General features: G+C 73.7%; 53 protein-coding genes and 1 pseudogene. 27 read left to right on the top strand and 27 right to left on the bottom strand.

Features of this window, described 5'->3' with window-relative positions; translation table 11 throughout:
• The first annotated feature begins 104 nt into the window (after window positions 1-104).
• Window positions 105-776 carry a TetR/AcrR family transcriptional regulator gene (locus IE170_RS02465; RefSeq protein WP_189807660.1) on the top strand — a complete coding sequence of 224 codons (672 nt, stop codon included), beginning with the start codon at window positions 105-107 and terminating at the stop codon, window positions 774-776.
• A 142-nt stretch (window positions 777-918) separates the two neighbouring features.
• Here IE170_RS02465 and IE170_RS02460 read toward each other — a convergent pair whose 3' ends face one another.
• Window positions 919-1,812 (bottom strand): pirin family protein, encoded by an 894-nt coding sequence (locus IE170_RS02460; protein WP_189807659.1) that lies wholly within the window; start codon window positions 1,810-1,812, stop codon window positions 919-921.
• A gap of 243 nt (window positions 1,813-2,055) precedes the next feature.
• On the opposite strand from IE170_RS02460, the gene IE170_RS02455 reads away from it, so the two are divergent.
• The 4 genes from IE170_RS02455 (at window position 2,056) to IE170_RS02440 (ending at window position 7,548) form a co-directional block, all read left to right on the top strand.
• Window positions 2,056-2,634: an NADPH-dependent FMN reductase gene (locus tag IE170_RS02455; protein WP_189807658.1), complete on the top strand. Its 579-nt coding sequence runs from the start codon at window positions 2,056-2,058 to the stop codon at window positions 2,632-2,634.
• Window positions 2,635-2,880: 246 nt separating this feature from the next.
• Window positions 2,881-3,864: an NADPH:quinone reductase gene (locus IE170_RS02450; protein ID WP_189807657.1), complete on the top strand. Its 984-nt coding sequence runs from the start codon at window positions 2,881-2,883 to the stop codon at window positions 3,862-3,864.
• Window positions 3,865-4,016: 152 nt separating this feature from the next.
• Window positions 4,017-5,516, top strand: a complete 1,500-nt coding sequence (locus IE170_RS02445) for an MFS transporter (RefSeq protein ID WP_189807656.1) — start codon at window positions 4,017-4,019, stop codon at window positions 5,514-5,516.
• 106 nt (window positions 5,517-5,622) lie between these two features.
• Window positions 5,623-7,548 carry a C1 family peptidase gene (locus IE170_RS02440; protein ID WP_223855509.1) on the top strand — a complete coding sequence of 642 codons (1,926 nt, stop codon included), beginning with the start codon at window positions 5,623-5,625 and terminating at the stop codon, window positions 7,546-7,548.
• Between the two features lie 51 nt (window positions 7,549-7,599).
• Here IE170_RS02440 and IE170_RS02435 read toward each other — a convergent pair whose 3' ends face one another.
• On the bottom strand, window positions 7,600-8,781 hold the full coding sequence (locus IE170_RS02435) for a DUF418 domain-containing protein (protein WP_189807655.1): 1,182 nt from the start codon (window positions 8,779-8,781) through the stop codon (window positions 7,600-7,602).
• A 148-nt stretch (window positions 8,782-8,929) separates the two neighbouring features.
• On the opposite strand from IE170_RS02435, the gene IE170_RS02430 reads away from it, so the two are divergent.
• The gene (locus IE170_RS02430) at window positions 8,930-9,619 is read left to right on the top strand and encodes a GntR family transcriptional regulator (RefSeq protein WP_189807654.1); all 690 of its coding nucleotides are present in this window, start codon (window positions 8,930-8,932) and stop codon (window positions 9,617-9,619) included.
• A 143-nt stretch (window positions 9,620-9,762) separates the two neighbouring features.
• Window positions 9,763-11,043 carry an MFS transporter gene (locus tag IE170_RS02425; RefSeq protein ID WP_223855589.1) on the top strand — a complete coding sequence of 427 codons (1,281 nt, stop codon included), beginning with the start codon at window positions 9,763-9,765 and terminating at the stop codon, window positions 11,041-11,043.
• On the opposite strand, the gene IE170_RS02420 is transcribed toward IE170_RS02425, so the two are convergent.
• Window positions 11,033-11,863 (bottom strand): maleylpyruvate isomerase family mycothiol-dependent enzyme, encoded by an 831-nt coding sequence (locus IE170_RS02420; protein ID WP_189807652.1) that lies wholly within the window; start codon window positions 11,861-11,863, stop codon window positions 11,033-11,035. The genes IE170_RS02425 and IE170_RS02420 overlap by 11 nt on opposite strands.
• A 148-nt stretch (window positions 11,864-12,011) precedes the next feature.
• On the opposite strand from IE170_RS02420, the gene IE170_RS02415 reads away from it, so the two are divergent.
• The 9 genes from IE170_RS02415 to IE170_RS02375 all read left to right on the top strand — a co-directional run bounded on the left by IE170_RS02415 (window position 12,012) and on the right by IE170_RS02375 (window position 20,016).
• On the top strand, window positions 12,012-12,785 hold the full coding sequence (locus IE170_RS02415; protein WP_189807651.1) for a carbon-nitrogen family hydrolase: 774 nt from the start codon (window positions 12,012-12,014) through the stop codon (window positions 12,783-12,785).
• Window positions 12,786-12,840: 55 nt separating this feature from the next.
• On the top strand, window positions 12,841-13,647 hold the full coding sequence (locus IE170_RS02410) for a hypothetical protein (RefSeq protein ID WP_189807650.1): 807 nt from the start codon (window positions 12,841-12,843) through the stop codon (window positions 13,645-13,647).
• A 60-nt stretch (window positions 13,648-13,707) separates the two neighbouring features.
• Window positions 13,708-13,860 carry a thioredoxin domain-containing protein gene (locus IE170_RS02405; protein ID WP_189807930.1) on the top strand — a complete coding sequence of 51 codons (153 nt, stop codon included), beginning with the start codon at window positions 13,708-13,710 and terminating at the stop codon, window positions 13,858-13,860.
• Between the two features lie 42 nt (window positions 13,861-13,902).
• Complete coding sequence (locus IE170_RS02400; RefSeq protein WP_189807649.1) at window positions 13,903-15,477, top strand: recombinase family protein; 1,575 nt, start codon at window positions 13,903-13,905, stop codon at window positions 15,475-15,477.
• A gap of 469 nt (window positions 15,478-15,946) precedes the next feature.
• On the top strand, window positions 15,947-16,189 hold the full coding sequence (locus IE170_RS02395; RefSeq protein ID WP_189807648.1) for a hypothetical protein: 243 nt from the start codon (window positions 15,947-15,949) through the stop codon (window positions 16,187-16,189).
• Between the two features lie 10 nt (window positions 16,190-16,199).
• Window positions 16,200-16,718 (top strand): DUF6879 family protein, encoded by a 519-nt coding sequence (locus IE170_RS02390; protein WP_373298937.1) that lies wholly within the window; start codon window positions 16,200-16,202, stop codon window positions 16,716-16,718.
• Between the two features lie 12 nt (window positions 16,719-16,730).
• Window positions 16,731-17,579 (top strand): helix-turn-helix domain-containing protein, encoded by an 849-nt coding sequence (locus IE170_RS02385; protein ID WP_189807646.1) that lies wholly within the window; start codon window positions 16,731-16,733, stop codon window positions 17,577-17,579.
• 286 nt (window positions 17,580-17,865) lie between these two features.
• On the top strand, window positions 17,866-18,096 hold the full coding sequence (locus tag IE170_RS02380; RefSeq protein WP_189807645.1) for a DUF7848 domain-containing protein: 231 nt from the start codon (window positions 17,866-17,868) through the stop codon (window positions 18,094-18,096).
• A 57-nt stretch (window positions 18,097-18,153) separates the two neighbouring features.
• A complete protein-coding gene (locus tag IE170_RS02375; RefSeq protein ID WP_189807644.1) occupies window positions 18,154-20,016 on the top strand; it encodes an NHL domain-containing thioredoxin family protein in 1,863 nt (620 codons plus the stop codon).
• Between the two features lie 279 nt (window positions 20,017-20,295).
• On the opposite strand, the gene IE170_RS02370 is transcribed toward IE170_RS02375, so the two are convergent.
• Entirely contained in the window at window positions 20,296-21,438 is a 1,143-nt protein-coding gene (locus IE170_RS02370) for an SMP-30/gluconolactonase/LRE family protein (protein ID WP_189807643.1), read from the bottom strand.
• Window positions 21,439-21,653: 215 nt separating this feature from the next.
• On the opposite strand from IE170_RS02370, the gene sigJ reads away from it, so the two are divergent.
• Both sigJ and IE170_RS02360 read left to right on the top strand, forming a co-directional pair.
• Window positions 21,654-22,544, top strand: coding sequence for an RNA polymerase sigma factor SigJ (gene sigJ, locus IE170_RS02365; RefSeq protein WP_189807642.1), 891 nt, complete (start codon window positions 21,654-21,656; stop codon window positions 22,542-22,544).
• A gap of 68 nt (window positions 22,545-22,612) precedes the next feature.
• Window positions 22,613-23,071 (top strand): carboxymuconolactone decarboxylase family protein, encoded by a 459-nt coding sequence (locus IE170_RS02360; RefSeq protein ID WP_189807641.1) that lies wholly within the window; start codon window positions 22,613-22,615, stop codon window positions 23,069-23,071.
• A gap of 51 nt (window positions 23,072-23,122) precedes the next feature.
• On the opposite strand, the gene IE170_RS02355 is transcribed toward IE170_RS02360, so the two are convergent.
• The 5 genes from IE170_RS02355 to IE170_RS02335 form a co-directional block, all read right to left on the bottom strand.
• On the bottom strand, window positions 23,123-24,418 hold the full coding sequence (locus IE170_RS02355; RefSeq protein WP_189807640.1) for a M18 family aminopeptidase: 1,296 nt from the start codon (window positions 24,416-24,418) through the stop codon (window positions 23,123-23,125).
• A 102-nt stretch (window positions 24,419-24,520) separates the two neighbouring features.
• Window positions 24,521-25,279, bottom strand: coding sequence for a hypothetical protein (locus tag IE170_RS02350; protein WP_189807639.1), 759 nt, complete (start codon window positions 25,277-25,279; stop codon window positions 24,521-24,523).
• 130 nt (window positions 25,280-25,409) lie between these two features.
• Window positions 25,410-27,236 carry an acyl-CoA dehydrogenase gene (locus tag IE170_RS02345; protein ID WP_189807901.1) on the bottom strand — a complete coding sequence of 609 codons (1,827 nt, stop codon included), beginning with the start codon at window positions 27,234-27,236 and terminating at the stop codon, window positions 25,410-25,412.
• Between the two features lie 117 nt (window positions 27,237-27,353).
• Window positions 27,354-27,713 carry an ATP-binding protein gene (locus IE170_RS02340; RefSeq protein WP_189807638.1) on the bottom strand — a complete coding sequence of 120 codons (360 nt, stop codon included), beginning with the start codon at window positions 27,711-27,713 and terminating at the stop codon, window positions 27,354-27,356.
• Window positions 27,710-27,922, bottom strand: a complete 213-nt coding sequence (locus tag IE170_RS02335; RefSeq protein ID WP_189807637.1) for a hypothetical protein — start codon at window positions 27,920-27,922, stop codon at window positions 27,710-27,712. The genes IE170_RS02340 and IE170_RS02335 overlap by 4 nt, the downstream gene beginning before the upstream one ends.
• Window positions 27,923-28,045: 123 nt before the next feature.
• Here IE170_RS02335 and IE170_RS02330 point away from each other — a divergent pair, with 123 nt between their 5' ends.
• Genes IE170_RS02330 through IE170_RS02320 form a run of 3 tightly spaced genes read left to right on the top strand, consistent with a single transcriptional unit; the run spans window position 28,046 to window position 29,594 of the window.
• Window positions 28,046-28,897: a helix-turn-helix domain-containing protein gene (locus tag IE170_RS02330; RefSeq protein ID WP_189807636.1), complete on the top strand. Its 852-nt coding sequence runs from the start codon at window positions 28,046-28,048 to the stop codon at window positions 28,895-28,897.
• Between the two features lies 1 nt (window position 28,898).
• On the top strand, window positions 28,899-29,084 hold the full coding sequence (locus IE170_RS02325) for a DUF397 domain-containing protein (protein ID WP_373298936.1): 186 nt from the start codon (window positions 28,899-28,901) through the stop codon (window positions 29,082-29,084).
• A 48-nt stretch (window positions 29,085-29,132) separates the two neighbouring features.
• Window positions 29,133-29,594 (top strand): SseB family protein, encoded by a 462-nt coding sequence (locus IE170_RS02320; protein ID WP_125540672.1) that lies wholly within the window; start codon window positions 29,133-29,135, stop codon window positions 29,592-29,594.
• 84 nt (window positions 29,595-29,678) lie between these two features.
• Here IE170_RS02320 and IE170_RS02315 read toward each other — a convergent pair whose 3' ends face one another.
• The gene (locus IE170_RS02315) at window positions 29,679-30,407 is read right to left on the bottom strand and encodes a hypothetical protein (protein WP_189807634.1); all 729 of its coding nucleotides are present in this window, start codon (window positions 30,405-30,407) and stop codon (window positions 29,679-29,681) included.
• 586 nt (window positions 30,408-30,993) lie between these two features.
• On the opposite strand from IE170_RS02315, the gene IE170_RS02310 reads away from it, so the two are divergent.
• Complete coding sequence (locus IE170_RS02310) at window positions 30,994-31,980, top strand: pirin family protein (RefSeq protein ID WP_189807633.1); 987 nt, start codon at window positions 30,994-30,996, stop codon at window positions 31,978-31,980.
• 110 nt (window positions 31,981-32,090) lie between these two features.
• Here IE170_RS02310 and IE170_RS02305 read toward each other — a convergent pair whose 3' ends face one another.
• The 7 genes from IE170_RS02305 to IE170_RS02280 form a co-directional block, all read right to left on the bottom strand.
• The gene (locus IE170_RS02305; protein ID WP_229884565.1) at window positions 32,091-33,356 is read right to left on the bottom strand and encodes an ABC transporter permease; all 1,266 of its coding nucleotides are present in this window, start codon (window positions 33,354-33,356) and stop codon (window positions 32,091-32,093) included.
• Entirely contained in the window at window positions 33,353-34,066 is a 714-nt protein-coding gene (locus IE170_RS32385; protein WP_229884564.1) for an ABC transporter ATP-binding protein, read from the bottom strand. Before IE170_RS32385 ends, IE170_RS02305 begins: the two co-directional genes overlap by 4 nt.
• Window positions 34,063-35,631 carry an efflux RND transporter periplasmic adaptor subunit gene (locus IE170_RS32380; protein ID WP_229884563.1) on the bottom strand — a complete coding sequence of 523 codons (1,569 nt, stop codon included), beginning with the start codon at window positions 35,629-35,631 and terminating at the stop codon, window positions 34,063-34,065. The genes IE170_RS32385 and IE170_RS32380 overlap by 4 nt, the downstream gene beginning before the upstream one ends.
• 19 nt (window positions 35,632-35,650) lie before the next feature.
• Window positions 35,651-36,184 carry a hypothetical protein gene (locus tag IE170_RS02295; protein ID WP_189807632.1) on the bottom strand — a complete coding sequence of 178 codons (534 nt, stop codon included), beginning with the start codon at window positions 36,182-36,184 and terminating at the stop codon, window positions 35,651-35,653.
• Window positions 36,181-37,119 (bottom strand): hypothetical protein, encoded by a 939-nt coding sequence (locus tag IE170_RS02290; RefSeq protein WP_189807631.1) that lies wholly within the window; start codon window positions 37,117-37,119, stop codon window positions 36,181-36,183. Before IE170_RS02290 ends, IE170_RS02295 begins: the two co-directional genes overlap by 4 nt.
• A gap of 102 nt (window positions 37,120-37,221) precedes the next feature.
• Entirely contained in the window at window positions 37,222-37,527 is a 306-nt protein-coding gene (locus IE170_RS02285) for a hypothetical protein (protein ID WP_189807630.1), read from the bottom strand.
• A 333-nt stretch (window positions 37,528-37,860) separates the two neighbouring features.
• On the bottom strand, window positions 37,861-38,952 hold the full coding sequence (locus tag IE170_RS02280; RefSeq protein WP_189807898.1) for an AI-2E family transporter: 1,092 nt from the start codon (window positions 38,950-38,952) through the stop codon (window positions 37,861-37,863).
• A 165-nt stretch (window positions 38,953-39,117) separates the two neighbouring features.
• Between IE170_RS02280 and aspS the strand changes: the two genes are divergently transcribed.
• The gene (gene aspS, locus IE170_RS02275; RefSeq protein ID WP_189807629.1) at window positions 39,118-40,923 is read left to right on the top strand and encodes an aspartate--tRNA ligase; all 1,806 of its coding nucleotides are present in this window, start codon (window positions 39,118-39,120) and stop codon (window positions 40,921-40,923) included.
• An 85-nt stretch (window positions 40,924-41,008) separates the two neighbouring features.
• Here aspS and IE170_RS02270 read toward each other — a convergent pair whose 3' ends face one another.
• Window positions 41,009-42,640, bottom strand: coding sequence for a VWA domain-containing protein (locus tag IE170_RS02270; protein ID WP_308428351.1), 1,632 nt, complete (start codon window positions 42,638-42,640; stop codon window positions 41,009-41,011).
• Window positions 42,641-43,155: 515 nt separating this feature from the next.
• Here IE170_RS02270 and IE170_RS02265 point away from each other — a divergent pair.
• On the top strand, window positions 43,156-45,255 hold the full coding sequence (locus tag IE170_RS02265; RefSeq protein WP_189807627.1) for a PhoX family protein: 2,100 nt from the start codon (window positions 43,156-43,158) through the stop codon (window positions 45,253-45,255).
• A gap of 90 nt (window positions 45,256-45,345) precedes the next feature.
• Here the strand turns inward: IE170_RS02265 and IE170_RS02260 are convergent, their stop codons facing one another.
• From IE170_RS02260 to IE170_RS02245, 4 genes are all read right to left on the bottom strand, one after another.
• A complete protein-coding gene (locus IE170_RS02260; RefSeq protein WP_189807626.1) occupies window positions 45,346-46,608 on the bottom strand; it encodes a sensor histidine kinase in 1,263 nt (420 codons plus the stop codon).
• A gap of 14 nt (window positions 46,609-46,622) precedes the next feature.
• The gene (locus tag IE170_RS02255; RefSeq protein WP_223855511.1) at window positions 46,623-47,357 is read right to left on the bottom strand and encodes a hypothetical protein; all 735 of its coding nucleotides are present in this window, start codon (window positions 47,355-47,357) and stop codon (window positions 46,623-46,625) included.
• Window positions 47,358-47,396: 39 nt separating this feature from the next.
• The gene (locus tag IE170_RS02250; RefSeq protein ID WP_189807625.1) at window positions 47,397-49,418 is read right to left on the bottom strand and encodes an FUSC family protein; all 2,022 of its coding nucleotides are present in this window, start codon (window positions 49,416-49,418) and stop codon (window positions 47,397-47,399) included.
• Between the two features lie 136 nt (window positions 49,419-49,554).
• A complete protein-coding gene (locus tag IE170_RS02245) occupies window positions 49,555-50,382 on the bottom strand; it encodes a hypothetical protein (RefSeq protein ID WP_189807624.1) in 828 nt (275 codons plus the stop codon).
• Window positions 50,383-50,508: 126 nt separating this feature from the next.
• Here IE170_RS02245 and IE170_RS02240 point away from each other — a divergent pair.
• From IE170_RS02240 to IE170_RS02230, 3 genes and pseudogenes are all read left to right on the top strand, one after another.
• Window positions 50,509-50,967 (top strand): annotated as a pseudogene (locus IE170_RS02240) (RrF2 family transcriptional regulator); the annotation flags it as partial.
• Between the two features lie 152 nt (window positions 50,968-51,119).
• A complete protein-coding gene (locus IE170_RS02235; RefSeq protein WP_189807623.1) occupies window positions 51,120-51,518 on the top strand; it encodes a RidA family protein in 399 nt (132 codons plus the stop codon).
• 60 nt (window positions 51,519-51,578) lie between these two features.
• Complete coding sequence (locus IE170_RS02230; RefSeq protein WP_189807622.1) at window positions 51,579-51,980, top strand: hypothetical protein; 402 nt, start codon at window positions 51,579-51,581, stop codon at window positions 51,978-51,980.
• A gap of 324 nt (window positions 51,981-52,304) precedes the next feature.
• Here the strand turns inward: IE170_RS02230 and IE170_RS02225 are convergent, their stop codons facing one another.
• From IE170_RS02225 to IE170_RS02205, 5 genes are all read right to left on the bottom strand, one after another.
• On the bottom strand, window positions 52,305-52,610 hold the full coding sequence (locus IE170_RS02225) for a hypothetical protein (RefSeq protein ID WP_189807621.1): 306 nt from the start codon (window positions 52,608-52,610) through the stop codon (window positions 52,305-52,307).
• Between the two features lie 180 nt (window positions 52,611-52,790).
• On the bottom strand, window positions 52,791-53,429 hold the full coding sequence (locus IE170_RS02220) for a class F sortase (protein WP_189807620.1): 639 nt from the start codon (window positions 53,427-53,429) through the stop codon (window positions 52,791-52,793).
• A gap of 244 nt (window positions 53,430-53,673) precedes the next feature.
• Window positions 53,674-53,925, bottom strand: a complete 252-nt coding sequence (locus tag IE170_RS02215; RefSeq protein ID WP_189807619.1) for a hypothetical protein — start codon at window positions 53,923-53,925, stop codon at window positions 53,674-53,676.
• A gap of 122 nt (window positions 53,926-54,047) precedes the next feature.
• Window positions 54,048-54,965, bottom strand: a complete 918-nt coding sequence (gene pucL / locus IE170_RS02210) for a factor-independent urate hydroxylase (RefSeq protein WP_189807618.1) — start codon at window positions 54,963-54,965, stop codon at window positions 54,048-54,050.
• Window positions 54,966-55,235: 270 nt separating this feature from the next.
• On the bottom strand, window positions 55,236-56,224 hold a 989-nt coding region (locus tag IE170_RS02205), incomplete at its 5' end, for an aminotransferase class III-fold pyridoxal phosphate-dependent enzyme (protein WP_189807617.1).

The raw sequence follows: 56,224 nt of genomic DNA, 5'->3' as shown, positions 1-56,224 counted from the left end.
GCCCGGCTAGATGAACCATACAGTTCAGTTCAACTGAACGCAACGGTACAGTTCAGTTCGGTTCTAGACTGGGCCCGCAGCCGCAGAGAGTTGGGATGAGCGCCATGAACGCACACAGCACCGCCGAGACCGCGCGGGCCGCCGCAACCCCCGCGGGGGCGCCCACCGGCGCGCGGGCCGCACGCAAGCGGCAGGCGATCCTGGCCGCCGCCCGCACGGTCTTCCTGCGCGAGGGCTTCGGGGCGGGCGTGGACCAGCTCGCCGCCGAGGCAGGCGTCTCCAAGGTCACCGTCTACAACCACTTCGGCAGCAAGGAGAACCTCTTCAACGCCGTCATCGGGCAGACCCTCGACGAGGCCCTGGAAGTCGCCCAGTCGGTGATACAGGCCCGCCTCGCCGAGTCCGACGACGTCCGCGCCGACCTCGTGGAGGCCTGCCGGACCTGGGTGGCCGGCCTGACCACGCCGGACGTCCTCGCGCTCCGCAACGTCATCGCCGGCGAGCGGCACCGCTTCCCGGAGCTCGGCCGCACCTGGCAGGAGGAGGGCCCGGGCCGTCAGCACGCCGCCCTCGCCGCCGCACTGGGCCGGCTGGACGAGCGCGGCCTGCTGCGCATCCCGGACATGGAACTGGCGGTGCTCCAGCTGTCCGGGCTGGTGCTCTCCCCGCACCTGGTCTACGGGGTGTACGGAACCCACCTCGGCGAGGACCTCGCCGGACGCCTGATCGAGGGCGGGGTGGACATGTTCCTCAACCAGTACGGCACCGGCGCCTGAGCGCAGCCTCCCGTACGGCCGTGGCGGCGGCTGCCGCGGCGGCCGCGGCAGCGCCCATACGGCAGCGCGCATACGGCAGCGCGCGAAACCCCCCGGTCGGTGCACCGGGGGGTTTGCGTGTACGAAAGGGCGGGCTCGGGCGTCAGTCGTCGTAGCGGCCGAGGCGGTCGCAGGCGTAGTCGTCGAAGGCCTGCTCGATCTCCTCGGCGGTGTTCATCACGAACGGCCCGCTGCGGACGACCGGTTCGCCGATCGGCCTGCCGCTCAGGAAGAGCAGGTCGGCGCCGACGGGCCCGCCCGCGAGCCGTACGGCCCCGCCGTCGTCCGCGAGGACCGCCAGGTCGCCGTCGACGACCTCGGCCGTGCCCACGGCGCCGCTGCCGGAGAGCACGTACACCGCCGTGTTCCATCCCGCGGGCGCGGGCAGCCGGGCGCTCTCGCCCGGCGCGAGGCAGGCGTGGACGACCGTCACGGGGGCCGGCGTCCCGACCGGTCCGGTCACGCCCAGCGCCGTGCCCGCGATGACCTTGAACCAGGAGCCGTCGAGCCTGCGCACCACGGGGATCCGGTCCGCCGGCAGGTGCTCGGCGCGCGGCCGTGCCCCCTTGTGTGCGGCGGGCAGGTTCACCCACAGCTGGAGGTGGTGTCGGAGGCCGCCCGCCTCCAGGAGCGCCGGCGCCGGCTCGGCGGAGTGGACGACGCCCGCCGCGGCGGTCAGCCGGTGCACGTCCCCCGGCCCGAGGGCGGCGCGGGAGCCGGTCGAGTCGGCGCAGTCCAGGGCGCCCTCCAGGACGTACGTGAGCGCCTCGAAGCCGCGGTACGGGCGGTCGGGCGCGCCCTTGGCCTCGCCTGGCCCGAGATGCTCCGGGCCGGCCTGGTCGACCGTCAGGAAGGGGTCGAGGAAGGGGATCTGCGGCGTCGGAAGGGCGCGGCGGACCGGGTACCCCTCGCCCTCCGTCGTGTGGAGCGGCTGCAGGACGTCGGCCACCGAGCGGATCGCGGTGGCCGCGGTGACGGCGGTTCCCAGGGTGGTCATGATGCCTTCTCTCGTCGTGTGTGAGGGGTCGTCCTCCCCATATCACTGAACTATACAGTTCAGTTCAGTTGAGGCAAGCCCCCGCCAACTGACAGATACCGCCGGCCCCCGTTGTCGCGCGGGCGCGCACCCGCCCACACTCCTGCCATCCCCACCGACGCCCACCACGCACTCGCAGGGGCATGCGGACGGCTGCGGCCGCCCCCGCCGTGCGCTGCGCATGCCCCTGCGGAAGGACAGCCCATGACCGATCTCAAGATCCTCGCCATCTCCGGCAGCCTGCGCGCGGCCTCGTACAACAGCGCCCTCGTGCGCGCCGCGAAGAAGTTCGCCCCGGGCGGCCTGGACATCGAGGTCTACGAGGGCCTGCGCGACATCCCGCCGTACGACGGCGACGTGGAGGCCGAGGCGCTGCCGGAGTCCGTCGCCGACCTGCGGCGCCGCATCACCGAGGCCGACGGCCTGTTCATCGCCACCCCCGAGTACAACTACGGCATCCCCGGCGTGCTCAAGAACGCCCTCGACTGGGCGAGCCGCCCCGCCCTCGACTCCTCCCTGACCGGCAAGCCCATCGCCATCGCCGGCGCCGCCCCGACGAACTTCGGCACCGTCCGCGCGCAGCTCGCCCTGCGCCAGATGTTCCTGTGGACGGACTCCCGCGTCGTCGTGAAGCCGGAGCTGCAGATCTTCCGCGCCCACGAGCGCTTCGACCAGGCCGGCAACCTCACCGACGACACCACCGTCGAGATCCTCCACGAGCTGCTGGCCGCGCTCGCCACGAAGATCCGCGAAACCCGCGCCCTCGCCGCCGGCACGGTCTGACCCCGACCCGCTGACCCTCCCCGGGCGGACCGGCGACACCCCACCCCACCCGCCGGTCCGCCCCCCCCCAAGCCGGAGACCGCCGCTCCGCTGCTCCACACCCCCCTCTCCGAAGGGCCGCCCCCCAACCCCCGCGGGCGGCCCTTCGGCGCCCCCGGCCCCCGCAACGGGCCCGCTGCCGGGGGAGTTGACGAAGCCTCGTCGGGGTGCTGCCCCGACTCCCCCCGGTCTTGCGAGGATCGGGCCATGCGTGCAGCCTTCATCCGAGAACTGGGCCCCGCCGAGAACATCCGCTACGGCGAGATCGACCCGCCGGTGCCCGGCCCGACCGACGTCCTCGTCGACGTCGAGGCGGTCTCCGTCAACCCGGTCGACACCTTCGTGCGGTCCGGGCTCTTCCGCACCCCCGTCGACTTCCCGTTCGCAGTGAGCCGCGACCTCGTCGGCACCGTCGTCTCCGCGGGGCCCGGCGCCCCCGGGTTCGCCCCCGGCGACCGCGTCTGGTGCAACAGCCTGGGCCACGGCGGACGCCAGGGTGCCGCCGCCGAGCAGGCCGTCGTCCCCGTCGACCGGCTCTACCACCTGCCGCCCGGCGTCGACGCGGCCGAGGCCGTGGCCGTCGTGCATCCCGCGGGCACCGCCTACCTGGCGCTGTTCACCCACGGCCGGGTGCGCCCCGGCGAGACCGTGCTCGTCGCCGGCGCCGGAGGGAACGTGGGCAGCGCCCTGGTGACCATGGCCGTCGAGGCCGGCGCCCGGGTCGTCGCCACCGCCGCCGCCCGCGACGCGGAGCACTGCCGGTCCCTGGGCGCCGCCGAGGTGCTCGACTACCGCGACCCGGACCTGGCCGCGCGGATCCGCGAGTGCAGCCCCGGCGGGATCGACGTCCACATCGACACCTCCGGCGCGAACGACCTGGCCGCCGCCGTGGACGTGCTCGCCCCGCGCGGGCGCATCGTGCTCCTCGCCGGGGCCCGTTCGCAGCCCGTCCTGCCCGCCGGACCGCTCTACATGAAGGACGGCTCCGTCGTCGGCTTCGTCATCTCCCACGCCACCACCGCCGAACTCGCCGAGGCCGCCGTCGCGATCAACCGCCTGATGGGCAGCGGCAGGCTGCGCGCCCGCTCCGTCGAGCGCGTCCCGCTGTCCGAGGCGGCCCGCACCCACCGGCGCCTCGAGGACGGCGAACTCCACGGCAGCCGCGTCGTCCTGCTGCCCAAGGAGTCCTGACGCCCCGGGAGTACGCGCCAACCCGGCCCGGCAGGGGCGCGCGCCCGCACGCACCGCGCCCCCAGGGCCCGCCCCGTACGCCCGCCGGGCCGACCTGACGCACTGACCCGCGGCACGGCGCCGCCCCCGCCGCCCGCTGCGAGACTCGCCGCATGGACCACCCCCCGCAGCCCGCGCCCGCGGCCGCGCCGCAGCGGACCGGCTGGGCGCCCTTCGCGCTGCTGGCCTCCGTGCAACTGCTGCTCAACGCCTCGGTGTCGGTGACGTTCGCCGCCGGGCCGGCCATGGCGCGGGAGCTCGGCCTCGGCCGCATCGACCTGGTCCTCGACAGCTCCGCCTACGGGCTCGCCTTCAGCGGGCTCCTCCTGCTGGGCGGGCGCCTGGCCGACCGGACCGGCCCGCGCCGCCTGTTCTGCCGGGGCACCGCCCTGTTCGCCGCCGCCTCGCTGGCCGCGGCCCTCGCCCCCGCCCCGCCGTTCGTCCTCGGTGCCCGCTTCCTCCAGGGCTGCGGCGCCGCCATGGCCGCCCCCGCCGCCATGGCCCTGCTGCGGGCCGTCCACCCCGAGGGCCCCGCCCGATCCGCGGCCCTGGCCCGGTGGGGGCTGCTGAGCAGCCTGGGCGCCGCCGCCGGCATCGTCCTCAGCGGGCTCCTCACCTCCTGGCCGGGCTGGCGGTGGAGCTTCGGCGTGCTCGGGGCCGTCGCCGCCGCGGCCCTGGCCCTCGCGCCGCGCTTCCTGCCGGCGGGGCCCGCGCCCGTACGGGTCCCCCCGGACCTGCCGGGCGCCGTCCTCGGCACGCTCGCCCTGTGCTCCCTCGGGTACGGCCTCGTCATGGCAGGCCCGCACGGCTGGACCGCCGCCGCCGTCCTCGGCCCGCTCGCCCTCGGGGCCGTCCTGCTCGCCGCGTTCGCCGCCGCGCAGCGGCGGTCCCCGGCCCCGCTGCTGCCTCCCGGCTTCCTCGCCTCCCGCCGCAGGGCGACGGCCCTGGTGTGCGCACTGCTCGGCCCGGCGATCGGCGCGAGCACCGCCTTCCTCCTCGCCCTGTGGTTCCAGCAGGAGCGCGGCTGGACCGGGCTGCAGAACGCCCTCGCGTTCGTCCCGTACAGCGCGGTGCTGCTCGGCGTCGGCTTCACCGCGGGGCGCACCGTCGCCCGCCTCGGGGTGCGCACCGTCGCGGCGGGCGCTCTCGCCGCCGTCGCCGCCGGGCTGGGCCTGATCGGCGCCGCCGGGCTGCGCACGGGCTCCGAGGCCGCGGTCCTCGCCGGGCTGGCGGTCCTCGCCGCCGGCAGCGGAACCCTCGTCTCCGCGGCCGTCGTCGGCGCCGTCGGCGGGGTCCCCGACGGGCAGTCCGCCCTGGCCGGGGCGGTCGTCAACACGGCCATCCTGGCCGGCCCCACCGCCAGCCTCGCGCTGACCACCTCCGCCGCCGAGGCCCGCACCGCCGCCCTGCTCGCCACGGGGGACCCGCACGCCGCGACCGGCGGGTACGCCTTCGCCTTCGAGGCGGCCTGCGCGGTGTTCCTCCTGGCCGTCCCCTGGGCCCTGTACGGCCTGCGCCCCGACCGCCGCCCGCGGCCGGCCGGCCCCGCCCCCGACGCCACTGCCGCCCCCGCTCCCGCGGAGGCCCCCGTACGCCCCACCACCCCGGCCTGACCGGGGGCGCGCGCCGGGCGCCCGGTGTACGACCCCCGTGCGTCCGCGCGACCGCGCGGGCTCCCTTGACGCGGCCCGGCCGCGGGGGGACGCTCCCGGGTCTTGTATGCAGCGCAGCAGCCGGGGGGCCGCCATGCCGGAGCAGTCGAACGGGTCCGCCCGCACCGCGGGGGAGCTGCGGGCGAGGCTCGCCTCGCTCGGGGCCCGCTGGTCGGTGCTGGAGCACCTCGCCGACGGCGAACCGCTGCCGCGGCCGCCGCTCGGCCTGGACGCCGGGGCGAAGCCGACGACCGCCGCCGAGGCCGGCACCGTCGACCTGCGCGCCCTCGCCGGCCGGCCGAGCGCGAACCCGCACCTGACCCGGCGCCGCGCCGCGCACGGCCTGCTCGGCCCCGGCCGCGGCCCGCTGCCGGGGGCGCGCCCGGCAGCGGTCGACTGGCGCGGCCGCTGGGGCCGGCCGTGGCTGACGAAGGTCAAGGACCAGGCGCCGTGCAGCTCCTGCGGGGCGTTCGGCGCCGCCGGCCTGGTCGAGTCGATGGCGCGGATCGAGCACTGCGTGTGGGCGGAGCGCTCCCCGGGCGACGTCCACGACGGGCTGCGCCTGGCCTGCGGGCAGGGCTCCGGCCCGGAGACGGCCCTCGACTGGATCCGGGAGAACGGCGGCATCGCCGACCCGGACTGCTGGCACTGGTCCCCGCCCCCGCCGTCCGTGCCCGCCGACCGGCAGGGCGGCTGGCGCGCCGAGTACACGCCCAGCTGGGACCGGTCGGGCCGGACCGTCCGCATCGGCGGGTACGTCCGCCTCGGCGACACCGAGCAGCAGAAGGTCTGGCTCGACACCGTCGGCCCGCTCACCGCCTGCCTCGACGTGGACGACGACTTCCCCGCGCTCGGCGCGGGCGTCTACCACCGCACCGGCGGGCGCCCCGCCGGCGGGCACTGCGTCCTGGTCGTCGGCTACGACGACGCCGCGGGCTGCTGGCTGTTCAAGAACTCGTGGGGGCCGCTCCACCACGTCGGCGGCTACGGCCGGATCGCGTACGGGGAGTCCGGCGTCGACCACTGGGCCAAGTGCGGGCTGACCGGCACCGACGTCGACCCCTGGTCCAGGCGCCGCCTGCACTCCGGCAACGTCTACGAGAGCGGCAACGGGCGCGCCCACCGCAACTTCGAGATGGTCGCCACCGCCGGCGGCGGCCGCCTGCGGCACTGGTGGCGCGAGGGCGACGCCCCCTTCCCCTGGGCCCGCGCCGCCGTCTTCGCGGGGGACGCCTCCGGCCAGCCGGCCTTCACCGGCTCCACCTACAACCGCAACATGGAGACGCTGCACGTCACGACCGGCGGCCGGCTGCGCCACTGGTACTTCGAGCAGTCCGCCGGATCCTGGCGCGACGGCGGCGCGTTCGGCCCCGGCGACGCCGCGGTCGGCTCCACGCCGGCGTTCATCCAGAGCGACTACGGCAAGCCCGGCAACTTCGAGGTGGTCGTCCGCACCGCCGACGGCCGCCTGAACCACTGGTGGCGGATCAACGGCGCCCCCTGGACGTGGAACGACGGCGGCCGCTTCGCCTCCGGCATCGCCCACTGCGGGCCCGCCCTCGTCCAGACCCGCAGCCGCTGCCTCGACCTCGTCGCCGCGCGCGCGGACGGCCGGATGCAGCGGTGGTGGCGCGACGACCCGAACGGCTTCGCCTGGCGGCCCGGCGAGGTCTTCGGCAGCGGCGCCGCCTCCGCCCCCTGCATGATCGAGGGCCAGGACGGGGCCGCAGACGAGGACGCCGCCGGCACGTACGAGCTGTGCGTCGCCGTCGCCGGCGGCCGCGTCGAGCACTGGCGGCGCAGCGCCGCCGCAGGGTCCGCCTGGAGCCGCAGCGCCGTCTTCGGGCAGGGCGTGCAGGCCGTCACCGGCATGCTCCAGGGCAGCTTCGGCTTCAACCTGGAGGCCGTCGTCCTGCGCACCGACCGCCGCCTCCAGCACTACTGGCGGGACGGGGCGGGCTGGCACGAGGGGCGGGTGATCGGCTCCGCCTGAGCGGATGCGGCCCCCGTACGAGGACCCCGTCCGCCCGGGCAGGCCGGGGGGTCAGGACCGGCGCCGGCCGATCAGCCGGTGCTGCACCGCCTCCAGCGGGCCGCGGTCGAAGCGCCGCAGCCACAGCACGGACCCGGCGGCCAGCGCCGCCGACACCGCCGCCCACAGCCCCATCACCCACCACGGGCCGGACCCGGCGAGCCGGCCGGCGAGGCCCAGCCCGAAGCCGTAGCAGGCCAGCATGCACAGCACGTTCTGGCCGACGTACGCGGACAGCGCGGTCCGGCCGATCGCGCCGAGCGCGGCCGCACCGGGGACGGAGAAGCGGTCGAGGACCCAGCCGATGAGGCCGATGTAGCCGACCGCGACGAGCGGCGCGACGGCGTACCGCCCGAGGAAGAAGAAGTCGTCCCCGCCGAGCCAGGCCGCCGCCCCGAGCGGCAGGCCCGCGCCGAGGCCCCAGCGGGCCATCCGGCTGCGGATGCGGCGCCCGGCGCCGGTGGGCGCGAACGCGCCGGCCCGGTAGAGGCGTACGCCCAGCAGGAAGAGGAAGACGAGCAGGCCGAAGGTGGCGACGGGCTCGATGCGCAGGGCGAGGGCGTTGTCGAGGCGGAAGCGGATCTGGTCGGCCCAGCTTCCGTCGGCGTACAGGCCGACGGCCTCCGGGTCGGGCCGGCGGTCCGCCCCGTCGGGCGAGGCCGCGAGGGCGAGGGTCAGCAGCCCGACGAGGAGGAGGTGCAGGCCGCCCGCCGTCCACATCACCGCGCTGCGCACCCGCTCGGAGCGGGCCAGCAGCCAGGCGACCAGGAGCGCGGTGACCGCGTACCCCATCAGCACGTCCCAGGCGAAGACGAGCACGAAGTGGACCGTGCCCTCCAGGAACAGGAACGCCGCCCGCCGCGGGTACCGGCCCGGCCACGGCTCGCCGCGGCGGGCGGCTGAGTCGTACTGGATGGCCAGCCCCACGCCGAACAGGACGGTCAGGAGGGCGAGGAACTTGCCGTCGGCCAGGAAGCGGAACACGGACTCGGCGATGTTCGCGGCGGACGGGTCCGCAAGCGGATCGGGGACGTCCAGACCGCCCTGGAGCACGCCCCACTCGGAGCCGGGCGAGGTGAAGATCCAGACGTTGGTCATGAGCGTGCCGAGGATGGCGGCGCCGCGCAGGACGTCCAGCAGCGGAAGCCGGGTCGCGGTCACACGGCTCCCGGGGAGGGTGGTGGTGTGTGCCATGGCTCAAGCGTCCCGGCGGGCCCGGCCCCGTACGTCGTGCGGGTGGACGAAGCGGGACTACACCCTTCGATGCAGCGGGCCGGGTCCCGTCTCGTCCGCATCATGGAACGCCATACACATGTATGACACATGTATCTATGCTGTGCGCATGCCCGCCTCCGCCCCCGCTACCGCCGCCGCCGACCCCTCCGCGGGCGCCGCGCCCGGCCCCAGCGCCGCCGACCGCGTCTACCGGCACGTCAAGGAGCACGTCCTGGGCCGCCGCTACGAGGGCGGCACCCTGCTCACCGAGGGCGGACTCGCCGCCGCCGTGGGCGTCTCCCGCACCCCCGTGCGCGAGGCGCTGCTCCGGCTCCAGGCGGAGGGGCTGCTCCGGCTGTACCCGAAGAAGGGCGCGCTGGTCCTGCCGGTCTCCGCACAGGAGATCGCCGACGTCGTCGAAACCCGGCTGCTCGTCGAGGAGTTCACCGTCCGCCGCGCCGTCCCCGCGCCGCCCGCGCTGCTGGACCGCCTGGAGGCGCTCCTCGGCGAGCAGCGCCGGCACGCCGCCGCCGGCGACGCGGCCGCGTTCTCCGCCGCCGACCGCGCCTTCCACGCGGAGATCGTCCGCGGCTCCGGCAACGCCATCCTCAGCGGGCTCTACGACCAACTGCGCGACCGGCAGCTGCGGATGGGCACCGCCCTGCTGCACGACCGGCCCGACCGCGCGGAGCGCTCGCTGGCCGAGCACGCGGGCATCCTGGCCGCCCTGCGCGCCGGGGACGCGGACGCGGCGGCCGCCGCCGTACGGGCCCACGCGGGCCGCGTCGGGGAACTGGTGCGGGGGACCGGCCGGTGACCGGACCCGCCGCCTCCGGCTCCGCTGCCTCCGAACCCGCCGCCTCCGGCTCCGCTGCCTCCGAACCCGCCGCCGGGCCGTCCCCCGCGCCCGCCGCCGGACCCGCCCCCGTCCCCGCGGAGCCCCCGGGCGGCCGGCGGGCGCTGGCCGTCTGGTCCATCGGCGTCGCCGTCTACTTCACCGCCGTCATCTTCCGGACCAGCCTCGGCGTCGCCGGCCTGGAGGCCGCGGACCGCTTCCACGTCTCGGCGTCCGCCCTGTCGACGTTCTCCCTCCTCCAACTCCTCGTCTACGCCGGCATGCAGGTCCCCGTCGGCCTGATGGTGGACCGGCTCGGCACCAAGCGGGTGCTGACCCTGGGCGCGGTCCTCTTCACCGCCGGCCAGCTCGGCTTCGCGCTCGCACCCTCGTACGAGACGGCGCTCGCCGCCCGCGCCCTCCTGGGCTGCGGCGACGCCATGGCCTTCATCTCCGTCCTGCGGCTGGGCACCCGCTGGTTCCCCGTCCGCCGCGCCCCGCTGATGGCGCAGCTCGCCGGGCTCGTCGGCATGGCCGGCAACCTCGTGTCCACCCTCGTCCTCGCGCCCGTCCTGCACGGGCTGGGCTGGGCGGCGGCGTTCGCGGGCAGCGCCGCCGCCGGCCTGGTGGTGCTCGTCCCGCTGGTGCTGTTCCTGCGGGACGGCCCGGAGGGCACCGGGGCGTGCCCGGCGGCCGCCGCCGTGCCGGGCACCGGCCGGGCCGGGTTCGTCCGCAGCCGGATCCGGGACTCCTGGCGCGAGCCCGGCACCCGCCTCGGCCTGTGGGTGCACTTCACCACCCAGTTCCCCGCGATGGTGTTCCTGCTGTTGTGGGGCATGCCGTTCCTGGTCGAGGCACAGGGGCTGCCGCGGACGACCGCCGCCGGGCTGCTCACCCTCATCGTCGCCTCGAACATGCTCTTCGGGCTGGTCTACGGCCAGCTCATAGGCCGCCGCCAGAGCGCCCGCGCGCCGCTCGCCCTGGGCACGGTCGCGCTCACCGCCGCCCTGTGGGCCGCCGTCCTCGCCGTGCCGGGCGGCCGCGCGCCGATGTGGCTGCTGGTCGCGCTGTGCACGGTGCTCGGGACGTGCGGGCCCGCCTCGATGATCGGCTTCGACTTCGCCCGCCCCGCGAACCCGGCCGAACGGCAGGGCACCGCCTCCGGCCTCACCAACATGGGCGGCTTCCTCGCCTCGATGACCACCCTGCTCGCGATCGGCGTCCTGCTCGACGCGACCGGCGGCGACTACCGGGCCGCCTTCTCCTCGGTCTTCGCCGTGCAGCTCCTCGGCATCTCGCAAATCCTGCGGCTCCGCGGCCGCGCACTGGCCCGCGAACGCGAACGCGCAAGCGAGGGCGAGCGCGGGCACACGGCGGCCGCGCCGCAACCGGCCGCTACGGCGTGACGGCGAAGTTCGCGAGGATCGCGTCCGCGAGCTCCTGGTCGCCCTCGACCTTCAGCCGGTCGCCGACCGTGTGCGGCCGGACCCGGCCCGCCGCGAGCCGCACGTACGTCTCCCAGTCCGTCGCCAGCGTGACCGCCGGGCCGAGCGAGGGCGTCGAGTCGATGCTGCCGCGCCCGCCGCCGTCGACGCGCACCGTCCGCAGGAACTCCACCGGCCCGTGGACGTCCACCACGACCGCCGAATGCGCGGGCGCGCCCGCCTCCTTCGCGACGACCTTCGGCAGCTGCGCCAGCATCAGGTCCCGCGCCACGTACGCGCCCGGTGAGTCCCAGTTGCCCGGCACGCCGAGCGCCGCCCGCAGGTCCTGCTCGTGGATCCACACGTCGAACGCCCGCAGCCGCAGCGCCGTCTCCAGGGTGACCTGGTCGCCGAGCGGCCCCCGCACGATGGTGGCCGGATCCCGCTTCTCGTTCCGCAGCTGCCGGGCGCGCCGGATGATCGTGTACTCCAGCTCCGAGGTCATCTCCGGCGCGGTGTGGTGCCGCCGGACGTCGACCTGGACCTCCATGTAGCGGGTGAACTCGTCCACCACGTGCCGCAGGTCCCGCGGCAGCGTGTGGATCGGCCGCGGGTCGCCGAGCATCTCGGTCTCGATGCCGATGACGTGCGAGACGATGTCCCGCACCGACCACCCGGGGCACGGTGTCGCCCGGTTCCACTCGCCCTCCGTCAGCGGGAGGACCAGCTCGGATATCGCCTCGACGGAGTGGGTCCACGCGTCGGCATAGGGCTGGAGGCTGGGATGCGGATGGACGGTCAAGGGGACCCCTCGCGAGCTGTTCGGCGGCGCATTTTCCGGAAGCGGTGGACTGAATCCCAAACTACGCTGCCGGTGAGCACCCCGGCAGTGCTTTCGTGTGACGATCGTAGGCCCGAATCGGCGGCTTGAACGCCAGAACGGTGGTAGTGTGCGCGCCTCGCTGATCCAAATCGCGGTGTCCGACGGGGAGTCGGTGGCCCGCCGCCGGGCCCGCGTGGCCGAACTCGTACGGGAGCAGGCCGGCTCGGACCTCGTCGTGCTGCCGGAGCTGTGGACCGTCGGGGCCTTCGCCTACGAGCTGTTCGAGACCGAGGCCGAGCCGCTCGACGGCCCCACCCTCGAGGCGGTGTCCAAGGCCGCGGCCGACGCGGGCGTCTGGCTGCACGCCGGCTCGATCGTCGAGCGCGCCGGCGACGGCTCCCTCTACAACACCGCCCTCACGATCTCCCCGGCGGGCGAGCTGGCCGCCACGTACCGCAAGATCCACCGCTTCGGGTTCGACCAGGGCGAGGCCGTGATGATGGCGGCCGGCGACTCCCTGACGACCGTGGCCCTGCCGGAGCAGACCCTCGGCATCGCCACCTGCTACGACCTGCGCTTCCCGGAGCTCTTCCGCGGCCTGGTCGACGCCGGGGCGACGACCCTGGTCGTCGCCGCGGGCTGGCCGGCCCGCCGCCGCGCCCACTGGACCCTGCTGAACCGGGCCCGCGCCGTGGAGGACCAGTCGTACGTCCTGGCCTGCGCCCTGGCCGGCACCCACGCGGGCGTCGAACAGGCCGGCCACAGCCTGGCGGTGGACCCGTGGGGCGAGGTCCTGGCCGAGGCGGGCCCGGAGGAGACGGTCCTCCACGTCGACCTGGACCCGGCGAAGGTCGCGGAGACCCGCGACCAGTTCCCGGCCCTGAAGGACCGCCGCCTGTAGAGGCGGCCGCGGCGGCGGCCGGAGCCCCGATCCGACCGGGGACTAGGTTGGGGCCATGGCCCTGCTCTACGTAACAGACCTGGCGTACCCGGCGCGCGGACGCCGCTACGGCGACGAGGACGTCCACCTCACCTCCCGCCTGCGCGAGCACTTCGACCTGGCCCTGTGCCACCCCGACGACGCCGCGGCCCTCCTCGGCCACGGCTTCGACGCGGCGATCGTCCGCAACAGCGGCCCGGTGATCCACCACCGCGAGCAGTGGGACGCGTTCCGCGCCGCGGCCCGCACCACCGGAACCCGGGTCTACAACCCGCTCACGGGCCGCGGCGACATGGCGGGCAAGCAGTACCTCCTGGACCTGACCGCAGCGGGCCTCCCGGTCATCCCGACGATCGACGACCCGGCCGACCTGCACCTCCTGCCCGCAGCCGCGGAATACGCGGTCAAGCCGAAGGAGGGCGCGGACTCGATAGGCCTGCTCTACACCCCCACGCCCGCCACCCCGCCCGGCACGCACCTGATCCAGCCCCGCATCGACTTCGCGTACGAGGTCTCCTTCTACTTCGTGGACGACACGTTCCAGTACGCCCTCCACGCCCCCGACCCGGACCGCCGCTGGGAGCTCACCCCCTACGACCCGACCCCCGCGGACCTGGCCTTCGCCCGCACCTTCATCGAGTGGAACACCCTCGACCACGGCATCCAGCGCGTGGACGCCTGCCGCACCCCCGAGGGCGGCCTCCTCCTGGTCGAACTGGAAGACCTCAACCCCTACCTCTCCCTCGACCGCCTCCCCACCCCCACCCGCACCGCCTTCACCACAGCCCTCGTCCACTCCCTCCGGACCTTCCTGAAGGCCTGAGCCGGGGAGCGGGGCGCGCGCGTTGATCCGCCGTTCACACGCGGATGGCAAGCTTGAAGGATGAACGATGCCGCCCCGGCGCCCACCCCCGCGCCCCGCCGTGCCCGCCTCCGTGCCCCCGAGCTGGTCGGGAAGGGGGGCTGGCGCAACACCGGAGGCAAGGAGCTCACCCTCGCCGACCTGCGCGGACGCGTTGTGATTCTCGACTTTTGAAAATAGACAACAGAGCACCGATCTCTTCGCCACACTGAATGTGTGCACCAAGACACGATCTGTGATCTCTACCTCCGCCTGTCCCTCGACCGGGACGGCAAGACCGCAATCGAACGGCAGGAAGCCGACTGCCGTGCCTGGGCCGAACGCAACGGACTGACCGTCCGCAAGGTCCACATAGACAGAGGGCGCTCCGGCTACAAGACCGTTGAGCGCAAGGGCTTCGACGCCGCGTTGGCGGCTGTGACGGCGGGTGTCGTCGGCACGCTGATCGTCTGGAAACTGGACCGCCTGTCCCGCAAGGGCATTGGCCAGGTGGGCAAGGTGCTGGACGACATCGAGAAGGCCGGCGGTCGCCTCGTCTCAGTCCTGGACGGTCTCGATACTTCGAACGACTCGGCGCGCATGGTCGTCGCGATGCTGGCTGAACTCGCCCGGTCCGAGTCGAAGAACCTCGGCACGCGTGTAGGTCATGCGAAGCGCTATCTCCGCAGCAAAGGGCAGTGGATCGGCGGACAGCCCCCGTACGGATTGCTCATCGACGCGCAGACCAAGAAACTGGTCCACGACTCGGAGCACGTCGTCTACGCTCGCCTGATCGCGGATGAAGCACTCGCCGGGACATCGTTGGTCAAGATCGCCCGACTCCTCAACGAGTACGAGATCCTGTCGCCCAGGGGTGGTCAGTGGAACGCGGCCAGCATCATGCAGCTCCTGCGCTCCCCAGCGTTCGCCGGCCTGATGCCTGAGACCGAGAGCGTCGAGACGGATGACGGCGAGCGGAAGTACACCGGCAGGGTCTTCCCGTACCGCGATCCCGAGACGCTGGACACCGTCGAGATCGGCGAGGGGATCATCACGGTCGGAGAGCGGGAACAGATCATCCGCACGCTGGAATCCAGAACGTTCGTGCACGCAGGAAAGCGGCGGCCGAAGCCCGAGGGAACGGCCCTGCTCACGGGACTCGTCTTCTGCGCGGTTCCCGGATGTGGTCGCCGTATGCACCGAGTGGGCGGGAGCTATCAGTGCATGGCCCGCCGCGCGGGCAACCAGTGCATCGGAGCGTCGGCGTTGGCTGAGGCGGTTGACCAGTACGTGACGGAACAGTTCCTCACCAAGCTCCCGGCGCTCGAACCGGACGACCCGCTGCTTGTCGCGATCGCAGATCGCTGGGTGCATCGTGTGGATCCGGAGACCTTCGCGAAACGTGATGCCCTCACTGCGGAGATCCAGGACGAGGAAGCCCGCCTGGCTGATCTGGAGGACGCACGCTATGTGCGTGGCGAGTTCAGCGGCGCCGCAGCCGTGGAGCGCTACAACCGGCTTTCAGAGCGCCTGAGGGGGCGCATCGAGGGGCTTCGCGCCGATCTGTACAAGCTCCCCATGCCGTCCGTGGACGTGTCACCGATGCTCGACGGCCTCACCTTGCGTGAGGCATGGGCTGATGCGACGAACGAAGACCGGCGCAGTCGGTTGTCGCTCGCCATAGACCGGGTTGAGGTGAGCAAGGGAGTGCGCGGCCAGCGGATCATCCCCGAGCAACGCATTGAGATCCATTGGGCGAGGCTGGCGGAAACCGACACCGCCGCAGCACCCGTCGGCAGCGCGCCGGCGTGACGAAGTGACGGACTGACGCTCTCGCCCGGTTACCCCTTATAGAAGTGTTGTTGCTTCTATGAGTGGATCAGAAGTAATCGTCATTCCGTCACTTCGTCACTCGGGATGTGCAAAGTTCAGGCGAAGCCCTCGCGGCGGCCCCGGCCCCAGCTCGAAAAACGCGCCCTGGGTGTGACGCATTTTTTTGGGGCCGTATGCGCCTTGGCCTGGGGAACACGTGCCACGAAAGGTTCGTGAACGACCCCGGTTAACGCCCTCTAGGGCCGCTGAAGGCCCTGTGAAACCGCCCGGCGGGCCTTCAACGTCCCTGAGCCCCCGCGCTCGTCACCCTCACCAGGGCGGCGGGTCGGAGGCCTTCTTGCATCCCGAGTCAGTTCAACCACCTTGTCTGAAGGCCCGCTTGCGCAGCTCAGCCGCAAGGGTGAGGCTCGTGCACGCTGGTGCAACCCACTCGACGGCGGGAGCGACCATGACCCTAAAGTTCCTCGGCATCATCCCGAACACGCCGACTGACGAGTCTCCGACGATCTGGCTCCACGAGGAGACCGGCGACCTTCTGATTCAGTCGTACAAGGCGACGAAGGACGAGGTGAAGGCGTGCCAGGAGATCGGTTCGATCCAGGGTCACTCCACGGACGTTCCGGACCACGAGACGATCATCCGGCTTCCCGCGGTGATGCTGAAGTACATCCCGCGCCCGGACGACAACTGAGAGGCAGGCCGTGCAGCCACCCGCCCGTCATGCACTGGCACGAGCACAGCACTCAGCGGTGCACCTTGAGTTGCGTGACAGCTACATGCTCGATGACCCCGAGTTCATCGCGTGGCAGCAGGGGAAGCGGCTTGACCCCGCCGACCGGTCCTCGTGGTGGGGCGGCTGGCACGACGCGGTGAGAGAGGCAACCGCCCGGGGGGTCGTGGTCCGGCGGCTTCGGATCGTGTCCGAGCCGATCAGCGACTACGTCCGGTACGAGTACGACTGCACGTTCACGAACCTCGCTGCGGGCGAGCTGGTCCGGTGGATGCCCCGACGTCAGACGACGGACCTGGCCTTGCCAGGTACGGACTTCTGGGTTTTCGACGGTACGCAGGCACTCTTCCACCACTTCACCGGGGACGGGCAGTTGGACGAGGACGGCCGCGAGTACACCGACGACCCCACGAAGGTGAGCCTGTGCACCACGGCCTTTGAGGCGGTGTGGCAGCGGGCCATTCCCCATGGGGAGTACAAGCCGCGCTGACCGGTCACGATCATGGCTATCTCTCCCTCTTCGAGTGCCCAGCAAGCCCGCCAGGCTCTGGCGAACCGACTCGCTGAGATCTGCCGGGACGCCGGGCTGAACGGGCGCGATCTCGCCCGGCTGTGCGGATGGCACCCGTCGAAGTCCTCGCGGATCATGAACGCCCGCACGCCCCCGTCCGCCGACGACATCCGGGCGTGGTGCAAGGCGTGCGGTGTCGAGGGACAGACGGACGATCTGATCGCCTCGCTGCGGACCGTCGAGGACATGTGGATCGGCTGGCGGCGCATGGAGCGCGCCGGCCTCAAGCAGGCCCAGGAAGCCCGCCTCCCACTCTTCGAGCGCACCCGCCGGTTTCGTTCCTACTCCTCGTGGTTCGTCCCGGGCCTGATCCAGACCTACGGATACACCGAAGCGGTCTTGCGGGCCGTCCAGCGCAGGCGCGTGGAGGTGGACGACGTGGCCGATGCCGTGGCCGTGCGCATGGAGCGTCAGCGCGTCCTCCACGAGGGCGACCGGCGGTTTGCGTTCCTGGTTGAGGAATCGGTCTTGCGGAACGGGCTCGGTGGGACGGACGTGCAGGAGGAACAGCTCAGCCACCTCCTCACCGTCGGCTCCCTGCCCAGCGTCAGCTTGGGTGTCGTGCCCACCCGGACCGATCGGTCCCGGATGCCGGTGGAAGGGTTCTGGATCTTCGAGACCGGACAGGTCAACGTTGAGCTGGTCTCCGGCTACCTCACGCTGACCCAGCCGAGCGAGGTTGCCGCATACGCGGACACCTTCACCGAACTGGCCGACATGGCCGTCTACGGAGTGAAGGCCCGCGCGCTGATCACAAGCGCCATTCAGTCGCTCAGGTGACGGCAGTGCAACCTCGTGCAATCTCCCGGGAGTTGCAGCTCCGGCGTTCGTAGCGTGGTCGCTACACGGACGACACGAGGAGCTGGGCCGTGAAGGCGATCACGTATGCGCAATGCCCGGTAGAGCTGCCGTTGCGAACAGACCCGGAGCCCGTACCGGTGGTCGGCTGCGGGGTCTGCGCCGCTCTGGCCGCACAGCGCCGGGAAGCCCGTCTCCAGGGCGACCACTCCACGGTCAGCGATTGCAACGTGGAGCTTCGGAACCACCCACACCCCAAGGAAGCGGCATGACCGTGAAAGCCGTGCTCCGGTACGTCAGCTATGTCATGCACCGCCACCCCTCGGCGGAGACGACGGCCACGGCGCGGTGCCTGAACCCGGACTGCCAGTGGACTGCCGAGCCGACCGGGAACGCGGACGTCTGCACCGACATGTGCATCCAGCACACTGGCCGGACCGGCCACATGACCTTCCTCCGAGAGTTCTCGGAGGTCGCCGTGGTGGAGCGTGTGCCCTGAGCAGCCGCTTCGTACGGGCGTGATCCTGCGTTCACGCGCGGATGGCAAGCTTGAAGGATGAACGATGCTGCCCCGGCGCCCACCCCCGCGCCCGCACCCCGCAAGCGTGCCCGTGTCCGTGCTCCTGAGCTGATCGGCAAGGGGGGCTGGCTGAACACCGGCGGCAAAGAGCTGACCCTCGCCGACCTGCGAGGTAAGTGCGTTGTTGTTGATTTTTGGACGTTTTGCTGCATCAACTGCCTCCACGTCCTCGACGAGCTGCGCGAGCTGGAGGAGAAGCACCGCGACACCGTCGTCGTCATCGGGGTGCACTCGCCGAAGTTCGTGCACGAGGCCGAGCACGCCGCCGTCGTCGATGCCGTCGAGCGGTACGAGGTGCACCACCCCGTCCTCGACGACCCCGAGCTCGCCACCTGGAAGCAGTACGCCGTGCGGGCCTGGCCCACGCTCGTCGTGATCGACCCCGAGGGGTACATCGTCGCCCAGCACGCCGGCGAGGGGCATGCGCACGCCATCGAGCGGCTCGTAGAGGAGCTGGAGGCCGAGCACGCCGCCAAGGGCACGCTGCGGCGCGGGGACGGCCCGTACGTGGCGCCCGAGCCGGTCGCGGGCGACCTGCGGTTCCCCGGGAAGGCGCTCGTGCTGCCGTCGGGGAACCTGCTGGTGTCCGACTCGACGCGGCACCGGCTCGTCGAGCTGGCCCCGGACGGCGAGACCGTCGTCCGGCGCATCGGCAGCGGCGAGCGCGGCTTCGGGCCGGACGCCTTCAGCGAGCCGCAGGGCCTGGCGCTGCTGCCCGACGGGAGGGTCGTCGTCGCCGACACCGTCAACCACGCGCTGCGCACGTACGACCCGGCCACCGGGGCCGTGGAGACCGTCGCCGGCACCGGCCGCCAGTGGTGGCAGGGCTCGCCCAGCTCCGGCCCGGCCCTGGAGGTGGACCTGTCCTCGCCGTGGGACGTGGCCTGGTGGCAGGACCGGGTGTGGATCGCGATGGCGGGCGTCCACCAGCTGTGGACGTGGGACCCGGCCGCCGGGACCGTGGCCGTCGCCGCGGGCACGACCAGCGAGGGGCTCCTCGACGGCCCGGCCGCCGAGGCCTGGCTCGCGCAGCCGTCGGGCCTGGCCGCGGCGGGGGACCGGCTGTGGGTGGCCGACTCCGAGAACAGCGCCCTCCGCTACGTCGAGCGCGCCGAGGACGGCGACGGGTACGTGCTGCGGACCGCGGTCGGCACCGGCCTGTTCGACTTCGGCCACCGCGACGGCGACGCCGCGCAGGCCCTGCTCCAGCACCCCCTCGGCGTGACGGCCCTGCCCGACGGGTCGGTCGCCGTGTGCGACACGTACAACCACGCGCTGCGCCGCTTCGACCCGGCGACCGGCCAGGTCACCACGCTCGCGACCGACCTGCGCGAGCCCAGCGGCGCGGTGCTCGCAGGCGAGGACATCGTGGTCGTGGAGTCGGCCCGGCACCGGCTGACGCGGCTGCGCCTGCCGGAGGAGGCCGTGCGCGTGGAGGCGGTCGCGCACCGGACTCAGCGGGCGGCGACCGAGGTCGCGCCGGGCACGCTGCGGCTGGACGTCGTCTTCCAGGCGCCGAGCGGGCAGAAGCTCGACACCCGGTACGGGCCGTCGACCCGGCTGCTGGTGTCCTCGACCCCGCCGGAGCTGCTGCTGTCGGGCGAGGGCGCGGGGACGGACCTGTTCCGCGAGCTGGCCCTGAACCCGGAGGTCGCCGGGGGCGTGCTGCACGTGTCGGCGATGGCGGCGTCCTGCGACGACGACCCGGCGAACGAGTACCCCGCCTGCCACGTGCACCAGCAGGACTGGGGCGTCCCGCTGAAGGTGGCGGAGGGCGGGGCGGCCCGGCTGCCGCTGGTCCTCGCCGGCATGGACGACGGGGCGGTGGCCGGAGCCTGATCCCGCGCCGGGGGCGGCGGTCGGAGCCTGGTCCCGCGCGGGGGCCGCGGCCGGGGCTTGGTCCCGCGTTGGGGCGGCGGCCGGGGCCTGGTCCCGTGCCGGGGCGGCGGCTGGGGCCTGGCCCCGCGTTGGGGCGGTGGCCGGGGCCTGGTCCCGTGTCGGGGCGGTGGCCGGGGCCTGGTCCCGTGCGGGGGCGTCGGTCGGAGCTTGGCCCCGCGTTGGGGCGGTGGCCGGGGCCTGATCCCGCGTCGGGACCGGGGCCGGCGCCGCCCCGGACCGCTACTTCGCGTCGGCCTCGTCGGTGCCCGCCGCGGCCGCCCCGCTGTGCGCCGCGCCGGGGCCGGCGGTGGCCGGTTCGGTGCGTCCGGCGCCCTCGATGGCGGCGACCAGCAGGTTCGGGTCCTTGTCGGCGGCGAGGGCGGACGCGCTCGCCACGTACACCCGGCCGTCCCGGACCGCGACGGACGTCGGGCCGGAGATGCCGTCCCGCCGCGTCAGCAGGGTGCTGCGGGTGCCGTCGGCCCGTACGAGGACGACCTCGTCGGAGGCGGGCAGCGCGGCGACGACCGTCTTGCCGTCCCCGGCGAACGCGAAGTCGTCGATCCCGGCCAGTCCGGTGGCGTGGGTCTCGACGGCGCCTGCCGTGCCGTCCTCCCGGACGGGGATCCGCAGCAGGGTGCCGCGGTCGGAGTTGGAGACCCACACGGCGCCGTGGTGCACCTTGATGCCGTTGGCGCCGGCCGAGGTGAGCGGCTGCAGCGGGGCGCCCGCGGCCCAGGCGGTGACGGAGGCGTCGTGCAGGGAGATCCGCCAGACGGTGCCGAGGCGGGAGTCGGCCGCGTAGAGGAGGCCGTGGCGCCTGTCGAGGGCGAGGCCGTTGGCGTGGCCGTCGGCGGGAAGGCGGGCGAAGAGCCCGACGGTGCCGTCGGGGCGGATCCGGTGGATGCCGGTCCGGTCGGTGCCGGTGACGTACGGGACGTACAGGCTGCCGTCGTGCGTGCGCACGATGCCGGTGACGGCCGCGGCGCCCGCGCCCGGCGTCCGCGCGGGCGCCGCCTCGGGGAGGGTGGCGATGACGCGGGTGTGCCCGCCGGTGTCGGCGTGGGCGACCTGCCGGGCGAGTGCGAAGGTCAGGTATGCGGAGCCGTCGGGATCGAGCGTGATGTTCTCGGGGGTCTGCCCGTCCTCGTGGCTGTAGTGCGCGATGACTTGCGGGTTGGACAGCCGGAACGCGGACGGCCCCGCCGGTGCGGGATCCGCCGCCGGGGCCGCGGCGGCGGGTGGCGGCGGCGGGATCGCGGAGGCGGGGGCGGGCGCGGCGGCGAGCAGGGCGAGCGCGGCGGCGGCGAGGGCGGGCGCGGCGGCGCCGGAGCCGCCGAGCCGGGTCCGGGACGTGCGCGGGGTGCGGGGGGAACGGGGCACGGGACTCTCCTTGTCGGCCGGAGCCGAAGGGGTGGCGGGGGAGAGCCCCAGAACAGCATGGCGTGCCCTCACCGCCCGTGCTCCGCGCGGTGGTTCACGGCCACATCCCCCCGCCCGGCCCACGCCCCACCCGCCACCCGGCCCACGTGCGGGGCCCGCGGGACGGGTTCGCATGGCTACGCTGGATCGGCGAGCCGGAGGAGGGCGCGATCTGCATGGGTGACGGGCACGGTTCGGCGGGGTCCGGGCAGGAGGACCCGCTCGGAGCCGGATGGCAGCGTCACCGGCCCGCGGTCTTCGGTGTGGCGTACCGGCTGCTGGGGAGCGTGGCCGATGCCGAGGACGTGACCCAGGACGTGTGGCTGCGGGCGGCCGGAGCGGATCTGCGGGAGGTCGGTGACCTGCGGGCTTGGCTGGTGACGGTGGCCGCGCGGCGGGCGTACGACATTCTGCGCAGTGCCCGTGTCCGCCGGGAGAGCTATGTCGGGCCGTGGCTGCCGGAGCCGCTGCTGACGGGGCCGGACGCCTCGCAGCCGGTACTCGTCGACGAGTCCGTCGGCTCGGCGATGCTGCTGATCATGGAGGAGCTGAGCCCGCCCGAGCGGGTGGCTTTCGTCCTGCACGACGTCTTCGGTCTCGCGTTCGGCAGGATCGCCGAAGTGCTGGACGTCTCCGTGCCGGCCGCCCGGCAGCTGGCTTCGCGGGCGCGACGGCGGGTGGCCGGGGCGAAGGAGTCCGTGCCGCAGGCGTCGAGGGCGGAGCGCGAACGGGTCCTCGGGGTGTTCCGCGCCGCGTACGAGGCGGGGGACCTGGCAGGCCTGGTCAGGCTCCTGCACCCGGACGCCGTCTTCGTCACCGACGGCGGCGGCAACGTGTCCGCGGCGCGCAAGCCCGTCCACGGCGGTGAGCGCATCGCCGGGGTCATGGTGCGCGTGGGGCGCCGGTGGCGCCCGGACCGTATCGGCATGGCGGAGGTCGGCGGCGAGCCCGCCCTGGTGTTCCACCGCGAAGGCCGGGTGTACTCCGTGGACACGGTCCAGATCGCCGACGGCCTGATCACCGAGTACCGCCGGGTCCTCAATCCCGACAAACTCGTGCGCCTCTGAGTCGTCACACCCGCGGGGGCTGTCTCGTCTCCCTGGTGACAGCACACGTGCGACGAATCGAAGGAACCATGAGCGACCTCCAGCGAGTCAACATCGGCAAGCGGCACCCGGCCGCCTACAAGACCCTCATCGCCCTGTCGTCCGAGGTCGAGGCGGCCGCTGCCGCAGCGGGTCTCGACCCGCTCCTGGTCGAGCTGGTGAAGATCCGCATCTCCCAGGTCAACGGCTGCGCGTTCTGCCTGCGCATGCACACCCGAGACGCCTTGGCGAAGGGCGAGGACCCCGACCGGATCGCCGTCCTGCCCGGATGGGAGGAGACCGGCTACTTCTCCGAGACCGACCGCGGCGCCCTCCGCCTGGCCGAGGCGGTGACCCGCGTGGCGGACGGGCACGTCGGCGACGAGGACTACGCGGCTGCCGCGGCCGTGCTCACCGACGACCAGGTCTCGGCCGTCGCCTGGCTCGCCACGCTGATGAACGCCTTCAACCGCGTCGCGATCACCAGCCGGTACACGGTCGAGAGCTGAGCACAGGCGGGGCGGAGGGGGCGGGCCCGCCCCCTCCGCCCCGGAGCCGGCTCAGCCCTCCAGGAACGCCGTCAGGGCGTTCGCCAGCAGGTACGGGTCGTCGGCGCCGCACAGTTCGCGCGCGCTGTGCATCGACAGGATCGCGACGCCGATGTCCACGGTCTGGATGCCGTGCCGGGCCGCGGTGATCGGGCCGATCGTCGTCCCGCAGGGCATCGAGTTGTTGGACACGAACGTCTGCCACGGCACGCCGGCCCGCTCGCAGGCCGCCGCGAACACCGCACGGCCGGTGCCGTCGGTGGCGTACCGCTGGTTGACGTTGACCTTGAGGATGGGGCCGCCGTTCGCGCGCGGGTGGTGCGTCGGGTCGTGCCGCTCGGCGTAGTTGGGGTGGACGGCGTGCCCGGTGTCGGAGGAGACGCAGAAGCTGCCGGCGAAGGCGCGGGCGCGGTCCTCGTAGCTGCCGCCGCGCGCGAAGACGGAACGTTCCAGCACGTTCCCCAGCAGCGGGCCGTCGGCCCCGGTGTCGGACTGGGAGCCGTTCTCCTCGTGGTCGAACGCCGCCAGCACCGGGATGTGGTCCAGGGCCTTCCCGGAGGAGGCGACGGCGGCCAGCGCCGCGACGCCGGCGTGCACGGAGATCAGGTTGTCCATGCGCGGCCCGGCGACGAGCTCCCGGTCCCGCCCGAGGTACGCGGCCGGCTCGATCGAGTGGACCATCAGGTCCCATCCGGCGACCGAGCCCTGCTCCAGGCCCTCCTCGTCCTCCAGGAAGGAGATCAGGTCGCCCTCGTGGACGTCGCCGAGGCCCCAGATCGGCTGCATGTGGCGCTGCTTGTCGAGCTTGAGCCCGTCGGAGTTGACCGCCCGGTCGAGGTGGACGGCCAGCTGTGGGACGCGCATCAGCGGCCGGTCGACGTTGACGAGGCGCTCGCTGCCGTCCCGCAGCGTCAGCCGCCCGGCAAGGCCCAGGTCGCGGTCGAGCCAGGTGTTGAGCAGGGTGCCGCCGTAGATCTCGACGGCGATCTGCCGCCAGCCGGCCGACCCGGTGTCAGGAAGCGGTTTGACGCGGAGGTTGGGCGAGTCGGTGTGTGCGCCGACGATGCGGAACGGGGCGTGCGCGGCGGCGCCCTCCGGGACGAACCACGCGATGAGGGCGCCGCCGCGGAGCACGAAGCGGCCCCCGCTGCCCGAGTCCCAGGCGTCCGTCTCCGACACCTGGCGGAACCCGGCCTTCTCCAGCCGCTCGGCCGCGTTGGCCACGGCGTGGTACGGCGACGGACTGGCCGTCAGGAAGGTCATCAGATCGTCGGTGTGGCCGCGGTCGAAGCGGGCGGGAGAGCTCATGTGGTTCACCTTAACGACGGTCGTGTTCGCCTAGGCCGGACTGCGGCGGATAGCCGGCAGGACCGGTGGGCGGACGGTGTGCTCCGCGGTTCCGGCGGCTTCTCAGCCCGGCGGCCGCTCGAACCGGCGCTGCAGCTGCCGGCGCTCGCCCCGGCGGATGCGCGGGAGCATCTCGGGGGCCGCCGCGGAGCGCTGCGCGCGTCTCTTGCGTCCGGCGCAGAAGATACAGGCCTCGCCGGGGGGCGCGTCCGGGTCGACGGGCGCCCCCGGGTGTTCGGAGCAGCCGGAGGCGTTCCGCGGCCGGGACAGCTCGCGGGCCACGATGAACGCCCGGTGCAGGTCGTCGGCCAGCAGGACGAAGTCGTCGGAGGGGGAGGAGAGGGTGAGGTGGAAGCGGCGCTCCTCGACGCTCCGCAGGTGCGCGTGGAGTGCCTGGAGGGTGTACGGCGGGTCGGGCACGGGGTAGCCGAGCCGGCGCTGCTCCCCGGCCGGCGGGGCGGCGAGGCGCGCAGCCGCATCCCGCCCGGCGCGGCCGCCGCGCTCGCGCAGCCCGCGGCGGCGGCGGTCGTTGCAGATCAGGCAGCGGCCCCAGCCGTCGGGCGCCTCGGGGTCGAGGGCGCCGTCGGGGTGCTCGGGGCAGCCGGTGTGGCTCTTGGCGGGCGCGAGCCCGGCGGCGGTCCGGAAGGCGGTGTAGAGGGCGTCGGCGACGGCCTCGTACTCCGTGGGGTGTGCGCCTTCGTACAGGTCCCGCAGGTGGTCGCCGAGGCTGCCGAGGGCGGCCTGGAGCTCCCTGAGGGCGTACGGGCGCCCGGTGGGGACGGAGTACCCCCTGCCGGCGGCGTGCTGCTCCTGTGAACTCATGTCTACGAGCGTCGCACGAAGCACCGGCATCCCGGGAATCGCCGGCCGCCGCGGGGCCGGGGGAACGGCAGCGGCCGGACCCCCGTGAGGGGATCCGGCCGCTGTACGGACCGCGGGGCGGGCGGGCGCCTTAGAAGACGGCCTCGTCGAGCTCCATCAGGGAGTTGTCGACGGCCTCGGCGAGGCTGCGCTGCACCGAGACGCCCGGGAGGACCTGGGACGCGAAGAACTTCGCGGCCGCGATCTTGCCCGTGTAGAAGGGGACGTCCTTCGCGGAGGCCGTCGCGAGCTTCTCGGCGGCCACGGCCGCGCCGCGGAGGAGCAGGTAGCCGACGACGACGTCGCCGGACGCCATCAGCAGGCGGGTGGTGTTCTGGCCGACCTTGTAGATGTTCTTGACGTCCTCGCCGGTGGCGGTGAGGTCGGTGATCATCTGGCCGACGATGCCCTCGAGGTCGACGGCGGCCTTGGCGAGCGCGTCGCGGGCCGGGGCCAGCTCCTCGCCGCCCTCGGCGCCGGCGAGGAACTTCTTGATCTCCTCAGAGAGGCGGTTCAGGGAGGCGCCCTGGTCGCGGACGATCTTCCGGAAGAAGAAGTCCTGGCCCTGGATCGCGGTGGTGCCCTCGTACAGGGTGTCGATCTTGGCGTCGCGGATGTACTGCTCGACCGGGTACTCCTGGAGGTAGCCGGAGCCGCCGAAGATCTGGAGGGACTCGGAGAGCAGCGCGTAGGAGCGCTCGGAGCCGTAGCCCTTGACGATCGGCAGGAGCAGGTCGTTCAGGCCGACCTCGGCGGAGGCGTCCTCGCCGGCGGCCTGCTTGACCGCGATCGAGTCCTGGACGGCCGCGGTGTAGAGCACCAGGGCGCGCATGCCCTCGGCGTACGCCTTCTGCGTCATCAGCGAGCGGCGGACGTCGGGGTGGTGCGTGATGGTGACCTTGGGCGCGGTCTTGTCCATGAAGTTCGCCAGGTCGGGGCCCTGGACGCGCTCCTTGGCGTACTCCAGCGCGTTCAGGTAGCCCGTCGAGAGGGTGGCGATGGCCTTCGTGCCGACCATCATGCGGGCGAACTCGATGATCATGAACATCTGGCGGATGCCGTCGTGCTTGTCGCCGATCAGCCAGCCCTTGGCGGGGTGCTTGTCGCCGAAGGTCATCTCGCACGTGTTGGAGGCCTTGAGGCCCATCTTGTGCTCGACGTTCGTGGCGTACACGCCGTTGCGCTCGCCCAGCTCGCCGGTCTCCCAGTCGAAGTGGAACTTCGGGACGAGGAAGAGGGACAGGCCCTTGGTGCCGGGGCCGTGGCCCTCGGGGCGGGCGAGGACGTAGTGGAGGATGTTCTCCTCCATGTCGTGCTCACCGGAGGTGATGAAGCGCTTCACGCCCTCGATGTGCCAGGAGCCGTCCTCCTGCTGGATCGCCTTGGTGCGGCCCGCGCCGACGTCCGAGCCCGCGTCGGGCTCGGTCAGCACCATGGTGGAGCCCCAGCGCTTCTCGACGGCGATCTGCGCGATGCGCTTCTGCGCCTCGTTGCCCTCCTCGTGGAGGACGCCGGCGAACGCCGGACCGGAGGAGTACATCCACACGGCCGGGTTCGAGCCGAGCAGCAGCTCCGCGTAGGCCCAGATCAGGGAGCGGGGCGAGGTGGTGCCGCCGATCTCCTCCGGCAGGCCGAGGCGCCAGTACTCCGACTCCATGAAGGCCTCGTAGCTCTTCTTGAAGGAGGCGGGGACCGGAGCCGTGTTGGTGGCGGGGTCGAAGACCGGCGGGTTGCGGTCGGCGTCGGCGAAGGACTCGGCCAGCTCGTTCTCGGCGAGGCGGGCGATCTCCGACAGGATGCTCTTCGCGGTCTCGGCGTCCATCTCGGCGAACGGGCCGGTGCCGTACAGCTTGTCGCGGCCGAGGACCTCGAAGAGGTTGAACTCGATGTCTCGGAGATTCGACTTGTAGTGCCCCATGGCGACGGCTCCGTTGTGGCTCGGGAAGGACGGTTCCTCGTACGTACCAATCGGTAACGTCATGATGCTACCCGCCGGTAATAAGAAGCAACCCCCGCCCGCCCACTGTGACCAGGGTCAAAGCTCGCACCACACCGTCTTGGTGCCGTCCTCCCCCCGGACGACGCCCCACCGCAGCGCCAGGGCGTCCAGCAGGGCCAGCCCGCGCCCGGACTCGTCGGTGCCGGCCGCGCGGCGGAGGACGGGCCGCGCCTGCGGATCGGGATCGGTGAGCTCGACCCGCACGCGGGCTGCCCTTCCGGTGATCCGCAGGGTGACGGGAGTGCCCTCCCCGACGTGGGTGATCACGTTGGCCAGCAGCTCCGTCACGCAGAGCTGGAGCTCCGGACACGGCCTGCCCAGGTGCTCGCGCACGGCGAGGCGGACCTCCGGAACCGCCTTCGGCACGGCGATCAGCCCCACCGCGAACGGCCTCACCGGCGTCCCGCCCGGAGCGCGACGGCGAGCCGGGACGCGGTGCCGGCGTTGCAGTTGCCGAGGGCGATGAGCGGCGGGGTGTCGTACGTCCCCGCGTAGGAGGGGAGGTGCAGGTCGAGCGAGGGCAGCGTGATCCCGTGCGCGGCGAGCGCGGCGCGCAGCTCGATGAGGGCGTCGATGGCCTGGGCGTCGGCGGCGGGGTTGCTCATGGGGCCTTCCTTGCGTGCCGTGTGGCGGACTGTGACGAAACGCTCACAGCGTGCGGCCGGTCGGCGTAGCGTGGGAAGGGTTTCGGATTGCGCTGGCCAATTGGCAAATGGCGGTGGTGTGCTGTGCCTCCTCGTAAGACCCCTGACGCTTCTGCGAACGTGCCGTCGTTCTACGGCGCCGAGCTGCGCTACCAGCGGGAGCTGGCCGGTCTCACGCTGGAGCAGCTGGCGGCCGGCAGCTTCCGGGGCGTCCCCTTCCTCAGTCAGATCGAGCGAGGCGAGCGGCGTATGCCGCTCGATCTGGCACGGCACGTGGACGCGAAGCTGGGGACGGACGGCTTTTTCGAGCGCCGCTGTGAAGACGCGCGCAAGGCGAAGCAGTCCGGGCACGCGGAGTACTTCGCGAACGTCGCGGAGATGGAGGGGTACGCCGAGACGATCGAGGAATGGGCGCCGTCGCTGGTCCCCGGCCTGCTGCAAACAGCGGCGTACGCCACGGCGGTCGTGCACACCTCGCTTCCCTGGCTGCGCCCCGAGGCGGTCGAGAAGCAGGTCAGCGCCCGTATGGAGCGCGCGCGACTCTGGGACCGCGAGGAACGCCCCGCGTTCTGGGCGATTTTGCACGAATCGCTGATCCGTAAGCCGCTCCTCGGGAACGCGGATATGGCAGACCAGCTAGACCACGTCGTGCGTGTGGTCCGGTGCTCGCAGAGCGTTCTGCAGATCGTTCCGGAAACGGCGTCTGCCCACCCGATGATGATGGGCATGATCAAGGTGATGACGTTCCCGGACGCGCCACCAGTGGTGTACACGGAGGGCCTGCACAGCGGCCAACTCATCGACTATCCGGCCCTCGTGAAGGACTACCGCAGGTCGTACGATCTGCTCAGGGCAGCGGCCCTGCCACCAGAGGCTTCCCTGGCCATGGTTGAGCAAGCAGCAGAGGACTACCGCGATGGCAACCACACGGCTTGACGTGAGCTCTGCCCTTTGGCGCAAGAGCAGCTACAGCAACGGCAGCGGCGGTGACTGCGTGGAAGTCGCTGACGGCATCAACGGGGTCGTCCCGGTCCGGGACTCGAAGCGGCCCTCCGGCCCCGTGATCACGGTGACGGCGGCGGCGTGGGCGCCCTTCCTGGACGGGATCAAGGGGACTCCTTGACCGGATCCGGGCGCCTGGCGGCCGCCCACCCTCGGTAGGCTGACGGCCATGTACGGCTACGACCAGAATCCGGGCGCCCAGCAGCAGTACGCCCCGCCCCAGCAGCCGATGCCCGGGGCCGGGTACGAGCAGCCGCTGTACCCCGAGCCGTCCCCGCCCTCCCTCGCGGACGCGGTGCGCGCCTTCACCACCGGCTCGCTGTCGGCCGAGGACTTCCAGCAGATCTTCGCGACGTCCAAGGTCTACTGCCCACGCGGCGACACCCCCGGCTTCCTGGCGCTGCACAACACGCAGCAGCCGGTGATCCCGATGTTCACGACGCTGAAGGAGCTCCGCCGGTACGCCGGCAAGGAGTCCAAGTACTTCGTCATCACCGGCGCCGAGGTGATCGACCTGCTGCCCACCGGGTACGGCTTCGTCCTCGACATGGAGGGCGACCACCGGATGGTCTTCGACGCGAAGGCGGTCGAGCAGATGGTCGACTACGCCATGCGCCGCATGTACGGCTGAGCATTCCGATATCCCCACCGCCCACAGGGCGGCAGGGGCATCGGAATACGGTCAGGGAATTCGCGGGAATTCCGGACGGGTCTGCTACTCCTTCAGGTACCCGCCGACGAACCCGCGGTAGTCGCCCCACACGCGCTCGCGCATGGTCCAGGAGCTGCCCCAGCACTCCGCCGTCCAGACGGTCTCGCTCTGGGCGTTGTCGGCCGGCGGCGAGGAGATCCACTCCTTCACCGGGCTGTGGGAGAAGTCGCAGCCCGGCACGTAGAGGTAGTGGGAGGCGCTGCCCGGGTACACCTTCGTGGTGTCCTTGCCCTTGACCTGGTAGTTGGTCCGCACGGTGACCTTCGAGACCTTCACGCCGAGGAACTTGTCGACGTACGAGTACGAGGCCCACATGTCGCGGTAGCCCGACGCCCTCAGCGCCGAGGTGGAGAAGGGAGACGTCGTGTCCTCACCGCCGGTGGTCTCGCGCTCCTGGACGACGTCGCCGCCCGCGAACGCCTGGCGGGTGGTGCCTGCGGCGGCCGGGGCCTCGCCGGCGATCAGGAGCTGCTTGATCAGGGCGCGGTCCTCGATCAGGTCGAGGAACCGCTTCTTGTCGGCGGCCGAAAGCGCCGCGAACCCGTCGGCGGTCTCCTTCGCCTGCTCGTCGCCCTTGGCCGCCTTCGCCGCGAGGTAGGCCTGGTACTTCGCGACGCGGAGGACCTGCGTGGCCGGGGTGTCGTCGGCCTGGGCCGAGCCGGGCAGCAGCGCCAGGGTCAGACCCGCGAGCGCGGCAGTGGAGACGAGGCTTTTCCTGATTGCGGAACGCATGCTGAGTTTTTTCCCCTTGACTTTCATGCCGCCTGGTCGAATTCGGGCAGAAAGGGAGGAGTGCGCGCGCATGCGCACTCCTGTCCCCCGTCCCCCGTACCGCGCGTCCGGCTTTTGCTCCCCTGCCGGCCGCGCAAAACAAGGATTGCCGGGTCGATCGGGGGGCGTCAATCAAACCCCGATTATTTGAGGATCATCTGAGTCAAGGCGATCCGATGTCCGATTTCTGCGCCGGAATGAAAGAATCCGCCTGTGCGGAATTTGAGAATCCGCGAAATTGGGGCGGCTTGGTGCTCTGAATAACCGCTTCTCCCGAGCCGCCCCCTGCGCCCCGATGTGCCCCGTACGGCCCGAAGGCGCCCCGGCTGCCGGGCAGCCGCGGCGTCGTCCGAACGGCCCCGGGTGCGGCAGCGCGTCGGCCTTCGCCTGCTTCCCGGGGGTCGCCCGGCGCCCGGATCGCCTCACGGAGCGTGCGCCGCGGCGGCGGGTTGCCGGTGCGGGAATGGGGGGCGGGGGGTCCGCTGTTCTGGTGGGTGGCAGAAAGTTCTGGATTCAACTAAACTCGGTGTAGAAGGAGGTTCCGACCATGCCTGCAGTGACTGTGGAGAACCCGCTGACGCTCCCCCGCGTCGCCGAGCCGGGCCCGGAGGCCGCCGCCCGCAAGGTGCTGGCCGTCACGACCGCTCCCGGCGGCTTCGAGGGCGAGGGATTCCCGGTGCGCCGCGCGTTCGCCGGGATCGACTACCGCCACCTCGACCCGTTCATCATGATGGACCAGATGGGCGAGGTGGAGTACGCGCCGGGCGAGCCGAAGGGCACCCCCTGGCACCCCCACCGCGGCTTCGAGACGGTCACCTACCTGATCGACGGCACGTTCGTCCACCAGGACAGCAACGGCGGCGGCGGTGTCATCAACGGCGGCGACACCCAGTGGATGACCGCCGGATCCGGCCTCCTGCACATCGAGGCCCCGCCGGAGTCCCTCGTCGTCAGCGGCGGGCTCTTCCACGGCCTCCAGCTGTGGGTGAACCTCCCGGCCTCCGACAAGATGATGCCCCCGCGCTACCAGGACATCGGCGGCGGCAAGGTCACCCTGCTGACCACCCCCGACGGCGGCGCCCTGCTCCGCGTCATCGCCGGCGAGCTCGACGGCCACAGCGGGCCCGGCATCACCCACACCCCCATCACGATGATCCACGCGACGGTCGCACCCGGCGCGCAGCTGACCCTGCCGTGGCGCGAGGACTTCAACGCCCTCGCCTACGTCCTGGCGGGCCGGGGCGGCGTCGGCACCGACCGGCGCCCCGTCCACACCGGGCAGACCGCCGTCTTCGGCGGCGGCGGCTCGCTGACGCTGCACGCCGAGGCGTCCCAGGACTCCCGTACGCCGGCCCTGGAGGTCGTCCTCCTGGGCGGGCGCCCCATCCGCGAGCCGATGGCGCACTACGGGCCGTTCGTCATGAACAGCCGGCAGGAACTCCAGCAGGCCTTCGACGACTTCCAGGCCGGACGGCTGGGGACCATCCCCACCACGGCCCGGGAGCGCACCAAGACGGCGGAGCAGCACTCCTGACCCGTCCTGGTCCCCGATCCGGCCCGGCCCCCGTCCCCCGAGGGCCGGGCCGCTCCCGGCCGGCCCGGTCCCGCCCCCCTGGACCGGGCCGGCCGGCCCTGCACGCCGACCTAGCGTCGCAGCGCCTCCGCCGGCTGGGTGCGCGAGGCGCGCCACGCCGGGTACAGGCCGGCCAGGACCCCCGTCACCAGCCCGATCAGCGGCGCCGCCGCCACCGTCAGCGGTGACATCACCGGGGTCCAGTCGCGCAGCGCCGACACCCCGACCACGGTCAGCGTGCCCAGTGTCGTCCCGACCAGCCCGCCCACCGCGCCCTGCGCGGCGGACTCGGCGAGGAACTGGGCGGTGATGTGCCGCCCCCGCGCCCCGAGCGCCCGCCGCAGGCCGATCTCCCCGGTCCGCTCCAGCACCGCGACGAGCGTGGTGTTCGCGATCCCCACCGCGCCGATGACCAGGCAGATCGCCGCCAGCAGCAGGAACAGCTGGTCCAGGTCGGAGGTCACCCCCGACCGCAGCCCCCGGGGGTCGGGCGGCGGCTCCGCCGCCATCCACTCCGGGTGGTCGGGGCGCAGCGCGAGCGGCAGCTCCGCGGCGACCTGCCGGGCCGCGCCGAGCTGCGTCACCACCAGCATCCGGGCGCGCTGGGCGTTGTCCGGGGGGCCCCACAGCCGCTCGGCGGCTCCGCGCGGAACCATCACCGACAGCAGCAGGTCCGGTTTGCGCTCTGCGCCGTCCGCGATCCCGACCACGGTGAACGGGTGCCCGCCGACGAACACCGCGGGCCGGCTCTCCAGTGTCGTGATGCCCAGGCGGGCCGCGACCGCCCGCCCGACCACCGCGACCTGCTCCGCGCGCCCGTCGTGGAAGGAGTCGTACGCCCGCCCCGAGCCCAAAGTGAGCCCGGCCGCCCGCAGCATCCCCGGGGACGCGGCGACCACCGGGATGCGCTCGCCGTCCGCACCCGCGACGGGGGCCGAGCGGACCGCCGCCGCCTCGCCGAGCGGCACCGGCCAGAACACCCCCGCCGCCGTCACCCCGTTGAGGGCGCCCGCCCGGTCGTCCGCGTCGCGCGGGAACGCGTTGGGGACCTGCCTGGCGAGCTGCGGGTCGGCTCCGCCCGCCGTGTCGCGGACGCCGACCTCGGTGGCCGTCAGCGCGTTGAACCGGCTGTCGATCTGCGAGGACGCGGTGGCCGTCAGCCCCAGGATCGCCACGAACGTCCCGACCCCGAGGACCGTGCCCAGGCCGGTCAGCGCGGAGCGGGCCGGCCGCTGGAGCATCCCGGCGAGTGCCTCCGAGACCAGGTCACGGGCCGACAGCCGGGACGGCGGGATGTCCGGAGCACCCCCGGCCCTGCGGCGCCGAAGGGATCTCACGGCGCCGCCTCCTCGGTCAGGACCCCGTCGCGGATGGCGACGGTCCGCGCGCCGCGCGCCGCCACCTGCGGGTCGTGCGTGATGACCAGCAGGGTCAGCCCGTCCGCGTGCAGCTCGTCCAGCAGTTCCAGGACGGATGCGGCGGTCGCCGTGTCCAGGTTCCCGGTGGGCTCGTCGCACAGCAGCAGCGAGGGCTCCGCGACCAGCGCGCGGGCGACGGCGACGCGCTGCCGCTCCCCGCCCGACATGCGGGTGGGCAGGTGCCCGGTGCGGTGGCCGAGGCCGACGCGCTCCAGCGCCGTACGTGCCCGGGCCGCGCGCTGCCCGCGGGGGACGCCGTTGTAGACCATCGCGAGCAGGACGTTCTCCAGGGCGCTGCGGTGCGGCAGCAGGTGGAAGGACTGGAAGACGAAGCCGATGCGCTGCCCGCGCAGGGCGGTGCGGTCCCGGTCGCGGAGCGCGCCGGTGTCGATGCCGTCGAGGAGATAGCGGCCGGCGGTCGGCGCGTCGATGAGCCCGGCGACGTTCAGGAACGTCGACTTGCCCGAGCCGGAGGGGCCGACGACGGTGACGTACTCGCCGCGCCGCACCGTCAGCCGGCACGGCCGCAGCGCCTCGACGGGCGGCGGGCCCGGGTAGGTGAGCCCGACGTCCTCGAAGCGGACGACCGGCGGTGCTCCGGCCGGTCCGGCCGTACGGGTTCCGGTCACGGGGTGGCCCGCGCGACCAGGACCCGGTCTCCGTCGGCGAGCGCGCCGCCGCCGACCGGCTCGACCTGCACCATGCCGTCGGCGGACATCCCGGCCCGGACCTCGACGCGGCGCCGCGCCGCCGTGTCGGCAGGGTCCGCGCCGAGCACCGTGACCGTGGTCCGGCCGTCCGCACCCGCCGACACCGCCGACAGCGGGACGACGAGGACCGGCTCGCCGGAGGACGCCGCCGTCACCGTCAGCCGGACTCCCTGTCCGGCGAGACGGGGGTCGAGCGCCTTGTCCGGGGTGACCGTCAGGGCGTACCCGCCGGGATCCGCGGCACCGCCCGGCGCGCCGTCCGGGCCGCCGCCCTGCTGGGGCGTCCCCGGGCCCGCGCCGCCGGAGCCGCCGGCCGCCGGGGCGGGGGCGTCGGCGACGGAGGCGACCGTGCCGGCGGCGGCCAGCCCGGTGGCCTCGGACAGCACCTCCACCTTCATGCCCGGCTTGACCAGCTCCCGCTGGTGCGCCGGGAGCGCGGAGCGGATCACCGGGGCGCCGGCCGACAGGACCAGCAGCCCGTCGGGGACGGGCTCGCCGACCCCGGCCCGCACCGCGTCGACCCGTGCGGGGAAGCCCTTGAGGAAGACCAGTTCGTCGGCCGGGACCATCGGGCCCGCCGCCGCGCGGGCCGCCTCCAGCCGCCCGGCGGCCTTGGCGAGGTCGGCCTGCGTGAACGCGAGCTGCTGCTGCGCCTCGGCGGTGTCCGCACCACCGGCCTCCTTCGCCTTCGCCAGGGCCGTCTTCGCCGTCATGACCTGCCGTTTCGCGGCGTCGGCGGCGTCCTCCGCCGCCTGGAGCCGCTCTGCGTCGCCGGGGTCGGCCGGCCGGGGCGCGTAACCGAGCGCGGTGTAGAGGCGGGTGACGGCGGCCTTGGTGCCGGGGCCGTAGGTACCCGACGGGTCCTTGCCGGTGGGATGGCCGAGCGCCCTGAGCCCGGCCTGGAGCTGGCCCACGTCCTTGCCGGTGGCGCCCGGCTTGAGGTCCCGGTACACGGGCAGGGCCCCGGCCAGCGCGAACACCGGCCGCCCCGACACCTCGACCAGCACCTCTCCGGCCTGTACGGCGGCCCCCGGCTGCTTGGCGATCCGCGTGACCACGGGTTTGCCGCCCCCGCCCGCGGCCGCCGCCCCCGCCCCCGGGGAGACCGTCAGTACCTGCTCGGCGGCGACCGTGCCGCGGACGACGACGGAGGAGGTGAGCACACGGCGCTCCACCCGGTCGGACAGGACGGACGCCGGCGGCGGTGCCGCGTCGGCGGCGACCTGGGCGGGAGAGCGGATGGACGCGCCGAGCGCGACCCCGGCCCCGGTCAGCAGGACGGCCCCGGCGACGACCCACGCCAGCATCCGCCGACGACGCCGCAGGGATCCGCCGTCGTCGGAGCCGCCAGCGGGGGAGGAGCCGTCGTGGGGCTCCGCCGCCGCGGCCCCCGCGGCGGCCTCCGTCTCGGCCCCCGCGTCCCGCTCTGCGTCCGCCTCCTGCTCCACGCCCGCGTCGGCCGTCGGCGGCTGGTGATGTTTCACGTGAAACCCGGTCCCCCGCTCAGCAGTTCTCGCCGATCACCCGGAGCGAAGCCACCCGCCACGGGCCGCCCTCCCCCTCCCGCTTGAGGGTGAAGGAGCCCAGCTGCGTCGGCTTGTCCTCCAACTGGTCGACCGGCCGGCCGGTCCGCGCGTCGTGGATCAGCCAGCGGTCGAGGTCGATGCAGTCGTGCAGCACCAGCTGCCCCGGACCGGCCTCGGAGACGCCCTCGACGCGGTGCCCCACCTCGCCCAGCAGCACCTGCCCGGCCGAACGGGAGTGCGCCAGGTTCTCCCGCAGCTCCGCCAGCTGGGTGCCCGTGGCGACCCGTTCGAGCGCCGGATCCGCGGGGTCGGGCGTGCGGTTCGCCGCGAGCCAGGCCGCCCAGTAGGCGTCGTACGCCTGCCGCACCTCCGCGCTCGGGCTCCGCAGCCCCGTCTCCGCGGACGGGCGGCCGTCCGCGGAGGCGGAGGACGCGGGGGAGGCGCAGCCGGTCGCGGCGGCCAAGGCCAATGCAGCCCCGGCGGCGGCCCGGGCCGCGGCGCGGAGCCTCACGCCCCACCGCCCGCGAGGACCTTCTCCGCGAACCGGACCTGCTCGCCGAGGTGCTTCTTCTCCTGGTCCAGATCCTGCTTCCGCTTCTCGACGAGCTGCGTCTGGTAGGCGGCCAGGACAGCGGTCCAGGTGTCCGACAGCTTCGTCCGCTGCTTGCACGACACGTCCGTGGTCGCCGCCGTGATCTCCTCGGAGGTGACCGGCCCGGTCCAGCGGGTGCCCTCCATCTGCTGGAGCTCCCACGGCGTCTTCACCTGGAACCCGGCCTCGCGCATGCAGGCGCTCCACTCGGTGACGGCCGCCGTGACCCGGCTGTCGCCGCGGGCCCGGTCGGCGGCCTGCTGGGCGAGCTCGTCGACCAGGCCGTTCCCGGCCGGGGCACCCGCGGGCCCCGTGGTGCTGCGCGGGTACAGCTTGCGGGCCGCCTCGCCCGCGCAGCCGCCCTCCGGGGCACCCGGGTGCGCCGGGGCGCCGTCCTGCGAGCCGAACAGGGCGGCCGTCTCGCTCGGATCGCGCTTCTGCGCCGCGCCCGCCTCCCGGTCGGGCAGCCCGCCGGACCGGTACCCGTACTTCTTCGCCGCCTCGGCGTCGACCAGCCCGATCCCGCTGGTGGTCCGGCGGGCGCCCGCGCCGGCCGTGACGTAGGTGCTCGTGTTCTTGAACGAGGCGAAACCGACGCGGTGCATGCACGCTTCGGTCAGGATGTCCTGCGCCTGCTGGAGGACCTTCTGCTGGCTCGTGTCGAACCCGTACGCGTCCAGCGGGAGCGGCGCGTTCGCCGGGTCGGGCTGTGGGGTGATCTTCACCGCGGGTTCGCCCCGGTCCCCGGCGGCGCCGCCGGGCCGCGCGGGTTCGGAGGTGCAGCCGCCCAGTGCCGCGGCCGCCGCCAGGGCGGCGGCCGTCAGCAGGAGCGGCCGTCGACGTGCGTGGAGCACGATCAGCCTTTCGGTGGTGGGCCGGTGGTCGTACACTGCGCGGCACACCCGGGGCCGGGACCGATTCCAGCGGCCCCGGCCCCGGGTGGATCCGCGTACCGGTCAGCAGTGGCCGGAGGCCCACTTCGTCAGCAGGGTCATGGAGCTGAAGCCGGTGACCCCGGTGTTGTTGTTGCGGTGCTTGTCCCACCACTTGTTGCCGTTGATCACGGTGCCGGCCTGGTAGCAGATCGGCGTGATCGTGTGGCTGGTGTAGCCGAGGCCGAGAACCGCCGCGCTGGTGTTCGAGTTGGAGCGGATCCGCACCCCGTTCTCGGTGTAGTCGCCGGCGTGGGCGGCGGTGACCGTTCCCAGGGCGATCGTGGCGGCGGAGAGCGCCACCGCGGTGAACCTTGCTGCCTTGCGCACGCTGTCTCCTCTTCTGAGCGGACACGTCGTGGTGCAGCCGAGAGGAGAAGTCGGCACCGCCCGCAACGGCAAGCGCCGTGCTGGTCCCCCCGGTCCGGTCAACGACGATGGCACGAAGAGGAACCGCATACCAGGGGGTTAAGGGCGAGACGGCCGGAGCGGCTCGAATCCTCCCTTTACCAGACGGGTCCGGCCTCCACGGGCCCTACAGATCATTCCGGGCGTTTGCGCAGGACGGCACGGCAGTGCGCAACCGGTGCCCTCGGGTCCGCCGCTTTCGGACGATCAGGGACCGGTTCGGGGTTGTCCGGAAAGCGCCACTACTCCAATGGCCTAATCCGCATCCGGCACCGGGGGACCCGCCGGCTCCGCGGCGGCCGGGGCAGCGAGTGCGTACCGGGCCCGCAGCTCGGAGAGGACGCCGAACGCCGCCGCCGTCAGCGGCACGGCCAGCAGCATGCCGAGGATCCCCGCGACGCCCGCGCCGGCCGTGATGGCGAGCATGACCACGGCGGGGTGCATCTGCACGGTCCGGCTCTGGATCACCGGCTGCAGGACGTGCCCCTCCAGCACCTGCACGGCGAGGACGACGCCCACCGCCCACAGCCCGACGATCCAGCCGCGCTCGGCGAACGCGACGAGGACCGCGACCGCGCCGGAGATGAACGCCCCCAGGTAGGGGATGTACGCGCCGACGAACACGAGCGCGCCGAGCCCGACCGCGCCGGGGACCTGGAGCACCAGCAGGCCCGCGGTGATGCACAGGGCGTCGATGAGCGCGATGAACGTGGTTCCGCGCATGAAGCCCTCGACCGCCCCGTAGGCGCGGCGGGCCATCGCCTCGACGGTGTCGCCGGAGGCGCTCGGCGCGAGTGAGCGCAGCGTCCCGACGGCCCGGTCGGAGTCCTTCAGGAAGAAGAAGATCAGCAGCAGGGCGAGGACGGCGGTGGCGAGCATCGAGGTGACGGCGCCGATGCCGGCGATCACGCCGGACGCGGCGGTCCCGCCGAACTTGGCCAGGAGCCCCTTGGCGTTCGCGGCCAGGTCCTCCAGCGAGGTGCCGGCGGCCCCGAAGTGCGGGGCGAGGTCCTGCCCGGCGCGCCGCAGCGAGCCGACGATCTGGTCGCCGGTGTCGATCAGGGCGGCGACCACCACGTACGTCGCCCCGCCGACCACCGCGGTCACGGCGAGGCAGGTCACCGCCGCGGCGAGGGAGCGGTTGGCCCCCATCGCGACGAGCCGCCGGTGCATGGGGCCCAGCAGGGCCGTGCCGAGCAGGGCGAGCAGGACGGGGGTGACGGCCGTCTTGAAGACGATGCACAGCCACACGCCGACCGCGGCCACACCGGTGACCAGCAGGACGACGACGCACCACGCGGCGAGGCGGCGCACGGGCTCGGGCAGCAGCGAAGGGGAGGGGCTCAGCACCCGGTCATCCAACCACGCGCCCGCCGCGATCGTCTTTGCCGCTCATCGGGCCCGGTGCGCCCGTCCGGCGGGGCGGGCGGGCGCGCCAGCGCGGGTCCCGGCCCGGACGGTAACCTTGTAAAGGTTGAATCCACCCTGGTATCGCGAAGAACTGGATGACTGATGCATCGGTACAGGTCCCACACCTGCGGCGAGCTCCGCGCCTCTGACGTCAACACCGACGTCCGGCTCAGTGGCTGGCTGCACAATCGTCGAGACCTGGGCGGCATCCTCTTCATCGATCTGCGCGACCACTACGGCATCACGCAGCTCGTCGCCCGCCCCGGCACCCCGGCCGCCGAGGCGCTGGACAAGCTCTCCAAGGAGACCGTCGTCCGCGTCGACGGCAAGGTCGTCTCCCGCGGCGCCGAGAACGTCAACCCCGACCTGCCCACCGGCGAGATCGAGATCGAGGCCGCGGAGGTCGAGGTGCTGGGCGCCGCCGGCCCGCTGCCCTTCACCATCAACACCGACGACGGTGTGAACGAGGAGCGGCGCCTGGAGTACCGCTTCCTCGACCTGCGCCGCGAGCGCATGCACCGCAACATCATGCTGCGCTCCGCGGTGATCGCCGCGATGCGGCAGAAGATGACCGCGCTCGGCTTCAACGAGATGGCCACCCCGATCCTGACCGCGACGTCTCCCGAGGGCGCGCGCGACTTCGTGGTGCCGTCCCGCCTGAACCCCGGCAAGTTCTACGCGCTGCCGCAGGCGCCGCAGCAGTTCAAGCAGCTGCTGATGATCTCGGGCTTCGACCGCTACTTCCAGATCGCGCCCTGCTTCCGCGACGAGGACGCCCGCGCCGACCGCTCGCCGGGCGAGTTCTACCAGCTCGACGTGGAGATGTCCTTCGTCGAGCAGGAGGACGTCTTCCAGCCGATCGAGAAGCTGATGACCGAGCTCTTCACCGAGTTCGGCGGCGGCCGCGAGGTCACCTCGCCGTTCCCGCGGATCCCGTTCCGCGAGTCGATGCTCAAGTACGGCAACGACAAGCCGGACCTGCGGGCGAAGCTGGAGCTCGTCGACATCACCGACGTCTTCGCGAACTCCGAGTTCAAGGCGTTCGCCGGGAAGCACGTCCGCGCCCTGCCGGTCCCGGACACCGCCGCGCAGCCCCGCAAGTTCTTCGACGGCCTCGGCGACTTCGCCGTCTCTCTCGGCGCGAAGGGCCTGGCCTGGGTCCGCGTCGGCGAGGACGGCTCGCTCACCGGCCCGATCGCCAAGTTCCTCACCGAGGAGAACGTCAAGGTCCTCACCGAGCGCCTGGGCCTGGCCCCCGGCCACGCCGTGTTCTTCGGCGCGGGCGAGTTCGACGAGGTCTCCAAGATCATGGGCCCGGTCCGCGTCGAGGCCGCCAAGCGCGCCGGCCAGTTCGAGGAGAACGTCTTCCGGTTCTGCTGGATCGTCGACTTCCCGATGTACGAGCGGGACGAGGAGACCGGCCGGATCGACTTCTCGCACAACCCGTTCTCCATGCCGCAGGGCGGCATGAAGGACCTGGAGGAGAAGGACCCGCTCGACATCCTGGCCTGGCAGTACGACATCGTCTGCAACGGCATCGAGCTGTCCTCCGGCGCCATCCGCAACCACGAGCCCGAGGTCATGCTGAAGGCCTTCGAGATCGCGGGCTACGACGCGGAGACCGTAGAGCGCGAGTTCGCCGGCATGCTGCGCGCGTTCCGCCTCGGCGCCCCGCCGCACGGCGGCATCGCCCCGGGCGTCGACCGCATCGTCATGCTCCTCGCGGACGAGCCGAACATCCGCGAGACCATCGCGTTCCCGCTGAACGGCAACGCGCAGGACCTGATGATGGGCGCTCCGACGGTGCTGGAGGAGTCCCGCCTGCGCGAGCTGAACATCGCACTGCGCAAGCCGGTGGAGACGAAGACCTCCGAGCCGGTCGAGAAGGCCGTCAAGCAGCACCAGTAGCCCGACGCACGGCGAAGGCGCCCCCGATCCGGATCTCTCCGGGGCGGGGGCGCCTTCGTGTCGGTCGCGGTAGGGGCGGGGCCGCTCAGAAGTGCTCCAGGACGCCCTTGAGCAGGGCCGCGGAGGTCAGCTCGCGGGGGGCCGGGCCGGCGTGGAAGAAGCCGGTGTGCGCGCCGTCCAGCTTGCGCAGGAAGTCGAAGGCCTTGTTGTCGTGGTCGCCGAACGCGACGAACTGCCAGTGGACCTCCGGTGCCGCCTCGGCCGCGTCGGCGAGCGCCTGCTTCGCGGGCTGGCGGCTGTCGGGGGCGCCGTCCGTCTGGAACACGACGAGGGCCGGGCCCGCGCCGCCGTCCTCGCGATACCGCTTCAGGACCTGCTCCACGGCGACGTGGTAGCTGGTGCGGCCCATGCGGCCCAGCTCGCCGTTGCGGGCCTCCGCCCAGGAGGCGTCGTGGGTGTCGAGGGTGAGGTCGGCGGTGCCGTCCACCTCCGTGGAGAAGAACACGCTGTGCACGGTCGCGTCGGCGTCGAGGTGCGCGGCGAGCGCCAGCGCGTGGTCGGCGAGGTGCTGGGCGCTGCCGTCCTTGTAGAACGGGCGCATGGAGCCGGAGCGGTCCAGGACCAGGTACACCTTGGCGCGCGCCCCGGTACGGCCCTTGGCGCGGAGCACCTGCCCGGCGGCCTTGTAGGCGGCGGCCACCTCGGGTGCCCGCTTCCGCACGACGGCCGCCGTGACGGCGGGCCCCTCGGCGACGGGCTCGACCGCGGGCCCGGGTTCCGCGGCGGCCTCGGCTTCGGCAGCGGCCGCCGGCTCGGCCTCAGGCTCCGCCTCGGCGGCGGGCGCGGGCTCGGCGTCCGCAACGGGGGCGGTCTCGGCGGCGGGCGCGGGCTCGGGCTGGGCCTCGGCCACGGTGTCGGCCTCGGCGGCCGGGGCGGCTTCGCCAGCGGCGGGCTCGGGCTCCGCCTCGGCGGCGGCTTCGGCAGCGGCGGGTGCGGGCTCGGGCTCCGCTTCCGCGTCCGGAGCGGTTTCGGCGGCCGGGGCGGACTCGGCCGCAGCGGCGGGGGCTTCGGCGGGGGCTTCGGCGTTGGTCTCGTCGGCGGCTGCCTCGGCCGAAGGTGCGGCCTCTGCCTCGGCTACCGGCTCCGCCTCGGCGGCGGCTTCGGCAGCGGCGGGTGCGGTCTCGGGCTCCGCTTCCGCCGGAGCGGTTTCGGCGGCCGGGGCGGACTCGGCCGCCGCGGCGAGGGCTTCGGCCGCTGCGGGCGCGGGCTCCGCTTCGGCCTGCGGCTCCGGGGCGCCGGCTCCGGCGGCCGGCTCTGCGGCTTCGGCCTCCGGCTGCGCGGGGGTGGCGTCAGCGGCGGCGGGCTCCGCCGCCTCGGGGGCCGGTGCGGCCGCGGCTTCGGGGGCCGGTGCGGGCTCCGCGGGAGCGGCAGCGGTGTCGGAGTGCGGCGGCTGGGACGGGGAGAGGGGGCGGCGGGCCTCGGGGACGGTCGGGTCCGCGGCCGTCGCGGTCAGTACGGTGGCGCCCGCTTCGCGGTCGCGCGGTGCGGACTGCGGCGGGACGGTCGGATTGTCGAAGGACGCCGCGACGAGCTCGGCCGCCGCGTCCAGCGGGTGGCGGTCCGCCTGGTTCGGCACGGCAGGCGAAGAGGTGGTCGAGGTGGCCTCGGTCGTCTCCGGAACCGGCTCGGCGGACCGTCCGAAAACCTTGCGCAACAAGCTCCGAATACCCATGGGCCAGGCCTTTCGCATGAGTGCGTGCGTCTTTTGTCCGTGCTGCGCGGTTGATCCCTGCCCAGAGTGGACACGTAAGGTTATCGGCCCCTCGGCTGGAACGTCGGCAGGGTCACCCTTCGTGGCGCCCAGCCCGTTCCGTCCGTTTTCGGCCGTCTCCCACATCTCCCGTTTGTTCCGGCCCCCGCGGGGAATTGCCCCAGCGGACCGCGCTGACCGGCACCGTATCGCGTCCCTCCGTTTCACTGAAGCGGCACCGTACGAACCGAATTGGGCGTTTTTGCGTCAAGTGTCGGGTGGCTGTCACCCGCCGCCGGATGTGGCCGAAAGACGGAGGCCGCCACCCGGCACGCCCGCTCCGGCCGTGAACTCCCGCTCCGACGCGCCCGGTTCACCGCGCGTTCATCCGGCGGCCGCCGTACCGGTGCGGGCCCGCCCTAGCGTCACGGCTGGATCCGGCCGGCCTCCCCGTCGGCCCGTGCAGCTACGGAGGATTTCTCGTGCGCAAGCTCCTGCCGCTCATCGGCACCCCGCACGGGGGCGGCCGTTCCGCCCTCACCTGCCGCTACCGCTGTGGGGACGCCTGCTTCCACGAGGTTCCCAACACGAGCGGCAACGAGTACGTCGGCGACGTCATAGCCCGCGCCTACTCGCGCCGTTCCATGCTGCGCACTGCCGCCGTCGTCACGGTCGCCACCGCCGCGGGCACCGCGACGGCGGTCGGCGGCAGCGCGTCCCCCGCGAGCGCCGCCCCCGTGGCGGACGCCCTCGCCGCCGACGGCGGCGCAGACGCCGCGGGAGCCCGCGGCCTGCGCTTCACGCCCGTCGCGCCCAACACGCACGACCGGGTCACCGTCCCCGCCGGCTACGAGCAGAACGTCGTCATCCGCTGGGGGGACCCCATCGTCAAGGGCGCCCCCGGCTTCCACCCGGACCGGCAGAGCGCCGCCGCCCAGGCGGGCCAGTTCGGCTACAACAACGACTTCCTCGCCCTGCTCCCGCTCGGCAGCGGTTACGAGCGCCAGCAGCTCCTCGTCGCCAACCACGAGTACACCGACGAGCAGCTGATGTTCCGCGGCTACGACCCGGAGAACCCGACCCGCGAGCAGGTCGAGATCGCGTGGGCCGCGCACGGCCTCGGAGTGGTCGTCGTCCAGGAGGACCACCGCAGCGGCCGGCTGACCGCCGTGAACCGCCATCCGCTCAACCGCCGCCTCACCGCGACCAGCGAGTTCCGCCTCTCCGGGCCCGTCGCCGGCAGCGACCTGGTGAAGACCTCGGCCGACCCCTCCGGCACCCGGGTCCTCGGCACGCTGAACAACTGCTCCGGCGGCACCACCCCCTGGGGCACGACCCTGCACGGCGAGGAGAACTTCAACCAGTACTTCGCCAACGCCGGCAAGGTCACCGACCCCGTCCAGGCGGCCCGCCTGAAGCGCTACGGACTGAGCGGCGGCGCGTCCGAGCGCAAGTGGGAGCGGTTCGACCAGCGCTTCGACGTGCTCCGGGAGCCCAACGAGCCCAACCGCTTCGGCTACGTCGTCGAGCTCGACCCGTACGACCCGCACTCCGTGCCTCGCAAGCGCACCGCCCTGGGCCGCTTCAAGCACGAGGGCGCGCAGCCCCGGCTGACCGAGGACGGCCGCCCGGTCGTCTACAGCGGCGACGACGAGCGCTTCGACTACTTCTACAAGTTCGTCTCCTCGAAGCGGATGAAGAAGGGCAACTCGCGGGCGGCGAAGGAGCACAACCTGACCCTGCTCGACGAGGGCACCCTGTACGTGGCCAAGCTGACCGGCGACTCCCCTGCCGCCGAGGTCGACGGCACCGGCAGGCTCCCCGGGGACGGCGCCTTCGACGGGTCCGGCACCTGGATCAAGCTGGCGACCGCCTCGCCGTCGGGGAACGTCTCGCACGTCGAGGGCATGACCGCGGAGGAGGTGTTCGTCTTCACGAGGCAGGCCGCCGACAAGGCGGGCGCCACCAAGATGGACCGGCCCGAGGACATCGAGCCCTCGCCGCGCACCGGGCGCGTGTACGTGGCGCTGACCAACAACTCCGACCGCGGCAAGGCCGGCAAGCCGGGTGCGGACGAGGCCAACCCGCGCAACGCGAACAAGCACGGCCAGATCCTGGAGCTCGCCGAGAACTTCGACGACCCGGCCGGCGACGGGTTCGCCTGGCGGCTGTTCCTCGTCGCAGGCGACCCGAACGACCCCTCGACGTACTTCGCGGGCTTCCCCAAGGACCAGGTCAGCCCGATCTCGTGCCCGGACAACGTGGCCTTCGACCCGCACGGCAACCTGTGGATCTCCACGGACGGCAACCAGCTCGGCTCCCACGACGGCCTGTTCGGCGTCGCGACGGCCGGCCCGCGCCGCGGTGAGCTGAAGCAGTTCCTGACCGTGCCGCGCGGCGCCGAGACCTGCGGCCCGCTGGTGCAGGACAAGCGGGTGCTCGTCGCGGTGCAGCACCCGGGCGAGGTCGACGGCGCGTCCGTGGAGAAGCCGGCGTCGGCGTGGCCCGACGGGCCCGGCAAGCTGGTCCGCCCCGCCGTGGTGGCCGTGTGGCGCAAGGACGGCCGGAACATCGGCGTCTGATCCGGCCGGCTCGGCCGGACGGGTGGTCGCCGGCGGCGGGGGTGTGTTTCACGTGAAACACGCCCGCACACCCCCGCATGCCGTCGTCCGTCACTCGCCGGTCAGCCGTCCGACGGGCAGCCGGAGCGTGGTGGCGGCGCCCCCGTCGGGAGCGTTGGAGAACGCGATGCCGATCCCCAGGACGGCCGCCTGACCGGCGGCGATGGTCAGCCCCAGCCCGTGCCCGCGCCCGCGGCCCGGGTCGCCCGTGCGGAACCGCTGCGGCCCGTGCTCGATGAGCTGGTCCGGGTAGCCGGGCCCGTGGTCCCGTACGGTCACGACCGGGCCCTCCACGCTCACCTCGATCGGCGGCGCCCCGTGCTTGTCGGCGTTGGCGAGCAGGTTGGCCAGGATCCGGTCCAGGCGCCGGCGGTCGGTGACCACCTCCGCGTCCCGCACGACGCGGACCGAGGCGTCGACCCGGGTGGCGGCGACGGCCCGGCGCACCGCGTGGCCCAGCTCGACGCGGGCCAGGTCGGCCTGTTCGACGCCCGAGTCCAGGCGGGAGACCTCCAGCAGGTCCTCGGTGAGCCGGTGCAGCGCGTTCAGCCGGTCGTTGATCATCTCCTTGGGGCGGCCGTCCGGCAGCAGGGAGGCCGCGGCGATCGAGCCGGTCAGCGGGGTGCGCAGGTCGTGGGCGACATCGGCGGTGAACCGCCGCTCGGCCTCCAGCCGGTCCTGCAGGGACTGCGCCATCGAGTTCAGCGCCTGGGCGACGTCCCGGACCTCGTCGCGGTGGCGGGGCCGCTGCTCCGCCGCGTCATCCCCGGCCGTCGGGAAGTCGACGCGGGCGTCCAGGTCACCGGCGCTGATCCGGCGGGCGACGGCCGCGGTGGCCGTCAGCCTCCGGCTGATCCGGTCCGCCAGGAACAACCCCGCCAGGGCCACCACGCCGGCGGCCACCGCGGAGGCGGCCAGGATCGCGGTGTCCAGGTCGCGCAGCCGGGAGCGCGTGCCGCCGTACGGGACCCAGACGGCGAGGGCCTTGCCGTCGGCGGGCCCGGCGGCCCACATGACGGGCTTCCCGGCGTGCGCGCCGACCATGCTGCCCGTCCTGCCGCGGGCCACGAGCCGGCGCAGCGGAGGCGGCAGCCCGGGCGGGTCCAGGGCGACGTTCACGTCGCCGTGCGCGGTGCCGTACTGGTACAGGACGAGCGCGTGGTCCAAGGCCAGCTCGGCCTCCTTGCGGACCTCGCCGACGACCTGCCGGGCGACCACGTCGTGCACGAGGATGCCGAGCGCGGCGGATACCGCGCAGCACACCGCGGTGGTCGTCAGGGCGATCTTCCAGCGCAGGCTGCCCGCCCTCCGCATGCCGGCCCGGCCCCTCAGCCCCGGACCGCCGCGCACGGGACGGAGCCGGTCTTCAGCGTGGGGCACTCGTCGAGGGTCAGCTCGGACAGGTTCATGATCCCCGCCTCGGGGTCCCACACGTAGTCGGAGACGGACACCTTCTCGGGGTTGGAGGTGGGTTCGCGGACCGCGAGGTGCTCGGCCGCCACCTCGACGCCCTCAAGGACGCCGCGCCGGGACAGGATCCGGGTGATCGAGCCGTCGTCGCGGACGGTGTAGACGCGCAGTTCGCTGACCCGGCCGTCGACGTCCAGGGCGGTGATCAGCTCGTCGCGGCCGTTTCCGGTCACGTCGTGCAGCACGGGCGGCCGCACCGGGCAGAACGGTCCGCCGTCCACAGCCTGTGTACAGAGTGCGAGCCGCTGCACGGCCCGCGGGTCGACGAGGCGGCCGGTGCCGCCGTCCTGTTCGGCGGCGGCCGTGATGTCGGCCCGCACGATGGCCAGCGGGTCCACGGACCGGATGTCCAGGTCGGCGGCCTTGGGCAGGCCGGGGACGACGGCCGCGGCGCCGGGCTGCCGGCCGGGGTCGGGCGGGTCCGGGTGGATGTCCTTCCACAGGGTCTGCGGGGCGTGGACGGTGCCCAGGTCGCCGTCGTCCCGCAGCCCCTCCACGTCGGCGCAGCCCGCCGCGGCCGCCGGAGCGGCGGCGAGCAGCAGGACGGCCGCGGCGCGGCGGCGCCGGCCGCGACGGGCGAGGAGGGGCCTCATGCCCCGATGCTCCCCCGGCCCGGGCCCGGCGGCCCGGCCTCAGGCCCGTTCGGGGGAGGCGAAGCCGTGCGCGGAGGCCACCTCGTGGCGTACCGGGGCCAGGACGGACTCCTCGTCCCAGGAGCGCTCCGGCGGCGGCTCCAGCCGGTCCGGGGTCCGCGCGGTCCGTACGCCCGCGGCCAGGGAGCGCAGGTCGGCGCTGAGGGCCTCCACCTCGTCCGGCGCGGGCGGCGGGGCCCCGTGGTTGACGCGGACCCGGGCGGCGGTGGTGGCGTCCACGACCCGCTCGACGGCGACGACGAGCGGCCACCAGGCGGCCGCCCGCGTCCCGGCCGGCGGCGGCTCGGTCAGCGCCCGCTGGAACTCGCTGCGCACGCCCGACAGGTCGCGGTAGATCCGCCGCCGTGCCTGGAGGCGTGCGGTCCGCGCGGCCCGCAGCCCGGCCTCCGTGGCCGGGCGGGGCCCGAAGGCGCGCTCCACGTACCGGGCGGCGTCGTCGACCGCGTCGGCGAGCCGGTCCCCGATCCGGCTGCGCCAGCTCTCCGGCCACAGCAGGTAGCCGGCGACCAGCGCGATGGCGCAGCCGATCAGGCTGTCCACCAGGCGCGGCCGGATCAGGTCGAAGCCCTGGTGGTTCAGCAGGTCCGACAGCAGCAGGATCACCGGGGTGATCGCCGCCGTCTGGAAGGCGTACCCCTTCGCCGAGAACGCCGGGATGAGAGCGGCGAGCACCGCCATGACGGGCACGTCCCACCAGCCGCGGGGCACCTCGGCGAGGACCGCGGCGGCGACGACGAGCCCGCCCGCGGTGCCCACGGCCCGCAGCACGGCCCGCGAGAACACCGAGCCGAAGTCCGGCTTCAGGACGAACGTGACGGTCAGCGCCACCCAGTACGAGCGCTCGACGGGTACGAGCGAGACGAGCGACTGGGCGATCCCTATGCACAGGGCGAGCCGCAACCCGTACCGCCAGGAGGCCGGGGACAGCGCCATGTCGCGCACGGCGCGCCGGGCCCGGACCGTCAGCGCGGCGGGCCGGCCCAGCTTGTCGTCGACGCTGTGCGGGAGGGGCTCGGCGAGGTGGACGACCGGCGCCGCGTGCCGCAGCGCCGCGTCCAGGGCCCGTTCGGCGCGGGTGGCGGGTGCGGGCAGGTCCAGGACGGGGGTGCCGGTGCGGCCCTCCTCCACGGCCCGCGCCAGTTCCCGTACGGCCGCCGGGTAGGCGGGCGGCAGTGGGCGGCCGCGCAGGTGGGCGGCGGGCGCCGCCTCGACCAGCGGGATCACGACATTCAGCTGGGCGAGCATCCGCACCAGGCCGGGGCTGCGGCCGTGGACGCGGGCGCGGCGGCCCAGGACCAGGTCGTACGCCTGGTTGAGGGTCTGGGTGAGCCGGCGGCGGCGCTCGTCGTAGCCGGGCCCGCCTGCCGCCTCCAGGGCGTCGGCGAGCGCCCGGTACGTGGCGGCGACGGCGGCCCGCTCCGGTTGGCGCCCGCGCAGCGGCCAGCCCAGCAGGGTGAGGGCGAGGACGAACAGGCCGCCGGCGGCGAGCAGCAGCGGGGCCGCCCACCACGGCCGGGGCAGCGGCAGGCCGGCCCCGACGACGGCGTTGAGCAGGAGCAGCAGCCCGGACACGGACGCCACCGTGCCGATCGAGGAGATCATTCCGGAGACGAGGGCGATGAGGGTGAGGGCCCCGACGGCGACCCAGCCGTGCCCGAAGACCAGCGTGCCCAGGGCGACGCCGACCGCGCCGAAGAACTGCGGCACGGCGATGTTGAGGATCCGCATCCGGTAGGCGTCGGCGGTGTCGCCGATGACGCCGCTGAGGGCGCCCATCGACACCAGCGCCCCGTACTCGGGCTCGTCGAGGGCGAAGCCGACGGCGAGCGGCGCGGACAGGGCGACGGCGGCGCGTGCCACGGCGGCCCAGGGGATCGGGGCCGCCTCCGGGCGGAGGCCGGAGAGCAGCCACGCCGGGGGCGCGGGCGGGTGCGGGCGGGTCCGGCGCCCGGACGGTATGCGGTGCGCGCGTTCGGTGCGCTCCCTGTGCTCGGTGCTCATGTCCGCCTCGGTGCCCCCGCCGCTCGCGAGTCGTCTGCCGGTCTCGGATCTGCCGTGGTGCCGCGCCCCGCACGGTTGTGCATCCACTGGGGCGTTCTGCGCAGTTGGTACCTTCCGAGCTTATGGGGTGCCCGGTTCACGGCGTGCGGCGCACCCGGCCCGACAGCCACGCGGCCAGTGCGGCCGCCAGCCCGACCGCCAGGACCACCCAGGCGGTGGTGCGCAGGAATGCGGTCAGTGCGTCGTAGACCGCGCCGGCGGCCGCCCGGTCGATGTCCGGCGGCAGGTCGTCGAGGGTGATCCGGCGGCCGACGGCGACCGCGATCCACAGCAGGGCGGCCCCGAGGGCCAGCCCCAGGCCGGTCGCGGCCACGGCCCGGCGGCGCCGGACGGCGACCGCGATGGCCGCGGCGGCCAGGACGACGGTCAGGGCGGGGAGCCAGACACCGGCGATCTGCAGCATGCGGAAGCCCTCCCGGAGCGCGCCCAGGTTGTCGTACTCCATGACCTTCACCGTCACCCGGGTCTCCGGGATGAGCTCCGCCAGCGGTACGCCGTCCGTGACGAGCTCCTGCCGGATCCGGGCGACGACCGGCGCGAGGTCGATGGTGACGGCCTTGCCCTCCCCGGTGGTCAGGGCCTCCAGGAAGGCGGCGTGCGCGGCCCGGTTGGCCGCGTCCCAGGCGGTCCGGTAGGCGGGGGTGCCGGCGAAGGAGCCGACGGCCTCGCGCAGCAGCGCCTCGATCCCGCCCTGGAAGGGCCCGGCGTCGATCTGCCCGGACAGGGCGCGCGCCGTCTGCGTGACCACCACCCCCTGCACGGCCGGGTCCGAGGCCAGGGGCGACATCGCAGCGGTGTAGCGGTCGGCGTCGCCCAGCTCGCGGTCGGCCCAGTACCCCACGGCGCTCGCGGGCACGAGGAGGGTCACGAGCGCGATGAGGACCGCCGAGATGAAGGTGCGCACGTCACCAGGGAACGCATCCGGGGAGGGGGCCGCGAGCGGGGCTGCTGCGGTCGGGTGGCGGTGCGTCCGTTCAGGCAAATGCCCTTGCCCCCGGGATCCCGGACATCTAGTGTCCCGGTTATGAGGATGGGTGAGGGCGTCGAGTGGGCCCTGCACAGCTGCATCAACCTGGCCTGGCTGGGGCCGGAGCGGGCGGTCCCGGCGGCCCGTCTGGCCGCCTGGCACGATCTTCCGCCCGCGTACCTGAACAAGCAGCTCCAGGCGCTCGCACGGGCGGGCCTCCTCGTCTCCACCCCGGGGGCGCGGGGCGGCTTCCGGCTGGCCCGGCCGCTCGCCGAGATCACGCTCATGGACGTGGTCGCGGCGGTCGAGGGGCCCGAGGAGGCCTTCCGCTGCACCGAGATCCGCCGCCGGGGGCCCGGCGGCGGCCCGGCGGCCGACGGCGGACCCGAGTGCGCGATCGCCCGCGGCATGGCCCGCGCCGAACTGGCCTGGCGGCACGCCCTGGCCGGGCAGAGCCTCGACGACATCCGACGTGAGGCCGAGCGGCAGGCCCCCGAGGCCCCCGAACGGCTGCGGGCCTGGTTCACCGCCCCGGCGGCAAGCCCGACGGCACCCGGCCCGGCCCCCGATCCGGCGCCCACCGATCCGGCGCAGGCCAGGCCGGCACCGGCCGACCCGACTGCGCCCTCCGATCCCACAGGACCCTCCGACCCGACAGAATCCGGAGCTTGGCAATGACGCGCAGCACCACCAACCCCGCGGAACTCCACGACCCGACCGGTTTCGGCTACAGCCACGTCGTCTCAGCCCCGGGCGAGCAGGTTTTCATCGCCGGTCAGTACGGCTCCGACGAGACGGGGCACGTCGTCTCCGACGACTTCGAGGAGCAGGTGGCCCGGGCCTTCGCCAACCTGCGCACGGCCCTGGCGGCCGTCGGCCTGGGCCCCGCCGACGTCGTCCGCATCGGCACCTACATCGTGGGGCACGACCAGCAGAAGCTGGAGGTCCTCCTGAAGCACCTGCACGACACCTGGGGGACCGGGCTGCCCGCCCAGACCCTGATCGGGGTCGCCTCGCTGGCCCTGCCCCGGATGCTCTTCGAGATCGACGCCGTTGCGGTCCGCACCCGCTGATCCACTTGCCGGGCGCAGGTGCCGGGTGTGCCCTGGATGGGGGAAGAGAGGAGCCCTGTCATGGCACACGCGGCACCCGCCACCCGACGGCACCACCGGCGGTCGGAGCCCCTGCACTTGAGCCCGGGCATGCTGGCCGGACCCCTGCTCCTCGGGCTCGTCTACGGCATCTACGCGGCCTTCATGAACCGCCAGACGGGCCCCGTCACCGTGGCGAACGTCTTCTACGGCATCCTGTGCGGCGCCCTCTTCGCGGCGATCATGTTCACCCTCGCCCGGGTCGGCCCCCGCATGGCCAAGGAGGCCCGCGCCGCGGCGTACGCGGCGTTCGGCGGCATCGCGGTGGGCTACCTGTACAGCCTGACCGGCGACTCCTTCCTGCGCTCCGCCTGGGTCGGCCTCGCCACCGGCATCGGCGTCGGCGTGGTGGCGTACTACCGGTACTACCAGCGCGAGAGCTGAAAACGGCCCCGGCACGCGCCGGCTCCCGTACCCGTAGGCGGGGTGCGGGAGCCGGCGCGTGTGCGTCAGTCGCGAGCCGCTGCCCGAGAGGCGGCCGCGGTCTCACGACCGGCCGCCGTGTCGGGGACGGACTGCGCCGACGGAGCGGCATCGGTTTCGTCCGGTGCGGGCCGCCGGGCAGCGGGCGCCGGTCCCGACGGAGGTGAGAAGCGGGCGGCCTCGGCGCGGAGCAGGGCGTTCAGAGCGGCGAAGGGGTCGATGGGCATGGTGAAGACCTCACGGTGCTGGGGGGTGTGGGGGGTGGTGCGCTGCCGCTTGGCCCGCTCAGCAGCGCAGCACCACGCTCCGTGCCGCCCGGCCGGACGACACCGGGCCGGCCGTCTCGCACCGCCCGGTGACCTCCCGCCGGCCGGAGTGTTCCACGTGAAACATCGGCGGTTGCGCCCATTGCCGCACCCCGGCCTGTCCGCGGACCGGCTGCCGCACGACCCGGGCCTCCGGCTCGGCCGAGGGGTCGCCCTCGCGTTCGGCAGGAATGCCCGGTCCGCCCGGCAGCCCCGTGGCATAGCGGGCGGCTTCCTCCCCGCAGATTGCCGACGCGGCGGCAGGGGACGCGGCCAGCAGGCACATCAGGGCGAGACAGGCCGCCGCAAGGGCCCTCGTCACCGCCGTCCGCGCCCGCCGTGTTCCGGTCATGCCGGGGATGTGCCCCGACACGCCGGAGAACCCGCCGCCCAGCCCGGGGAAAGCCCCCGACCGGCGGACGAAGACACCCCCTCTCGGCCGACAACCGGCGCGGCACCGGCCGCCTCAGCCTGCGCGCCGGTGGCCCGTCAGCCGCGCCACAACCGTGGTCTCCCCGCTCACCAGACGCAGTTGGGCCCGGCCGGGCCGCTGCCCGCGCCGGGCCACCCCGGCAGGTGAGACCGCGTCGACGGTGAACACGGCCGTACGGCCGTCCTCGCGCACGACCTCGACGGTCACGCCCCGCCGCAGCTCGGCCAGGCGCAGGTCCGGCGCGGAGACCACGGACACGCCGGCCGCACCGGGCGCCGGCGTCCCGGCCTCCCAGTACGCCTCCTCCACCTCGCCGCCCCGCCTCGGCCGGCCCGCTGACGGCCCGTCCGTCCCCGGCGGCCCCGCCTCGGCGGCGCGGAAGGGCAGGTCCGCCCCCAGGGCGGGGACGAGCAGCCGCAGTGGCAGCGAAGCCCGCAACGGGGTGAGGGCGGAGGCCCGCGACGGCCGCGACCCCTTGCCCGAGGTCCGCTGCCCGGCATGCTCCAGCTGCTCGACGAGCCGGCGGTGCCCGGACAGGCCCAGCGCCCGCGACGGCAGCGCGTCGGCCGAGGTGGGCGCAGGCCGCGCCCCGTCAGTGCTGCGCAACAGCCCTATGCCGGTCCCCAGCAGAGCCACCGTCAGCACGCCGACCACCCACTTGGCGCGGGCCATGGAATGTCCTCCCGGTCCGATGCACCGGCTCCGGCAGCCGGTCCCACAGAGAGCAGTGGAACCCCTGGCCGTCCACCGCCACTGCGGACAACGCGACCGGTTGACGGTGCGTCACTCCCGGCCCGATCCGGTCTGCCCGCATCAGCCCAGCTGGGACCCGGTGCACCGGGCCGTGCGCGCCCCGGCGCACGTACCCCCGAACGGGCGAGGGGCCGCGGCGCCGTCGACGCCCCGGCCCGGTGGGTCACACCACCACGAACGCGACCGCCGCCGCCCCCATCAGGGCTGCGGCGAGGTGCACCGCTCCGTGTCCGTAGTCCCCGTACCACAGCTGCCGGGCCAGGCCGCCGAGTGCGGCGAAGGCCGCGATCACACCGATCTGCGCGAGCAGCGTCACCGCCGTGAACGGGACCAGCAGCAGGACGACGGAATTCAGCCAGAGCGGGCCCGTGCCCGTCCAGCCGCGCCATCGGCGGATCGCCGTCTGCCTGCGCATGACCACCGGCTCCCTCGGTCGTCGACTCGTCAGCTGCACAGCCTCCTTGCAGGCGGCGGCGGGGACAAGGGACCGTTCGGCAAGAAAACCGGAAGCCGCGGCCGAAAGTCGCCGCGGCCGCGTCAGGCGGTGATCCAGTCGCCGGTGGCGATCACCGGCTGGACGCCGTCGCGGTGGACGGTGCCCTCGATCAGGCCGTACATGCGGTCCGCCGCGAAGTAGACCTCGTTGTCGTTCTTGAGACCGAACGGCTCCAGATCCACCAGGAAGTGGTGCTTGTTCGGCAGGTTCAGCCGCACCTCGTTGACCCGGGGGCAGTGGTCGAGGACCCGCTCGGCCATCTGGTGCAGCGTCTGCTGCAGGGAGTACGAGTACGTCTGCGCGAACGCCTCCAACAGGTGCCCCCGGACCTTCTTGTACGAGCGGTCCCAGTCGTGCCCGGCGTCGTCGGCGGCGAGCGCCGAGTGCGCCCAGCGGGCCGTGACCTTGGTCGCGAGGATCCGGTCGTACGCCTCCTGCAGCGTCGTGTACTCGTCCTTGATGTAGCCGTGGAACTCGGAGTCCGTCGAGTTCATGACGGTCAGCTCCTTCAGGCCGGAGACGACCTGCAGGCCGGTGGTCTCGCTGTAGGTGACCTGCGCGGTCCGCACCTCCTGCCCCTTGCGGACGAAGGAGTGCTGCTCCTTGCGGGTCGGGACGGGGATCCGCTCCCAGGCGAACTCCTCGATCCGGATCTGCGCCTCCCGGATGGGCGCCTGGGAGGAGACGAAGTGCCTGGCGAGCAGGATGCCGAAGGCCTCAGGGGACTCGATGCCGTGCTCCTTGCCGAAGGCGTACACCGTGTTCTTGGTGGTGTCGGTCGGCAGGCAGTTGGCGTTGTCGCCGGTCAGGTGGACGTCGCGGAACTCGCCGCGGAGGGCGACGGAGACGTTGAGGTCGCGGATCTCGTGCCAGGAGCCGTCGCCGCCCTTGCGGGTGACCTTGACGATGCGGTTCTCGGCCTTGCCGTACTGGTTCTGCGCCAGGACGTGCTTGCTCATGGTGTCTTCCTTCGGGTCCTCGGGAACACGGAGTCCGGTGGTCTGGATCCCGTACGCCCGGCGTCCAGCGGTCTCCCGCTCCCCGCCGTCCGGTCCCCGCGGGACCGCCCCGGGACTGACGTGCATCCCGGTCCGTAAGGTGCCGGCCCTGCTGCACGGCCGGTTAACGGATTGCAACACGCCGGGGCCCCGTTCTCCCCCGTACGGATCGTCCGAATCCCGGCCACCCGCCCTTGGGCGACCCCACAGCCGCGCCGCGCGGGGCCGCGGTCAGCCCGCCGTGTGCGCGTCCGCGACGGCCAGGGCCGTGTCGAGGGCCTCCAGGCCGGCGGCCACGTCATGCGGGGCGATGGTGCAGGGCGGGGCGATGTGGATGCGGTTCCCGGCGGTCAGCGGCCACAGCCCGGCCTTGCGGCAGGCGGCCGCGAACTCCGCCATCGGCGCGTTGTCGGCGCCGGAGGCGTTGTACGGGACGAGCGGCTCGCGCGTCTCCCGGTTCCGGACGAGCTCCAGCGCCCAGAACGTGCCCAGCCCGCGCACCTCCCCGACGGACGGGTGCCGCTGGGCGAGCGCCCGCAGTCCCGGCCCCAGCAGCTCCGCGCCGGTCCGCGCGGACTGCTCGACGACGCCCTCCTCCTCCATCACGCCGATCGTCGCGACCGCCGCGGCGCAGGCCAGCACGTGCCCGGAGTACGTCAGCCCGCCCGGGTAGGGGCGGCGCGCGAAGGAGGCAGCGATCGCCCCGGAGACCGCGACCCCGCCGAGCGGCACGTATCCGCTGGTCACGCCCTTGGCGAAGCACAGCAGGTCGGGGGTGACGCCCCAGTGCTCGGCGGCGAACCACCGGCCGGTGCGGCCGAAGCCGACCATCACCTCGTCCAGGACGAAGACGATGCCGTACCGGTCGCACAGCTCGCGGACGCCCGCCAGGTAGCCGTCGGGGTGGACGAGCACGCCCGGCGCGCCGCCGACGGTCTCCAGGACGATCGCGGCGATCGAGGCCGGCCCCTCGAAGACGACGGTGTCCTCCAGGTGGCGCAGCGCCCGCTCGCACTCCTCGGCCGGCGTGGCGGAGTAGAACGGCGACCGGTAGGCGAACGGCCCCCAGAAGTGGACGACGCCTGCGGTCGCGCTGTCGTTGCCGAAGCGGCGGGCGTCGCCGGTCAGGTTGATCGCCGTGCTGGTGGCGCCGTGGTAGGAGCGGTAGGCGGACAGCACCTTCGGCCGCCCGGTGTGCAGGCGGGCCATGCGGACGGCGT

Source organism: Streptomyces toxytricini (genome assembly GCF_014649915.1).
Lineage (GTDB): Bacteria > Actinomycetota > Actinomycetes > Streptomycetales > Streptomycetaceae > Streptomyces > Streptomyces toxytricini.
This window is presented reverse-complemented; position numbering and strand designations above follow the sequence as displayed.

What these genes read in the sequence shown, in the direction of transcription:
- IE170_RS02460 (WP_189807659.1), bottom strand. Translation starts at nt 1,812, where the DNA reads ATGACCACCCTGGGAACCGCCGTCACCGCGGCCACCGCGATCCGCTCG.
- IE170_RS02255 (WP_223855511.1), bottom strand. Translation starts at nt 47,357, where the DNA reads ATGAGGCCCCTCCTCGCCCGTCGCGGCCGGCGCCGCCGCGCCGCGGCC.
- IE170_RS02250 (WP_189807625.1), bottom strand. Translation starts at nt 49,418, where the DNA reads ATGAGCACCGAGCACAGGGAGCGCACCGAACGCGCGCACCGCATACCG.
- IE170_RS02375 (WP_189807644.1), top strand. Translation starts at nt 18,154, where the DNA reads ATGAACGATGCTGCCCCGGCGCCCACCCCCGCGCCCGCACCCCGCAAG.
- IE170_RS02225 (WP_189807621.1), bottom strand. Translation starts at nt 52,610, where the DNA reads ATGTGCCTGCTGGCCGCGTCCCCTGCCGCCGCGTCGGCAATCTGCGGG.
- IE170_RS02215 (WP_189807619.1), bottom strand. Translation starts at nt 53,925, where the DNA reads ATGCGCAGGCAGACGGCGATCCGCCGATGGCGCGGCTGGACGGGCACG.
- IE170_RS02350 (WP_189807639.1), bottom strand. Translation starts at nt 25,279, where the DNA reads ATGAGTTCACAGGAGCAGCACGCCGCCGGCAGGGGGTACTCCGTCCCC.
- IE170_RS02315 (WP_189807634.1), bottom strand. Translation starts at nt 30,407, where the DNA reads ATGCGTTCCGCAATCAGGAAAAGCCTCGTCTCCACTGCCGCGCTCGCG.
- pucL (WP_189807618.1), bottom strand. Translation starts at nt 54,965, where the DNA reads ATGAGCAAGCACGTCCTGGCGCAGAACCAGTACGGCAAGGCCGAGAAC.
- IE170_RS02395 (WP_189807648.1), top strand. Translation starts at nt 15,947, where the DNA reads ATGACCCTAAAGTTCCTCGGCATCATCCCGAACACGCCGACTGACGAG.
- IE170_RS02230 (WP_189807622.1), top strand. Translation starts at nt 51,579, where the DNA reads ATGGCACACGCGGCACCCGCCACCCGACGGCACCACCGGCGGTCGGAG.
- IE170_RS02355 (WP_189807640.1), bottom strand. Translation starts at nt 24,418, where the DNA reads ATGAGCTCTCCCGCCCGCTTCGACCGCGGCCACACCGACGATCTGATG.
- IE170_RS02360 (WP_189807641.1), top strand. Translation starts at nt 22,613, where the DNA reads ATGAGCGACCTCCAGCGAGTCAACATCGGCAAGCGGCACCCGGCCGCC.
- IE170_RS02235 (WP_189807623.1), top strand. Translation starts at nt 51,120, where the DNA reads ATGACGCGCAGCACCACCAACCCCGCGGAACTCCACGACCCGACCGGT.
- IE170_RS02310 (WP_189807633.1), top strand. Translation starts at nt 30,994, where the DNA reads ATGCCTGCAGTGACTGTGGAGAACCCGCTGACGCTCCCCCGCGTCGCC.
- IE170_RS02410 (WP_189807650.1), top strand. Translation starts at nt 12,841, where the DNA reads ATGGCCCTGCTCTACGTAACAGACCTGGCGTACCCGGCGCGCGGACGC.
- aspS (WP_189807629.1), top strand. Translation starts at nt 39,118, where the DNA reads ATGCATCGGTACAGGTCCCACACCTGCGGCGAGCTCCGCGCCTCTGAC.
- IE170_RS02405 (WP_189807930.1), top strand. Translation starts at nt 13,708, where the DNA reads ATGAACGATGCCGCCCCGGCGCCCACCCCCGCGCCCCGCCGTGCCCGC.
- IE170_RS02455 (WP_189807658.1), top strand. Translation starts at nt 2,056, where the DNA reads ATGACCGATCTCAAGATCCTCGCCATCTCCGGCAGCCTGCGCGCGGCC.
- IE170_RS02465 (WP_189807660.1), top strand. Translation starts at nt 105, where the DNA reads ATGAACGCACACAGCACCGCCGAGACCGCGCGGGCCGCCGCAACCCCC.
- IE170_RS02380 (WP_189807645.1), top strand. Translation starts at nt 17,866, where the DNA reads ATGACCGTGAAAGCCGTGCTCCGGTACGTCAGCTATGTCATGCACCGC.
- IE170_RS02435 (WP_189807655.1), bottom strand. Translation starts at nt 8,781, where the DNA reads ATGGCACACACCACCACCCTCCCCGGGAGCCGTGTGACCGCGACCCGG.
- IE170_RS02260 (WP_189807626.1), bottom strand. Translation starts at nt 46,608, where the DNA reads ATGCGGAGGGCGGGCAGCCTGCGCTGGAAGATCGCCCTGACGACCACC.
- IE170_RS02430 (WP_189807654.1), top strand. Translation starts at nt 8,930, where the DNA reads ATGCCCGCCTCCGCCCCCGCTACCGCCGCCGCCGACCCCTCCGCGGGC.
- IE170_RS02445 (WP_189807656.1), top strand. Translation starts at nt 4,017, where the DNA reads ATGGACCACCCCCCGCAGCCCGCGCCCGCGGCCGCGCCGCAGCGGACC.
- IE170_RS02220 (WP_189807620.1), bottom strand. Translation starts at nt 53,429, where the DNA reads ATGGCCCGCGCCAAGTGGGTGGTCGGCGTGCTGACGGTGGCTCTGCTG.
- IE170_RS02320 (WP_125540672.1), top strand. Translation starts at nt 29,133, where the DNA reads ATGTACGGCTACGACCAGAATCCGGGCGCCCAGCAGCAGTACGCCCCG.
- sigJ (WP_189807642.1), top strand. Translation starts at nt 21,654, where the DNA reads ATGGGTGACGGGCACGGTTCGGCGGGGTCCGGGCAGGAGGACCCGCTC.
- IE170_RS02450 (WP_189807657.1), top strand. Translation starts at nt 2,881, where the DNA reads ATGCGTGCAGCCTTCATCCGAGAACTGGGCCCCGCCGAGAACATCCGC.
- IE170_RS02335 (WP_189807637.1), bottom strand. Translation starts at nt 27,922, where the DNA reads ATGAGCAACCCCGCCGCCGACGCCCAGGCCATCGACGCCCTCATCGAG.
- IE170_RS02440 (WP_223855509.1), top strand. Translation starts at nt 5,623, where the DNA reads ATGCAGCGCAGCAGCCGGGGGGCCGCCATGCCGGAGCAGTCGAACGGG.
- IE170_RS02385 (WP_189807646.1), top strand. Translation starts at nt 16,731, where the DNA reads ATGGCTATCTCTCCCTCTTCGAGTGCCCAGCAAGCCCGCCAGGCTCTG.
- IE170_RS02345 (WP_189807901.1), bottom strand. Translation starts at nt 27,236, where the DNA reads ATGGGGCACTACAAGTCGAATCTCCGAGACATCGAGTTCAACCTCTTC.